Genomic DNA, 57,671 nt, shown 5'->3' with positions numbered 1-57,671 from the left:
AGGGAAAAATTAATCGTCTGAATGTTGCCAATAAAACACTCACAGACATTCTTTTTAGTGTAAAAACTGAGTTAGCCGTACAGCCCTCGGTGCGCTTTAAGCAAGATATAGATAAAGACGTTTTCGATGTAAAAATGCTACGTATGGCGCAGGTCTCACCGGATGGTAGCAAAGTCGCCTTCGAAGCACTGGGGAAAATTTGGTTAAAATCCTTACCCGATGGCAGAATGTCACGCTTGACTGAGCTAGACAAAAATATTGCAGAACTTTATCCACAATGGTCCCGCGATGGTAAAAATATTGTTTTCACCACGTGGAATGACCAAGACCAAGGCACAGTGCAAGTGATCAGCGCCAAAGGTGGCAAACCTAAGCAGCTAACATCTGAGCCAGGAAAGTATGTCGAACCCACCTTTTCACCCAATGGTGAACTCGTAGTGTATCGTAAAACTCAAGGCGGTAACCTCACACCAAGAACTTGGTCGCAGGAGCCCGGGCTATATAAAGTCGATATTAAAGGTAAACAAAATAGCAAGATCAGTGCCGATGGCTATCAAGCTCAATTCGGTGCTAATGCCGATCGCGTCTTTTTTATGAATAGCAGCGAAGATGAAACGCCGCAGTTATCATCCATCAACTTAGACGGCTTCGATAAACGGGTTCATTACAGCAGCAAACATGCAACTGAATTTAGGGTTTCACCCGATGGTGAGCAACTCGCCTTTGCTGAACGATTCAAGGTTTGGGTAACACCTTTTGCTAAACACGGCGAGACAGTTGAGATTGGCCCCAATGCCAGCAATCTGCCCGTAAGCCAATTGAGTGCCCGTGCGGGCGAAAGTATCAGTTGGAACAGTAAAAGCGACCAACTATATTGGACTCTTGGCCCCGAGTTGTACCAAGCCAAGGTTGACACTCAATATCGCGACAAAGATGAAAAGGCACAACCAAGCATTATCGATTTAGGCTTTACCCAAAAGGCCGATGTTCCACGTGGAACAATCGCCTTCGTCGGTGGAAAAGTGATTACCATGGAAAATGACCAAGTGATTGAGAACGGCGTGGTCATAGTTAAAGACAATCATATTGTCGCCGTAGGTGATGCCAATGTTGCGATTCCTAAGGATGCGCAGATCATTGACATCAAGGGCAAATCCATTATGCCCGGTCTATTCGATGCCCACGCCCATGGACCGCAAGCAGATGATGAAATTGTGCCACAACAGAACTGGGCGCTGTATTCCGGTTTATCCTTGGGTGTCACCACGATTCACGATCCATCGAATGACACCACAGAAATCTTTGCCGCATCTGAGCAACAAAAAGCAGGCAATATTGTTGGCCCACGAATATTCTCCACTGGCACCATACTCTATGGCGCGAATGCGCCTGGCTACACATCGCACATAGACTCACTAGATGATGCCAAGTTCCACCTAGAACGCCTGAAAAAAGTCGGTGCCTTTAGCGTAAAAAGTTATAACCAACCGCGCCGCAATCAGAGGCAACAGGTCATAGCCGCAGCGCGTGAACTTGAAATGATGGTTGTCCCAGAAGGTGGCAGTTTGCTGCAACATAATTTAAGCATGGTCGCCGATGGCCATACTACGATTGAGCACTCGCTCCCCGTTGGTTCAATCTATAACGATATCAAACAGTTTTGGAGCCAGACTCAAGTTGGTTACACCCCAACCTTAGTAGTCGCCTATGGTGGTATTTCTGGTGAAAACTACTGGTATGATAAAACCGATGTGTGGACCCATCCACGCCTATCCATGTATGTGCCAGCCGATATTTTGCAAGCAAGATCAATGCGACGCCCCCATGCTCCAGAGAGCCACTACAATCATTTCAATGTTGCTAAGGTTGCTAACGAGCTCAATAAGTTAGGGGTTCACCCAAATATTGGCGCCCACGGTCAGCGTGAAGGTTTAGCGGCACATTGGGAAATGTGGATGTTTGCCCAAGGCGGCATGAGCAATATGGAAGTGTTGAAAACGGCCACCATTAATCCAGCGATGACCTTTGGCATGGAACAGCAACTTGGTTCTATCAAAGAAGGTAAGCTCGCAGACTTGATCGTTATTGATGGTGATCCATTAGCCGACATTCGAGTCACCGACAAAGTCACTCATACTATGGTCAATGGTAAGTTATTTGATGCAGAGACTATGAATGAACTGAATGGGGATAAACAACAGCGTAAGCCGTTTTTCTTTGAGAAAATATAAACGCTAATTCAGGGTTAGAATGGTTTTTCTTAAAGTATCTAAGCTTTAATTAGCATAGTACCTCCAAAATACAAAAAGCATGTTCCACGTGGAACATGCTTTTTTCTCTGGCTTCAAATATCACGCAAGTCCAACAAGCCCTACTTCAGCATCAGTAAGTTCAGCGATTAATGTTACTTGTGGTTATGCGCATGACCGGAATCAACACAGGCCTGATAGGCAATACACTCGACCAGATGATCATTCACCATGCCCACTGCCTGCATAAAGGCATAACAAATTGTTGGGCCGACGAAATTAAATCCGAGTTTCTTTAAGGCCTTTGACATAGCTTCTGATTCTGGCGTTTGTGCAGGTACTTGTGACATTGACATAATCTGATTGACCATAGGTTTGCCCCCCACAAAACTCCATAAAAATGCAGAGAAATCCTTCCCATCGGCAGTATAGGCTAAATAACCTTTAGCATTTTTGATGATAGAGTTCACCTTCAAGCGATTGCGCACTATACCGGGATTCAGCATGAGCTCCTCCACTTTCGCCTCATCGAAAGTCGCAATAATCTCAGGTTCAAAATTAGCAAAGGCCTGTTCATAGTTTTGTTGCTTCTTCAGGATAGTTATCCAAGATAATCCGGCCTGTTGACCATCTAAACACAACTTAGCAAACAGCTCTTTTGGATCATAAACAGGTCGCCCCCACACTTTGTCGTGATACTCACGATACAAGGGATCATCACTTACCCAGCCACAGCGGATCTCTTCCATGGTATATAACCTTATTGTTTTAATTAAGAAGGTAAAAAATAACCTACATAAGCAGATATCTACAAGGTATAATCGAACCCATTTTCTATTCAGGCTGACGGCAGTAGACAAGTAGACATGACGACAAAACACGACGTAAAAACATTTCAGGGTTTCATTCTCACCCTGCAGGAATATTGGGCACAGCAAGGCTGTGCAATTGTTCAACCTCTAGATATGGAAGTCGGCGCTGGTACATTCCACCCACAAACTTTCCTACGTTCTTTAGGACCTGAACCTATGAGCAGTGCCTATGTGCAGCCATCGCGCCGCCCTACGGATGGTCGTTACGGTGAAAACCCTAACCGCCTGCAGCACTACTACCAGTTCCAAGTCGTGTTAAAACCTTCGCCTGACAATATTCAGGAGCTGTATTTAGGCTCACTGCAAGCACTGGGTATTGATACTCAAATCCACGATATCCGCTTTGTGGAAGATAACTGGGAATCACCAACACTAGGTGCTTGGGGCTTAGGCTGGGAAGTCTGGCTTAATGGCATGGAAGTGACTCAGTTTACTTACTTCCAACAGGTCGGCGGCATCGAATGCAGCCCAGTCACAGGTGAAATCACCTATGGCCTAGAGCGTCTGGCCATGTATATCCAAGGCGTTAATAGCGTTTATGATCTCGTATGGACCGATGGTCCACTAGGCCTAATCACCTATGGCGATGTGTTCCATCAAAACGAAGTCGAGCAATCGACCTATAACTTCGAACACGCCGATGTGGATTTTATGTTCACCCTGTTCGATCAATGCGAAAAAATGTGTCAGCATTTATTGTCGCTAGAAAAACCTTTACCTCTGCCCGCCTACGAGCAAGTGATGAAAGCCTCACACGCCTTCAACCTGCTCGATGCCCGCCATGCCATTTCAGTTACCGAGCGCCAACGCTACATCTTACGCGTTCGTACTATGGCGAAAGCGGTCGCTGAATCTTATTATCAGGCACGCGAAGCGCTTGGCTTCCCAATGTGTAAGTAGAGGTAAAAACATGAATTTTGAAAACTTACTCATAGAGTTAGGCACGGAAGAATTACCACCTAAGTCACTGCGTAAACTGGCTGAATCCTTTTTAGCTAACTTTACTGAAGAACTCACCAAAGCCGATTTAGCGTTCAGCTCAGCCGTTTGGTACGCAGCGCCACGTCGTCTGGCAATTAACGTCACTGAACTTGCCCTTGCACAAGCTGACAAAGTGGTTGAAAAACGCGGCCCAGCAGTGAGTTCAGCATTCGATGCTGAAGGCAAACCGACTAAAGCCGCCGAAGGTTGGGCACGTGGTAATGGTATTACTGTTGAACAAGCCGTACGTTTAGTTACAGATAAAGGCGAATGGTTAGTCCATAACGCCAAAGTTGAAGGCGTCGAAACCAAAAGTTTGATCGCTGCTATGGCTCAACGTGCACTCGATAAATTGCCCATTCCTAAGCCAATGCGTTGGGGCAATAATAAAACCCAATTTATTCGCCCTGTGCACACAGCCACTATGTTGTTAGGCAGTGAGTTGATTGAAGGTGAATTGCTGGGTATCAAATCGGCACGCACTGTTCGCGGTCACCGCTTTATGGGACTCAAGCAGTTTGAATTAGCCCATGCTGATCACTACCTTGCCGACCTGAAAGAAAAAGGCAAAGTCATCGCTGATTACGAAAGCCGTAAAGCATTGATCAAAGCCGATGCCGAAAAAGCCGCCGCTAAGATTGGTGGTACAGCCGATATCGAAGATAGCCTACTTGAAGAAGTCGCCTCTTTGGTCGAATGGCCAGTGGTATTGACCGCCAGCTTCGAAGAAAAATTCCTAGCCGTACCGTCTGAAGCTTTGGTCTACACCATGAAGGGCGATCAAAAATACTTCCCAGTCTTTGATGACGCGGGCAAGTTACTGCCAAACTTTATCTTTGTGACCAACATAGAATCTAAAGATCCTGCGCAAATTATCTCTGGTAACGAGAAAGTTGTGCGTCCACGTCTTGCCGACGCCGAATTCTTCTTTAATACTGATAAAAAACATACGCTGGAATCACGTTTACCTAGCTTAGAAACAGTATTGTTCCAACAGCAGCTGGGTACATTAAAAGACAAAGTAAATCGTATCTCTGCCCTAGCCGCCTTTATTGCCGAGCAAACTGGCGCGAATGCGGTTGATGCAGCCCGTGCAGGTTTGTTATCTAAAACCGATTTGATGACCAATATGGTGATGGAATTTACCGATACTCAAGGCACTATGGGCATGCATTACGCCCGCCTCGATGGTGAAACCGAAGCCGTTGCAGTTGCGATGGAAGAGCAATACAAGCCTAAGTTTTCTGGTGACACTGTGCCAAGTGCAGGTGTATCTTGCGCAGTTGCATTAGCAGATAAACTCGATACTTTAGTCGGCATCTTTGGTATTGGCCAAGCTCCTAAAGGTGCAGCCGATCCCTTTGCCCTACGCCGCGCAGCAATTGGCGTGCTACGTATCATAGTAGAAAACAAGCTACCACTTGATTTAGTTGATCTTATCGCTAAAGCACAAGCACTGCATGGCACTAACTTAAGCAACGTCAATGCAAGCGATGAAGTGTTAGAGTTCTTAATGGCACGCTTCCGCGCTTGGTATCAAGATAAAGGCATTGGTGTTGATGTGATCTTAGCAGTGCTAGCACGTCGCCCAACACGCCCAGCTGATTTTGATAGCCGTATCAATGCGGTATCACACTTTAGAAGCCTAGAAGCTTCTAGTGCACTTGCGGCAGCGAACAAACGTGTATCCAACATTCTGGCTAAGGTTGAAGGTGCTTTACCGACAACGATCAATGCGAGTCTGTTAACTGAAGCCGCAGAGCAAGCATTAGCGGCCAAGTTGAACGAGCTGCAACCACTGCTGGCACCTTTGTTTGCCAATGCCGATTACCAACAAGCCTTAACCTTGTTAGCTGGCCTACGTGAAAGCGTGGATCAGTTCTTCGAAGATGTGATGGTAATGGCCGATGATGAAGCTTTGAAAAACAATCGTTTAGCATTGTTGAATAATCTACGTGAGCAGTTCCTGCACGTCGCGGATATATCACTACTGCAATAATGATACTAAAATTATCGATTTATAAAAAACGCGCTAAATAGCGCGTTTTTTATTGCCCTGATTTCATAAGCTGCCCAATCAGAACTGCGTCAGTTTTTGATGTAAGCCATCAAATTGAGTTTGATCTAAGTTAACTTGCTGCAGTAAATTCGCCAGTATTTCAGGAGATAATTGCCCTGCTTGATGCAGCATAGAAATCTCGCTGATCACATTCGCCCGCCATACCACAGCGGCGAGCCCAGCTTGCGGGCGCGAGTTCACACTGGCGAGCTTGTCTAATTCTGTTTCAAAGGTATTGGGTAGCTGCCAATGCTTAGCGAGCAATGAACTTAAGGTTAACGATTTCGTCGTCATCACTTGTCTAAATAACCCAGAATTAGGCTGCTCTCCCGGCTCCGCCTGCACAAACGCATCGAGTAGCATTTTGAAAATGGCTAGCTTGCCGACATCATGCAGTAAACCCAATAAAAAAGCCGTATCTTGATCTTCGTCGCTTAACTCACTGGCGAGAAAGGCGACCTGCATCGAGTGGCGCCAAATTTCAGCCCCAAAACGACGAAAATAAATTGGCTTGATATCCAACATTTCACGCACTAGGCAAGTGGTGACAAACTTTCTCAACTGTTCACGACCAAGCTGTACCAAAGCCTGCTGCAAACTGGTGATATCCCTATCGCTACGTTTAAACGCAGGGGAATTACATAGCTTAAGTACCTCAATACTCAGTAAAGGATCTCGCTCAATAAGCGCTAATAGATCCTTAATATCAAACTGAGGATCGGCCAGCTTACGATCTAGCTCCAATACCTTTGACGGCAGCTTTAGCACTTTTTCGGCGATCACTTGTGGCGATGCTAAGGCCTGCTCTATCTCCGCCATGACTCGACGTTCAAGATTATTAGCTACACCGCCAGTGTCCTTAACCCGTGTCGGAAACAACAAACTATAAAAGAGTGCGGCTAAATCCACTGATACCACACTAATGTCTTCGAGAGATTTAGCTGGCTTTCGCGCAGGTTCCAGCGACTTACCTAAGTCAGTGGTTGAAAAACTTTTGGGTCTCTCAACCGTCGCTGTATCGCGAATATTAAAGAGCTTATTAAAAAGTGATTTAATCAAGAAGCATCAACCTGTCATTATAAATAATTGTTAAAAAGTCAGTTAAATATTGCCCATAATAAATCCATTTTGATCCGCTAAAGCTATATATAAACACGTTGCAGACATGCTAATGGCTTGCTTAAGTGTAACATATTCAATTCATTTCTGACGTCTACAATCCCGCTATTGCTGCCTTTATAAAGACAATCTTGGTTACAACTTGAAACCTCAAAAAACTTACATTCTGGCATCATTTAGCTGACAATATGTCCACCCTTCATAAAGTGATACGTATTTCGTCTCCCTTTAAGTCATTCACGACATACTCGCCAGCTAACGACGGAATATTTGATGATCGAGGTAATAAAAGCGGGTGCACTAACCACAGTTCAAGATCTCGGACGCATGGGATACCGACATTTAGGTGTAACCCAAGCTGGCGCCTTAGATAGACCTGCCCTGTGTTTAGCAAACCGCCTATTATCAAACCCAGATAACACACCCGTATTAGAATTGACCTTCGGCCAATCGATTTTTTTGTTTAAACGCGACGCTTGGATTGCCTTAACCGGTGCCGATTTCGATGCTCGTATAGACAATAAGCCTATAGTTTGCGGCTGGCGTTACTCCATTAAGGCAGGGCAAAAACTCAGTCTTAGAGGGGGAAATAAAGGCATGCGTGCTTATATTGCCGTTGATGGCGGCGTTAAAGTTCCGCTAGTGATGAATTCAGCCGCTACCGATTTAACCTCAGGTATCGGTGGATTTCATGGCCGCGCATTAGAAGCGGGCGATCGCCTGACCTTAGGTTCAGCTCATCCACTAAGAAGGCAAGTCGGTGCAATTCAAAAAAGTTGGGATGGGCATATTCGCGCACTCCCGACCAAGCACACTCAAGCCTTCTCGTTGAAATCTCAGCAAACATTCTGGCAAACACAGTGGCAACTTTCAGCTGAAAGTGATCGTGCGAGTGCAATACTCAAAGGTGATACGTTAACATTGGCGAAGCCATTCCCTGTGCAATCACACACAGTCACGCCCGGAGTGGTTCAAGTCTCCGCTTCAGGGCAACCACTCGTGTTACTTGCCGATGCGCAGACCACCAGCAGTCATCCTCAAATAGCCGTGATTATTGAAGCCGATCTTTGGAAGCTTGCCCAAACTCGCCCAGGGCAAACAGTTAAATTCGAATTAGTCGACGATGAACAAGCCGCAACGGCGCAAGCAGAATGGCATGACTACTTCTATCGCTTACAACGCAGTCTCAACTAGGTATATAGAAATCAAGAAGCTAGATTTAATTCATTAGTCATAGGTGAAATGAGCCCATATAGTAGCTTTGCAGAAACACTCGGCATTTCACTCAAGGACAAAAAATGGATCTATATATTGGCAATAAAAACTACTCTAGCTGGTCACTGCGGGCTTGGTTAATGGCCGCGAAATCTGGCGTGCAGTTCAACGAAGTATTGCTGCAACTCGATACCGACAGCTTTTATCAGCAACTCAAAGCCATTTCGCCGACGTTAAAAGTACCGACATTAGTCGATGGCGATATAACGGTATGGGATTCACTCTCGATTTGCGAATACCTCAACGACACCTATCTTGCCGGTAGTGCATGGCCGCAAGATCCTAAACAAAAAGCCAAGGCTAGATCGATTGCCAGTGAAATGCATTCTGGCTTTAATGCCGTGCGTAACGCTCTACCAATGAACATATGCGCGAGCCGTTATGTTGAGCTCACTGATGCGGTCCGCAAAGACATTGAGCGCATCGATGCGATTTGGTCAGCACAAATGGCCGAGTTCGCCCCATCTCATGCGGAAGGTACTTGGTTATTTGGCCAATGGTCGATTGCCGACATGATGTTTGCCCCTGTGGTTATGCGTTTTCTTACCTACGATATTGAAGTCTCGCAGGCAAGCCGTGCCTATATGCAGCATGTGATCAGCTGTCCGGAAATGCAGGCGTGGATTAATGCGGCTAAAGCAGAGACTGAAATTGTTGCAGCGGATGAAGCGGGTATTGATCGATAAAGAGATAAATCATAGAGATAAAAAAGGGAAAGCCTTGGCTTTCCCTTAATCATTCACGTACTAACGCGAGTCACTTAACACGCATTACACGTCTAATATTATACATCGAGCATTAAACGTCTAAGTTAGCCACGTTCAATGCGTTCGCTTCGATGAACTCACGACGAGGTTCAACTTGATCACCCATCAAACAAGTGAACAACTGATCGGCACCCACGGCATCATCAATCGTGACTTGCAACATACGGCGTGATTCAGGATCCATTGTAGTTTCCCACAATTGCTCAGGGTTCATCTCACCCAATCCTTTATAACGTTGAATGTATAAGCCGCGTTTGGCTTCAGAAATCGTCCAATCTAGCGCTTCAAGGAAGCTGCCGACTTCTTTAACACGATCGCCGCGTTGTACATAGCCGCCTTCTTCAATCATGCCATCTAACGCCGCACCTAACTTGCCGATACGTTGATAATCGCTTGATTGGAAGAAGTCATAAGTAAACAGATAGTTAGTATCGATACCGTGTTTACGAATGGTGATCTTAGGCAGATACACTTTACGCTCAGGATCGAGAATCGGCTCAGCAGAATACAGTACGCCGCTGTTTTCCATTTCCACCAGCTCATTGATAAAGGCATCGATCCACTCTTTCATCTTGCCTTCATCGGCCAACATCTCATTGGTGATCATTGGATGGTAAAGCATACGGTTAGTAATGTGCGTTGGATAGCGCTGCTCTAAACGAGCAACAATGGCTTCCACTTCACGATACTGAGTCACTAAACGCTCTAACGGCTCACCTGACATACCAATCGCACCTTGCGTTGGATACACAACAGTGCCATCCAATGCTTGAGTCGTGAGGTATTGAGTCAATGCTGGCTCATCTTTCAAATACTGTTCTTGCTTGCCCTTTTTCACTTTAAATAAAGGCGGTTGAGCAATATACACATAACCACGTTCAATCAATTCAGGCATTTGACGGAAGAAGAAGGTCAACAGCAAAGTACGAATGTGCGAGCCGTCGACGTCAGCATCCGTCATGATGATGATGTTGTGATAACGGGTTTTATCTGGGTTATATTCGTCGCGACCAATACCACAGCCAAGTGCCGTGATCAGTGTGGCCACTTCTTGAGAAGACAACATCTTATCGAAGCGGGCCTTCTCAACGTTTAGAATTTTACCTTTCAGTGGCAAAATCGCTTGGTTCTTACGGTTACGTCCCTGCTTAGCACTACCGCCAGCAGAGTCACCTTCCACTATGTAAATTTCTGAAAGACCAGGATCTTTTTCTTGGCAATCGGCCAGCTTACCTGGCAAACCACCTAAATCGAGTGCGCCTTTACGACGGGTCATTTCACGAGCTTTACGCGCCGCTTCACGGGCACGGGCAGCATCGACAATCTTACCGACGATCAACTTCGCATCAGCTGGGTTTTCCAGCAGATAATCGTTCAGCTTCTCACCCATGGTTTGTTCAACCGCGGTTTTCACTTCACTAGAAACCAGTTTGTCTTTGGTTTGCGAGCTGAACTTTGGATCTGGCACTTTAACAGAGATAACGGCAGTCAAGCCTTCGCGGGCATCGTCGCCAGTCGCGCTGGTTTTGCCTTTCTTGTTATAGCCTTCGTTTTCCATGTAGCTGTTGAGGTTACGTGTCAACGCACTACGGAAACCGACTAAGTGAGTACCACCATCACGCTGTGGGATGTTGTTGGTAAAACAGAAAATATTTTCCTGATAACCGTCATTCCACTGCATAGCCACTTCAACGGTAATGCCATCTTCACGCTCTTGCATAAAGTGGAATACATCTTTGTTGACTGGGGTTTTGTTACGGTTCAGGTAATCGACGAATGCGCTAATACCGCCTTCGTATTTGAAGAATTCATTCTTGTTGTCACGTTCATCAACCAGACGAATACCCACGCCTGAGTTAAGGAAAGACAGTTCACGCACGCGCTTTGCCAGAATTTCAAAGTGAAACTCAACATCGCTGAAGGTATCTTCACTTGGCCAAAAACGGATTTCAGTACCGGTTTTGGTTGCATCACCAATCTCTTTGATCGGCGCATCAGGCACACCGTGAGTATAAAACTGCTCGTATACTTTGCCAGCACGACGAATGGTCATTTGCAGCTTTTTAGATAAAGCGTTTACAACCGATACACCCACGCCGTGGAGACCGCCAGACACTTTATAGGAGTTATCGTCGAACTTACCGCCGGCATGCAATACCGTCATAATAACTTCTGCCGCCGATACGCCTTCTTCCTCATGGATAGATACCGGAATACCACGGCCGTCATCCTTAACAGAAACCGAACCATCTACATGGATAGTAATCGTAATATCGCTACAGTGGCCGGCTAAGGCTTCATCGATAGAGTTATCGACTACTTCGAACACCATATGATGTAGACCCGTACCGTCGTCGGTGTCACCAATATACATCCCAGGTCTCTTACGTACTGCATCAAGGCCCTTAAGGACCTTAATACTCGAAGAATCGTAACTATTCTCTGACATATTATTCTCTCAATGGTTATTCAATTACCGTTACACGTCCCTGTTCCACATGAAACATCCTACTGGGAGGCGTGTGTAACGAATCGACTATTGCAGCAGGATCAATGGCGGTCACAAAAACTTGTGCTCCGGTATCCGTTAACTGCTTAAGCAATAGCTGCCTATGCTGTGCATCCAACTCGGACGGAAGATCGTCCACAAGATAAATACTGTTTTTATCTATTTGTTGTTTGAGCAACTTTCCCTGTGCAATACGCAGTGCACAGACTAATAATTTCAATTGACCACGGGACAGGGCATCCTGCGCCGGCAAAGTGCCTACACGAAGTCTAAGGTCAGCTTTATGGGGACCGCTGACGGTATGACCTGTGGCCAAATCTCTGGAATATTGGTTTTCGAGTAGTTCTGCAAAATCCGTTTTACTATCCCAGCCGCGCGTAAATGAAACCTTCACATCTACACTCGGTAAAAACTCCCCGATTATACCCTTAAGTAGCTCATTTAACGAGTCTACATAATGGTTTCGTATTTCGGTGACCTGCTCGGCATAGCGCACAAACTCTTGGTCCCAAAATTGAATATGACTGTAAGCTGAACCGTTCCTAAGCAATTGATTTCTTTGTTTAAGAACGCGACGAACATTCGTCCAAGCGCCATAAAACTGTGGGTCAGCATGAAATGCGCCCCAATCGATAAATTGTCGACGGGATTTTGGGCCTTCAAACAGTAAAGAAAAGCTTTCAGGTGTGATCACTTGAATAGGTAAAGCTTCGGCTAAGGTCGACAGACGTTTGACTTTTTCGCCGTCGATTTTCACTTCCGTCTCACCATTGCGAAATCGGCGTAAACCAATTTTACTGTCACCGCGCGCTAAATTTAAAGTCGCAAATAGCGTTAATTTATCGTCATCGTGATTAATCACTCGTTGGGATAAATGACTGCGAAACGAGCGCCCCATACCGAGGAAATAAATGGCTTCTAAAATACTGGTTTTTCCGCTGCCATTTTGACCATAAATCAAGTTAATCCCAGGTGCTGGGATTAACTGTGCGGACTGAATGTTGCGAAACGCTTCGATATTGAGACGGGTCAGGCTCATGCATTACTCATTAAGCCGCGTAAACGGCGTAGGCAAGGATTCATAGCACTTAACGAGCAACTCAATCGCTGCCACAGGCTAAGACTATCGGTAAATGAGTGAAGGAATGGCCAATGCTGTGCATTAAACACTGTGCCGCCGTTAAGCGGCATAGACATCAAAGACAGAGGTACAGACACGGGTAACGTAAAAATCGATGGTTTATAAGCGCATCGGCATAACCACATACATGGAATCTTCTTCCAAATGGTTTTCGATTAGGGCGCTGGAGTTACCATCAATGAGTGTGATACGCACATCATCGGACTTAAGGTTGTTGAGCACGTCCAGTAAGTAACTGACGTTAAAACCAATTTCTAGGGCCTGATTATTGTATTCCACATCAATGATTTCTTCCGCTTCTTCCTGTTCAGGATTATTAGCGGTGATCTTGAGCAGACCATTTTCGAGTTGAATACGCACACCACGGAATTTTTCATTGGATAAAATAGAAGCCCGCGTCAGCGCTTGCTTCAAGTGATTACGACTCGCAATCACAATTTTATCACCGCCCTTTGGCAATACACGGCGATAATCAGGGAAGCGACCATCGACTAATTTACTGGTAAATACTGTGTTAGCCGTGGTGGCACGAATAGCATTATCACCAATAGCAATAGTGATATCGAGATCGTCAGACTCCAATAAGCGCGCCATTTCAATTACGCCTTTACGGGGCACAATGACTTGTTTTTCCGGTAATTGTGCTTCAATCGTACGATGACTTAAGGCTAAACGATGACCGTCGGTCGCTATCGCACGCAACACATTACCTTCAGTTTCAAACAATAATCCGTTGAGGTAATAGCGTACATCTTGGTTAGCCATCGAAAACTGCGTCGAGTCGATAATCGACTTCAACACGCCCTGCTTCAAGCTAAATTCAATCTCAGCTTGGAAGGCTTCAACGTTAGGGTATTCTTCTGCGGGCAAAGTCGCTAAGGAAAAACGGCTACGGCCTGAACGCAGCAACCATTTATTATCTTGTTGTTCGACTTTCAGTTCGCTTTGTTCTGGCAAAGACTTAACAATATCGAGCAGTTTCTTCGCCGGAACCGTAGTACGACCTTCTTCGATATCACCGTGAACCACAGCTTGGCCCACGAGTTCGACTTCTAAATCTGTACCAGTCAGCTTAAGTGAGTGACCACTTACTTCTACAAGGAGGTTAGACAAAATGGGCAAGTTATGGCGTCTTTCTACCGCACCACACACCAATTGCAACGGCTTTAATAGGGCATCCCTATCAATTGAGAATTTCATCGTGTCCAAATTCCTTGTTTTAAGAAGATAAGGTTCTAATCAAATTAGCATAATCTTCTTTAATGTCGTGGCTCTCTTCCCGTAGCTGAGCAATCTTACGACAGGCATGCAACACTGTGGTGTGATCTCGACCACCAAAAGCATCACCAATTTCCGGCAAGCTTTGGTTAGTTAATTCTTTGGATAACGCCATTGCCACTTGCCTTGGGCGCGCAACACTGCGTGAACGACGCTTAGACAACATATCAGCCATCTTGATCTTGTAGTATTCAGCTACGGTTTTCTGAATATTGTCTATAGTGACTAATTTTTCTTGAAGTGCCAAGAGGTCACGTAAGGCTTCACGAACAAAATCAATAGTAATTGGCCGACCCGTGAAGTTAGCGTTGGCGATAACGCGGTTTAATGCCCCTTCTAGCTCGCGTACGTTTGAACGTAAACGCTTAGCAATAAAGAAAGCCACTTCATCGGGCAAGTTAATGCCGCTCTCTTGAGCTTTACGCATCAAGATCGCTACGCGGGTCTCTAACTCTGGTGGCTCAATGGCCACAGTTAAACCCCAACCGAAACGCGATTTCAATCTGTCTTCAACACCGTCGATCTCTTTTGGATAACGATCTGAAGTCAAAATAATTTGGTGATTTCCTTCAAGCAACGCATTGAAGGTATGGAAGAATTCTTCTTGGGATCTGTCTTTATTGGCAAAAAATTGAATATCATCGATAAATAAGGCATCGACGCTACGGTAATAACGTTTAAATTCTTCGATCGCGTTGTTTTGCAGCGCTTTAACCATGTCCTGAACAAAACGCTCGGAATGCATGTAAACCACTTTGGCATTCGGATTATTTTTAATGATCCCGTTACCGACAGCGTGCAACAAGTGAGTCTTACCTAGACCTGTTCCGCCATATAAAAATAGTGGGTTATAAGCACCACCCGGATTTTCAGCCACTTGTAACGCCGCAGCCTTACCTAATTGGTTCGACTTACCTTCTACGAAGTTATCAAACTGGTAGCTCGGATTGATGTTACTGCGGTGATTAGCGTTCGCCATAGGCTCAGCTTGGACATTAAACGTCGTGCCTACCGTCGCTTTCGTTTGGGTATTGGGTGCTCGAGTTGGCGCAATCGGTGCCGGTACACTTGGCTTTTTCGCCGAAGGACGACTACCGATATCGAAACGCAATTTAGGCGCGTCGCTACCCATTTGCTCAGTAAAGAACTGATTAATGATATTGATGTACTTATCTCTGACCCAATCAAGCACGAAGCGGTTGGGCGCATAAAGCACCAGAGTATCTCCATCCATTTCGGCTTGTAACGGTCTGATCCACATACTGAACTGCTGAGCAGAAAGCTCATCTTGCAGTCGTCCGATACATTGTTGCCAAAGTGAAACAGCCACTTAGTTATCCCCAAAAGATCATCAAAAAAGAGGTGTATTCTATAGCGAGATCTCAAGGATCGCTATCCTTAAAAAATATTTATCCCCAGCGAGATCATTCTATGTGGATATCCTCGATCATCAAAGATCCAAAACGATCCTTTTATTCAGCACTAACCGCAAATCCTGCTTTATTAAGCGATCCACATTGATCTATAATGGCGCCCCTTCGATCGGCTCGAAGATCCCCTTCACTACTACATGTAGTGTCCGTACACAGAGTTATCCACATCTTATGGTGTATTCTGGGGATTGATCTAAGGGTACGCTGGCAGAAATAAAGCACTTACTTACTTTCGTTGTTGACGTGACTAAGTATTGTGATTACAATTCGGCCTCTTTTTTGCCCTTACCTCTATCCTAGAGATAAGGATATGTTCACTAATAACAAAGACGGATTGCCATCATGAGTAAACGTACTTTTCAACCTAGCAACCTGAAGCGCAAGCGTTCTCACGGCTTCCGCGCTCGTATGGCTACTGTAGGCGGCCGTAAGGTGCTTGCACGTCGTCGTGCGAAAGGTCGCGCTCGTTTATCTGCTTAATAAGTGGGTAACTAGTTGACTAGCTATACCTTTTCGCGGGAGTTACGTTTGTTAACTCCCGCGCAATTTAAATCTGTATTTTCCAATCCCATCAAAGCATCTTCTGCTGAAATTACCTTGCTCGCTATTCCTAACACGGAACAACATCCGCGTATGGGCCTTACTGTTGCTAAACGCTATGTAAAACGCGCCAATCAACGTAACCGTATTAAGCGCGTGATCAGAGATAGTTTTCGCTTAAATCAACACGACATTCCTCATCTTGATATTGTTGTGCTTGTCAGAAATGGCGTGATGGAAATGGAAAACGCTGAAATCAACAAATTGATAGAAAAGCTATGGCGCAAACTCAGTCGCCGCTACAATGGCTAGCGACCACGTTAATTCGTGGCTATCAAGTATTCATAAGCCCTATACTGGGCCCTCGATGCCGTTTCAATCCCACCTGCTCTCACTACGCTATTGAAGCAATAAAAGTGCATGGAACCGCGAAAGGTTGTTGGTTTGCATTGAAACGCATATTAAAATGTCACCCTTTACATCCCGGCGGTAGTGATCCCGTCCCCCCTAAAAATGATAGGTGTAATAAATAGGCTATGGAATCTCAACGCAATATATTGCTCATAGGACTACTGTTTGTCAGCTTTTTGCTGTGGCAACAGTGGCAAGCAGACAAAGCTCCTAAACCCGTTGCAACCGAATCGTCCTTAGTGGCGAACGCGGCAAGCTCGCACAGTGCCGATGTTCCAGAAGCTGATACAGGTGTTCCTGCTGCAGTTACTGCAAACAGCAAACTGATTACGGTAAAAACAGATCAGTTAGACATTCAGATCAATCCAGTGGGTGGTGACATCGTTTTTGCTGCGTTAGTTTCGCACAAAAAAGAACTAGAGAAAGATCAACCATTCGTATTGCTTGAGCAAACGAATGATTTCACTTATATCGCTCAAAGCGGCCTAATTGGTCGCGATGGTATCGATAGCAGCGCAAAAGGCCGTGCCGCATTTAGCACAACGGCAACTGAATATACCTTAGCCGAAGGCCAAGATACCTTAGAAGTACCGTTAACTTATATCGCTGACAATGGTGTGACTTACACTAAAGTGTTCGTATTCCATCGTGGTAAGTTCAACATAGATGTTGACTATAAAATCAACAACACTTCAGCAGCACCGCTGCAAGTTCAGATGTACGGTCAGATTAAACAAACGATCAAGCCATCTGAAAGCAGCATGATGATGCCTACCTATCGTGGTGGTGCGTTCTCAACGAATGATGTGCGCTATGAAAAATACAACTTTGACGACATGGCCAAAAGTAACCTGAACCAAGCCACTTTAGGCGGTTGGGCAGCCATGTTACAACACTATTTCGTTTCAGCTTGGGTACCACCCGCAACTGACAGCAACACCATTTTTTCTAGTGTCAGTGCTGGCGGTCTAGCTAATATTGGTTTCCGCGGCGCGGTATACGATATTGCACCTGGTGCCAGCCAAGAAATTAGCTCACAGTTCTATGTTGGTCCTAAGGATCAAGCGGCACTGTCAGCGATTTCTGAAACCTTAAATCTCGTGGTCGATTACGGTTTCTTATGGTGGTTAGCGGTTCCTATTCACTGGCTATTGATGTTCTATCAATCATTCGTCGGTAACTGGGGTGTGGCAATTATTCTGATCACGTTAACCGTTCGTGGTTTACTGTTCCCGCTGACAAAAGCACAGTACACCTCAATGGCGAAGATGCGTAATCTGCAACCTAAGCTGACAGATTTGAAAGAACGCTTTGGTGATGACCGTCAAAAGATGGGTCAAGCCATGATGGAACTGTATAAGAAAGAAAAAGTTAACCCTATGGGTGGCTGTTTACCTATTATTTTACAGATGCCAATCTTCATTGCCTTATACTGGGTATTGCTAGAAAGCTTCGAATTACGTCATGCACCATTTATGCTGTGGATCCACGATTTATCGGTACAAGATCCTTACTACATACTGCCGCTGCTGATGGGCGTCTCTATGTTTGTAATGCAGAAGATGCAACCAATTGCGCCGACAATGGATCCAATGCAAGTGAAAATGATGCAATGGATGCCAGTAATCTTTACCGTATTCTTCCTGTGGTTCCCATCAGGCCTAGTACTGTACTGGTTAGTAGGTAACATAGTTGCCATCACGCAGCAGAAGATTATTTATGCAGGTCTTGAGAAAAAAGGCTTAAAATAAGCCCTACCTTTAGCAAAGCATAAAGTGAAAATAATACTAAAGGCGGCTTAATTAGCCGCCTTTTCCTTTACATTATTTGGTAGATATTAGTTTGGTGGGTATTTCCGTGACAACTGACACTATCGTGGCTCAAGCCACCGCGCCCGGACGTGGCGGCGTTGGCATCATCCGAATTTCAGGCAACAAGGCCTGTGATGTGGCTATGGCCGTATTGGGTCATCTTCCTAAAACGAGATATGCCGATTATTGCGACTTTAAAAGTGCAACAGGCCAAGTAATCGACCAAGGCATAGCGCTGTTTTTTAAAGGCCCCAATTCCTTTACTGGCGAAGATATATTGGAACTTCAAGGCCACGGCGGCCAAATCGTTCTAGACATGCTGATCAAACGTGTAATTGAAGTCGGTGGTATTCGAATAGCCAAACCCGGTGAGTTCAGCGAACAAGCCTTTATGAACGACAAGCTAGACTTAACCCAAGCCGAAGCGATTGCCGATCTTATCGATGCCACCAGTGAGCAAGCGGCTAAAAGTGCGCTGCAATCACTCCAGGGTGAATTTTCTAAGGAAGTCCATGAGCTGGTGGATCAAGTCACTAACCTACGTTTATATGTAGAAGCTGCGATTGATTTCCCCGATGAAGAAGTCGACTTTTTAAGTGATGGCAAAATTGCCAATGCACTCTATAAAATCATCGACAAACTCGACCTAGTGCAAGCCAGTGCTAAACAAGGTTCTATCATCCGCGAAGGCATGAAAGTCGTGATTGCGGGTCGTCCTAACGCCGGAAAATCCAGCTTATTAAACGCCTTAGCCGGTAAAGAATCGGCTATTGTTACCGAAATTGCTGGTACAACACGAGATGTATTACGCGAGCACATCCACTTAGATGGCATGCCACTGCACATTATCGATACCGCAGGCCTACGTGATACGACAGATACCGTTGAACAAATTGGTATAGAACGCGCTTGGAATGAAATAAACAGTGCCGATCGGGTGTTATTTATGGTTGATGGCACCACCACAGCCGCCGTTAATCCCCATGATATTTGGCCTGACTTTGTCGATCGCCTGCCCTCAAATTTAGGTGTGACAGTGATCCGCAATAAAGCCGATCTCACTGGCGAAGACTTAATGATGACAGAGGAACAAGGTTATAGTGTTTACCGGATCTCGGCGAAAACAGGCTTAGGTGTTGAACAGTTAAAGCTGCATTTAAAATCACTCATGGGCTACCAGAGTAACCTCGAAGGTGGCTTTATCGCTCGGCGTCGTCACTTAGAAGCCCTTGAACTCGCCGCAAGCCATCTGCAATTAGGTAAAGAACAATTAGAAGTGTATCTAGCAGGAGAACTGCTGGCAGAAGAGTTACGCATGTGCCAATTAGCATTATCAGAAATCACTGGCCGCTTCACTTCTGACGATTTACTAGGCAAAATTTTTAGCTCTTTCTGTATTGGGAAGTAAAATAGTAAAACGTATCAAACCAAATCAAAACAACATTATGATTTTAAAATAATTTTGTTTTACTTGGTGGGAAGTGATTTGAAGGGTTTTGTCGATTCTTGCTCCGTATGTGCTCCGAAGATAAATTCTGGAGCACATGCGGAGCACAAGATGAGAAAAACCTATGAAAATCAATATACAAAAGCGAGAACCAGATAAGAATGGCCTGCGCCCCATCAGGCTTGTGTACTATTACGGCTCAAAGACCTCGGAAGACGGTTCAAGGGCTCAAAAGCGCTCTTACGAGCCGCTGAATCTATTCCTCTACAACAAGCCAAAAAACGCAGTTGAGCGCGAGCACAATAAAACTACATTGCAAAAAGCTGAGGCCATTCGAGCCAAGCGTCTACTGGAAATGGAATCTGCCAAACATGGATTGGATGACCGCACCAAACTCAATGCCAGCTTCTTTGATTACTTCGATCAAGTAACAGCAAGTAAAGCATCCGGTAGTAAATCCAATTACTCAATTTGGATTTCAGCGGGCATCCATCTCCACCGTTATCACCGCCACGCAGAACTCACTTTTGAACAAGTAGATAAATACTTCTTGGAAGGGTTCCGCCATTACCTACAGCATGAGGCAATGACAAAATCAGATACCGGCCTCTCCAGAAATACCGCCTGTAGCTACTTCAATAAAATCCGGGCTGCGCTCAACCAAGCGCAACGAGACAGAATAATCAGAGATAACCCTGTTGAACAAGTCAAATCCATCAAAGCAGAAAGGACTCAGCGCACTTATCTCACTCTGGATGAGGTAAAGGCCCTTACCAAGGCAGAATGCCGTTACGATGTACTACGAAGAGCATTTCTGTTCTCCTGCACGACAGGACTACGCTGGTCAGACATTCATAAACTGGTGTGGGGTGAAATTGAACTATTTGCTCAAGGGCACTACCGAATCATATTTTCCCAGATAAAGCTCAAAAACTCGGGCAATGGCCTGCAATATCTCGATTTACCGGATTCTGCGGTGCGTCTACTCAACTTGGAGAACAAGGGGAAACCAACTGAACGGGTTTTTAAGGGTTTACGTTACGACAGCTATAGCAACGTCGCGCTAGTGCAGTGGGCTATACGCGCCGGGATAACCAAACACGTAACCTTTCATGCAGGCCGCCATACCTTTGCAGTAAACCAACTTGCCCGTGGCCTGGACATCTATTCCCTGTCCAGATTGCTTGGCCACAGCGAACTCAGAACAACAGAAATCTACGCAGATATTCTGGAAACCCGCCGCACAGAGGCCATGCGGACCTTTCCTGATATCTTCGATGAGTCATCAGACTAAGAGCATTATTGCGACCAAACGACTAAATCTTTACAAAGAAAAGGGCACCTCGACAGTGCCCTCCTTCAACCACATAAGATCGTTAGTTTTTACATCCGTTCTTATCACATGTGATTTTCTCGTGGGAATTAACCCAAGCCTGAGCTGTCAATTCGACGAGTAACCGTTACATGTCACAGTTAAAGAACGTGACATGTAACAAATCCAACCATTCCTATTTATTTTCAAATGGTTAAGCATCAACCTAATATCTCCGGCCATACAATTTTCGGTTAGCCACTAGATGATCAGCAGCGGCTTTATCAATCTCATCAGAAGAAGCCACTCGATTACTCTGCAACCAAGCCAATATATCGGCTCGCCTGAAGAACACACGGTTACCATTAGGTTTGAAAAATGGGATCTTGCGTTCATGGGTCAACCTGTACAAAGTGCTTTTCTTTAGCCCCGTCAGCTCAGCACATTCCTCAACTGTGAGGATTTCCTTTGTTGTGTCAGGACGTTGCTCGTTTTTGATATGATCGGTAATCAGTTTTTTAAGCAATGACATATCCATCAGCATGCGCTGAAGCATCTCTTTTTCAGTCATGTTGATACTCTCCTACACTGCCAAGTTAAAGTGGGATAAACGGGAAACTGGGAACACTAAGCTAGTCGTCATGTTCAACCCTCTCTAAGTCTTCAAGGTGGCGCCTAACTTGGTCAGGTTTGAGCGCAAAAAAACGTTGAAACTCACCATTAATCCGCGTCTTATAGGTTCCCCTAGAGCGCTCGTTCGTTACCAAGCAACCGCGTTGCAGCAAGATTTCCACTTCTCGCATATAGTGGGTGGGAAGCTCAAGTTTTTGTAGGAAATGAGTTTTGTTGATAAGCCACAATTCGCATCCATCCAGTGAACGGCGGTAACCATGCATTCCCTTGCCTGAATCCTGATCAATTTCACCAATATTGTGTTCCCAGTTGCGCATCGCTTTTTCCAGAGATCTGAGCAGCCTAAACTCTTCCGAATTCCTAGAATGCCCACGATTAGCGAGCCACGCACGAAGGACTTTATGTACCGCTTCAAGTGACTCTTCTTCGGACCATGGCAGGATGAAGTTTCTATTAGCAAGACATAGTGCGGTGCCAATAAGTGCAAATCGTCTAACGACTCGCTGTACTTGAGAGGCCATTGAGTCGCTTGTCCAAGCGTTGCTAAGACGAGCAATTTCATAGCTGAGGTAGCGGCTAAGCTCATCATGTAGCCCTGTAAGTAGCGATAACCACTCTCGGATTACTGTGCCATGAAAGCACTGGCAGGACGTTTTAAGCTCATCAACGAACTGTTGAGCACTCTTACGGCCATGTAATTCATCGAATGCACCATGTATACCAAAAATTGGGATCTCCACCAGTCGTATCTGCTGACCAGCCCTAAGTGGCTTTCCTATCTGCTGAAGTAATTCGGCAATCCAAACTTCCCCGCTACTGAGCACCAGCGTTCGCCATTGTGACGTCGCGGCCAACTCTCCTGACACGTTAGCGCGCAGTTTTCCTGAACCATTCATGATCTGATAAATGGCGGTATCAACATCTTCTGGGCGAGCCATTCCTATCTCATCCAACGTCAGCAGCATGTCGTTATGCTCCGACGAGACAGCAGCTAATCCATTGCTTGTCGAGATCCAGCTACGTCTATAGCTATCGCTGCCATATAAGCTTGCCGCAATCTGCAATAAAGTTGTTTTACCGGCAGAAGAAGCACCAACAAAATGAAAGGCTCCATTTTCCATACCAGAAGGAGCTAGTAATGGTGCTGCCAACCCAGTTCCTATGCAGAAAATAGCTAGCGGATTCCCACGGCATAGCTTCCCAACATGGTTTTGCCAATCACTCAAACTCCCAGCTTCCTCTAACAGCTTGGAACTGGACAACTGACCCACAAAATAATGGGGTTCGTCAGCAGAACCCACAATCCAACTGCTTGTGGCAAATATGGGCCCATGCCAGCCAGTGCGATTCACCACAGTTGCCGGAGCAGCAAGAGCCATCTGTTCTACTAGATAATGTTGAAGCCGACTCCAACTTGATTGGCCAGGGGTTAATGGATACCCAGTATCGACCAGCATATCCCTGATCTGGCGGGCATTATCGCTGTTAAGATCACGGGCATAGACAACTTCTCGTAACCTAACCCCATCAAAATTTTGCCATTCCAGCAGCGCTCCATGCCCATGTCGTTTGTCAGTTAAACGAGTGCGAGCCAATACCTGCATCCAACCACCTATTCGCTGCCAGCGGTCAGCTGACAAGCAATAGATTCCATCATCCTGCAACTTCTTTTGCATCCCTTCCCCCTTTTATAAATCACTCAACCATGCAGCAATATCGCTGTACCTAAACCGCACAGAGCGGCCATTGGGATTGGGTTTTATTGGAGGAGGAAAGCGTCCATCTCGCACGTAGCGACGAAGTGTCGCTTGTGACGTTTGCAAAACGTCACACACTTCTGCATATGTCAGTAACCGTTCGTTTTGTTTAGGTTTGGTATTACCCGTCATGATAACTCCTGTTTAGTATCTAACTTGCAGGAGCAATCATCTCGAAAAAGGCTAACTAAACAGACCGCTGGAGCTGCCCTTTTGGGGAACTTCAATAATAAATTTCAAGACACTGATATTTAATGACATTTATTCAACATATAGATTAAAAACAGCCTCTGAAGAGCAAAAAGCTAAGCCATTGATGAGTTGACAGACATTACCGTATCAATTTGTGCGCCTGTGAACGCCCCAAGAATAAACTTTCACATGTGAAAGCTTGGAGACCTGACGATTTACACCACTTAAAGCCATGTCCCCCATTAAAAGTGGAATCATTTGGATTAGGTCTTTTGAGGATGATGACGCTTGTATGGAATAAAACTGTCTAGGTCCCCCATCAGATAATTATCTGGAAAGGAATTGGCTGGGTCTTTTGGCTAAGGCGCGACAACAAAAGACCTAGGTGCCCAAAAAAGGCATGACGACGGCGGATGAAAGTGGGTATGTAGCAATAGACTAACTCTGAATTCACAACACAGAGGATTATGTAATGACCACAAATCATTCATTTTTAGAACAACAGATAGCTACATTTGGTGCCGCACTAAATGGGGGAAATCAACCACAATCTGAGTACATAAAAGCCTTCTCAAAATCATTTAAAGGACTAGAAACACAAATTAATATTTGGGAAACCTTTATTGCCAATAGCACAAACGTTAATCAAGATGACGCTATGCTTTTTTCCCTAACCATATCAGAGCAATATCTACACTACACCCATAAATCAACCGAAATAGAACAGCTCCGCTACTTCTACATAGCACAAAAAATTGCAGACTTGTTCTGGCAGCACAACCGAGACCATAGAGGTAAAAACTCTGAAGGCTACCCAGGTCATTTTGGTTGTCGTGTAAGGCTAAGAAACAAGAAACTCGAAATTTTTTGGGTTTATAACCAGTTTAAGCCTAAAAAGAATTCTGACGGATTCCAAGTAATCAGCCATTATCTTCCGCGAGATGGGCATTTCCGATACCCCAAAACTACGTTTACCCGAGCACAAGACTGGGAAAAACCTGTGATTGAGGTAGTTGAGGACGCTTTTGCCATCATCCGTAGAACTAACGCTAATCTGATGAGGATTAGACAACTGTGCCGTTGGAATGATACCAATCTATTCAAAATGGCAGGCGATATCGACGATTTTAAGATGGATAATCCCTTATAGTTATCCTCTTACAACACAGCCCTCAACTCATTAGAGATCAGGGCTGCACTATATCGGCTATTTATCTTTTTTGAGTATGGCCTTGAGTGCTGCAATATTGGCCCGTGCGCCTTCGGCTTCTTTTAAACGACGGCGCTGCTGGGCAAAGCGGTCAAACTCCAATTTCGCTTTGTCATCAGCGTCTTTCTTGGATATTTTTCCTGCTCCGCTTAGTACGTCACGTTCATTAAAACTTAAAAACTGGTCAAGCTTATCGGCCCAGTCCTGCAAGAACACCTGCTTACGGCGTAACGCTTGGTCTTCGGCAAAATCGAGCCACATATTGACGATACGATTGAGCTCTTTGATTTCGTCTTCACGCATATAGTTCTTGGCAATGGTGACGTCTGTCTTGCGTACTTCATCACCTTTATAGCTGGTTAGGCCCATATCCGGTTTACTGGCGTCGACTCGGTTGGCGATAAGCTCAGCGGCAGTCATTTGCGTACAGGCATAATGCAACTTGTTCTGGATGGTTTGAAAGAAGCGGTTGGTCTCTTGGTTGGATGGCTCGTAATCAGCAGCCATGGTAAAGATTTCTTTCACCCGCAGATAAACGCGACGCTCACTGGCGCGGATATCACGAATGCGTTCCAGCATTTCATCAAAGTAATCTGGCACAGCAGAATAGCCAACGGGCGGATTTTTCAGGCGCTCGTCATCCATGACGAAGCCTTTGATCAGGTACTCTTGCAACATTCTGGTTGCCCATTGCCGGAACTGGGTGCCACGTGTTGAGCGAACTCGGTATCCTACCGCAAGAATAACCGGAAGACTGTAGTGACGAATACTTCGCTTTACTTCTCTGCCGCCTTCCAGTTGAACTTGTAAGTAATCCTTACAAGTTGAAATTTGCTCAAGCTCTTCTTCAGAATAGACAGCTTTTACGTGTTGGGTGATCGCTTGAGAGCTAACTTGATACAGCTCAGCCATTGCAGCCTGAGAAAGCCACAAGGTGTCTGATTCAAAACGACACTCGACGCGAGTTTGACCGTCAACACTGGTGAATAAAACAAACTCGCCTTGAGGGGCTTGGGGAATGTTATCAGTCATACAATTAGCCTTCTTACATCATAGTGTTGCGATAATCACTAAAATACCGCATCAATAATGCTCTTCTATGTACCCGTAAGCCTTTTGGAACAACTCTTTGTCTTTACCCAAGCCAAACTGAGCCAACGTTAACAACAGCGCTTTTTGAATCTCTCTAGGACCACTGTTAGAGTTTTGCCAGCCTTCAAAACGGGTGGCGTTGACGATTTTGTCGATTTGCTCAACCACATCACCGATTAACTTGGGCGTGGTTTCGGGGCGAGTTTCTAAGAAGAGCTTGGTTAAAGCCTGCTTATTGTCCTCTTCGGTAACCACATGCTCGCCAGTTTCGCGCTCAGCTTGCACCGTGTCTTTGGCGGCATCTAATAGGCCTTTTAACCAGTCGATGGCTTTAATTACACCCGCTTCGTAGTCCTGACGGAGCTTTTCAAGCCGTTCTCCAAGCTTAACGAAGGTTGGATCACCACTACCGCGCAAGCGTCCCATCAAATCGATTTCAAGACGCTTAGCGCGCTTCTCTTGCTCTTTTTCTGTGAGAGTAAAGATTGAGTGCTCATCCATAATCAGCTCGTCGATATCATCACGGATGCGGTTGATGTCGGTATGCTCATGGATCATCTTGATAGTTTCAGGACCAAGCGCAGCCCACACTAACGCTCCTGTTTGGCCGACAGGACGCACTGACTCGTAAATCTGTGCCAACCACTTATAGTCTTTGCGGTACGGAGTTAAGAAGATGTCAGGGTTAATGGCCGACCAAAGTTTGGCTAATACGCCAAAGCTCGCGGCAAACTCATCACGTGTTGCATTGGTTGGTAAGCATTCTTGCGCTGCCATGATGCCTTCGAAGCCTTCTAGGGTGCGGTCAACGCCAGGGAAGAAGGATAAACACTTCTCTAGCTGGGCCGGTAACAACTCTTTAAAGGCCTCAATGCCTTCGACCACGCCGTCAATTTCTTCAGGGTTGTAGGCTAACGCAGTGCGTAGATTTTCAAACACGCCGAGGTAATCGATGATCAAGCCCATATCTTTACGAACTTCGTCCGTTTCGTACAGACGGTTAGTGCGGCACATAGCCTGTAACAGGGTGTGATCGCGCAGCGGTTTATCTAAGTACATACAGTAGCAAATTGGCGCATCAAAACCTGTAAGCAACTTCGCCGTGACAATAATCAGTTGTAACGGGTGTTTTGGATCTTTAAAACTTTCTATCAAATCTTTCTGGGTTTGCTCTTCGTCGTCAATCTGTTGCCAACGTTCAAAGTCCAACTGCTGAATTGGCAATTCCAACTCGTCATGCCATTTGCGCCAATCTTTGTTGAGCTTGTCTTTTTTACCACCTTCTTCGACTTTTACCGGTGCTTGGTCAACGTTCATCACCACTTCAACGGCATCAAAGCCGAGCTTTTCACCCAGCAAGTAGTACATTTGCACGCAGGCATCGCGGTCGTACACCACCACCATACCTTTCATCTTTTTAGGCTTCACGTGGTCGGTAAAGTGCTTGGCTATATCGGAGCTTACTGCGGCCATGCGTTTAGGTGCTTTCAGCATCACCGCTAATTTGCCAGCGCGTTTTGATAGTGCGGCCTTTTCTTCTTCGTCCAGGTTATTTTCCTGGGCGAGCTGCTCAAACTCCTGGTTGATGGCATCACGGTCTACCCGCAGTTCTGCCAGGCGTGGCTCGAACTTCACCGGGTTTGTTGCCCCATCGCGAATTGACTGCTTGTAGCTGTAACGATTCATGTAGCGACCTGGATCTTCTTCGGCGCCGAATAGCTTAAAGGTATTACGGTCAATGCCCGAAATCGGTGTACCGGTTAAACCATAGAAGTGCGCCTGCGGCAGGGCCCAGCGCATTTTTTCACCCAAGCCGCCTTCTTGGGTGCGGTGGGCTTCGTCCACTAACACGATGATGTTATCGCGGTTATTGAGGCCGTTGGGGTTGCTATCGTCTATCTCGACATCTTTAAACTTAAAGATGGTGGTAATTAAAATGCCACGGCTGTCTTGTTCGATATGTTCGCCGAGCTTTTTGCAACTTTGTACCTTAATAAGATTCTTAACATCCGCACCACCAAAGGTCTCATTGATCTGGCTGTCCAGGTCACGCCTGTCTACCACAACCAATACGGTGGGGTTTTTCAAGGTATTGTCACTGCGCAGCATTTTGGCGGCGTAGAGCATGAGTAACGATTTGCCCGAACCTTGGAAATGCCAGATCAGGCCTTTTTTCGGGTAGCCTTTGCGCACACGCTCTACTATCTGCTTGGCTGCTTCAAACTGGGGGTAACGCGGTAGAATTTTAATGCGCTTGGGTGGCGTGTTTTTACCGGTTTTAACGGTTGAAAACAGCGCAAACGATTCCAGTAACTGCAATAAGGTTTGCGGGTTTAACAAGCCCTCACAGCTATTAAGCACCGATGCCAAGCCGGGCAAAATGTCTTCACGCAGGTCGGTATTGTGCCAAGGGCCCCAGTCTTTTACCCGGGCGTTGATAGCGCCGTAAGCAAAGGTTTTTCCTTCACTGGCAAAACACAGCAGGTTGGGCACAAAGTAGGGTTCAACGTTCTTCCAGTAGTGTTTTTTACCACCCATAAAATCGGCGGCGCCGTCTTGCCAGGTCACACTCGGGCGGGTCGCGGTTTTCACTTCGCCCACCACCAGTGGAATACCGTTCACATAGAGCACAATATCAAAATATACTTCGGTAGCCGCGATATAGTGCACCTGTTGCGACACCACAAAGTGGTTGTTGTCGATATTGTCGAAATCGATCAGGTTGATGGTGATGTGGTCGCCATTCTCACCAAAGGGTAAGGTCTTTTCGGCCATTAACCATTCATGAAAGTTCTCATTGGCTTTTACCAGGCCGGTGTGGCGTGCTTCCAGCACCACGCCACGCAGTTTGTAAATCACCTCATCTGCATAATCTGGCTGCTTGGCGATATCAGAGTTTAACGAACACAACGCATCTTTTAACCACTCATCGACGAAGATATCCTGCGCTTGTTTTGGCAGGTTTTCACCGTGGCAGTATGTCCACTTTACTCCGCTTAAACCTTTTAAACGGTCGATAATTCCATTTTCTGTGACGGTTTGTTCATTAAACATAAAAACCCTATTAAGAAAAAATACTATTTACATACCCTGAAATCACTAATTCTTGCCGTTCAACAGAGCTACTTATTCTTTCAGTGACTTCCAATAATTTTTCTATAGCGTCAGCTATTGAAAATTGTTCGCTCAGTGGTGGCGTAGGAAATTTTATTTTCCTTAAATCCCTAGATGTAACCAACAACCTACCACCAGAATTAGTAAAGCGTTTTATTTGATGCAAAACTATCGGAGAATATTTAATTGAGTAAAAGTAAAATCTTGGATCGGCTTTTGTTTCGTCCAGCGAAATTTTCATTAAATTTGAAGATATGATGGCTGAACACACGTCATCACCAATTAATATTGACCGTCCTATGTCCGCGACTCTAGAAAATACAATATCTCCTTTTTTTACTGAGTATTGTTGAAGTCGAAGTGCATAATCTTCTTCTATATACAATTCTTCAGAGTGATCGTACCCATATTCCCCTAAACAGCCAATTGTAATCACTGGCCTACCTTCCTGACACCAATGATCAGCTTTTAAAGCTGAACCGAATGGCCCAGTCCTGATTGCTGGCTCATGTTTTTTTGATAAGCTGTCTAGCTGCTTCCATTCCCAATGAGATGGAATTGCACCTAATTTATCGAAACTTGCTAAGCTCGTATCTTCATACCCATATCTCAATAAGCACCTAATGCTTGAATTGGCCGCATACTTTCCGGAAGAAGATAAAAATCTGGATTTAGATATCACTTGTTTTGCTTGCTGAATAAAATCTCCACAAGAAACTAGTTGACTATTATCTGGAAGATTAAATTCTATCTGCTTCAATGAGTTGAACTTGGTTCTTGGTGAAAGAGAACCCGAAGAAGACCTTATTGCCTCGTTCCAAACAACATCAGAACTAACTAAATAATAAAAGACGTCTTTCGGAATGGAGTTTTTTTTAACATCCAAGACGAGGATATCGCCGGAGCAGATTCCGTCGAATTCAGCAATTGCAGCCTTTCTTAGGTAAGGGCGGCGCTTACCAAAAAGAATATGACCTTTCTTAAAGACACGGGTAAAGCTTGGGTTATCTTCGGCAATCATTCCCCAGCGTTTAATCTTGAGCGAACCAGAATCCAAGTGCTCTAAACCAATGTAACGCTCATAGCCATCGGCAATTGGGTCTTTGGTGGTGAGCTTTACTTCGCGGCAAATATCACCAAATTTAACGGTTTGTTTATCACTCATTGCTGCACTTCTCCACCGTTAACTTCAAAACCAAGCTCTTTTAGGCTTTTGAATAACTTATTGGTCTGTTTTTTCAATTGCACACGGCTAACTTTCCATGCCTCGATGGCATGTTCAATATTGTGCACTTCGCCATCATTTTGTGCCTGCACATAGAGAGGTATCGATAGGTTGTAGAGGTTCTCTTTAAGGGTATCAATATCGACCAAGGCGGTAATATCGCTTTGCTTATTGGGTTCAAAGTACGCCTCGCACAGTACGGCCAAATCCTCATCAGACAAGCGACTGTGGGCACGCTCGCGGGTAACGTGTTCCACGCCATTGATAAACAACACCTTGTTTTTGCGCTCGACGGGTTTATTGCAATTAAGCACCACCACGCAGGATTCCATCGGCGAGTTGTAAAACAGGTTTGGCCCAAGGCCAATCACCGCTTCGATAATGTCCGACTCAATCACTTGTTTACGAATGCTTTGCTCGGAATCACGGAACAACACGCCGTGCGGCCAGAGCATAGCAGCGCGGCCCGTGTCGGGTTTTAGGCTTTTGATGATGTGGGTGTAAAACGCATAGTCGGCGCAACCTTGAGGTGGTACACCGTAAAGGTTACGGCCGTAAGGGTCAGCGGCGAACTTGTCGCGGTTCCACTTTTTAATCGAATATGGCGGGTTAGCGAATATCACGTCAAACTGCTTGAGTTGATCGTTTTCAATAAACTTGGGCTCAGCCAGGGTATCGCCGCGCAGCACATCGAATTCTTCAATGTCGTGCAGGAACATGTTCATACGGGCTATAGCTGAGGTGAGCAGGTTCAATTCTTGCCCATACAAATGAACGGAACGCCATTCTTTGCCCTGAGAACGTAAATCCATTACCGCATTCAACAACATACCGCCGGTGCCGCAGGTTGGGTCGTAAGCCGATTCACCGGGTTTTAAACCCATAATCCGTGTCATTAAATGCACCACGGTACGGTTGGTATAAAACTCGGCGGCGGTGTGGCCAGAATCGTCGGCGAATTTTTTGATTAGGTATTCGTAGGCTTCACCTAGGTCATCCTGAGCGACCGATTTAATCCCAAGCGGAATTTTACTGAAGTGCTCAATTAGATCAGAAAGCAAGTGATCCGGTAGACGCTCTTTATTGGTCCACTGGGCATCGCCAAACACGCCGTGCAAACGGGGGTTGTTGGCTTCAATTAGACGCAGCGCGTTTTGAATGGCTTCACCGATGTTTTTGCTGGTGTGGCGCACCTTTTCCCAACTGGCTTCTTTAGGAATATCAAAACGGTGGAACATCGGCATGGCGGCGTATTCGGCATCGCCTTCATGGATCTCCAATGCTTCGGTGTATTCTTCCAAATACACATCCGACAGGCGCTTATAAAATAGCAGCGGGAAGATGTACTGCTTGTAGTCTGAGGCGTCGATTTGGCCGCGTAATAGCTCGGCCGCGCCCCAGAGTAAATCCTCTAATTTTTTCTTATTTAATGCGCTCATGATGTCTTCTTATCGCTTAGTTGCTGTTGTACTTGTTGCTTTACTTGCAACCCAAGCGCGGTTAAACGGTATTTTTGGTTACGGCTGGTTGGCTTGTCTGGAATGGTCATTTCTACCAAGACAGGGGTTATCTCCAGTGCCGGCTTTAAGTAGTTTTTACGGAAGTGTTCGGCATCTTTTAGGGTCAAGGAATCCTGTAATTCCATTCGTGACTGCTCACCTTTAATTGCCAGTAGGAGCTTCGCAACTTCCGGGGTAACTTCCGGGGTAACTTCCGGGGTAACTTCCGGGGTAACTTCCGGGGTAACTTCCGGGGCGAACAGCGTCAAGGTCACGCCGGATGTGCTGTCTGAGTGCCATTTCGGTTCGGGGAGGCCCGCCTCTTTACAGGCCTCTTGGATCACCACACTGCCGCGGCCAAGCTTTTCCATATAGCCCTGTAGGTATAAACCGTGGGCGATGTCGGGGTTACGCAGTACCGAGATATGGCCTTGCCGAATTTTGTTCTCGTCTATGCCTTGCGGAAAAGCACCCGCATTCCAAATTTTCAGGTGCACAGGGCTAACTTCGACCTTAATACCACCGGCAAAGTTGCTGTAATCGCGGTGGGCAAAGGCATTTACAATGGCTTCGCGTACCGCTTGTTCCGGGTACATGGGGATATCTTCGCGCTGATTATTGGCGCTGCTAAAACGTGCGCGCGATGGCGTATTGCGCATAACAAAGGTAATGAGCTGCTCGATCACGTCGGCCATTGGGCCATCGAGGTGCTGTAAATCCTGATATTCGTCGTCGGCCTTATGGCGATAACATACAGCGCGCACGCGAGCTTGCGGATGGCGTTTACCCGGCGCACTGGCCAGTAACACATCGGCGGCATTGGTTAAACGGCCGTATTTGGCCAACGATAATAGTTGCAACTGGTGCAGTAAGCCTTGTTCTGCTTGCGCTACTTCTTTGGGAATGCGTTTGGCGGATAACAGCTTGTTACAAGCGCTGGTTGATAAACCTTGTTCGTCGAGTTCAGACGAGAACAAACGCTCCCAGCGGGTAGGTTCTACTTGCTTGCGCATGACCATGTCGCGGATGGTATCGACATCGGCTTTTTTGGTTTGCTCGCCTGCACGTATGTAGATGTCACTGTTAAAGGCGTAAGGGATGTCTTTTCCGGCCGGCACTTCAACAATTAATAGCTGTTTGTTTTCGACTTCCTGTACTTCTACCGAAAACAGTACTGGCGGTTGAATCGCCGATTTAAGCTGGCTTTCTAGCTGTTCAGCCACTTGCGCAGCATGTTCTACGCCCTTGATTTGGCCTTTATCATCGACACCGCATAGCAGGTATCCACCTTGGGTATTTAAAAAAGCGCAAACTTGTGGGCCGCAGTGTTTTAACTCGTAGCTTGTGAGGTATTCAAGGGTTTGGTTTTCGCCCAGCGACAGTAGTTGTTGCAGTTGTGCGGCCGTTTTACTCATGGCGTACTCCTACTGAGGCGCTAACTTGACTGACATTTTGAAAATGTTCGGTCAGGCGCTGCTCTACATCTTGATAGCGAGAGAACTGCGCAACCACAAAAAGGTTGGCGTCGTCGTCGCGATCGAACTTTTGCACCCAGTTGCCTTGGCGATCATCCTGTGGCAGTTGTTCCATGGTGGCGTCTTCGTATAAGTCAATCACCTTGATATTGGAAATGGACGATGCGCCTTTGCGCAATGTCAATTCTGAGCGCTGTTCTTGGGTTTTGTAACCTAAATCTATTAATAAGCGGCGCGCAAACACAACTTGATCATGCGCTAGAAACCAGCGAGGTTTATTGAGCTCGATGGCTTTTTTCATCTCTTTATGGGTAATAGATAGGCCAGTTGCATCAACGCCACTGCCATATTGTGGGGTAATGATGCCTAAAAACAGATCACATTTTTCTACTGCTTTTAAGCAGCTTTCAAAGGCGGTTTCATTGGACGATACCGGCACTGTGCCTTTATGCGACATCCAAACTTCATAACCAAAGGCGGTTAGTAGTGAATATACGCGGTCGAGCAACTCTTCTACGCCATAAACTGTGGATGACACCATCACAGTGAGCTTTTTGCTCATAGTTCAAACCCTTCCTTGATCAGCAGTGCTTCCAGTTCATTTTCAGCTTGCTCTAAGGCGGCCAGCTTTTGTTGGAAGTCTTTTAGGGCCTCTTCCACTGTAATGGTTTCTTCTTCAAGCGGTTTTTGTACATAACGTGCAATATTTAAATTGAAGTCGTTTTCTTCAATTTCACTATGGGGAACCCAACGCGCAACGCCTTCGATGTCATCAGCTTCAGGGCCTTTGGTGCGCATCTGCCGATAAATCTCATAAATGTCGTCCGCTTGGGTTTCTGACAAGGTATTTTGTGCCCGGCCTTTGGTAAAAATCTCTTCAGCATTGATGATCAGCACGTGATCTTGGTGAGCTAAAGGCCTTTGTTTGCGCAGCACTAAAATACAAGCCGGAATACCGGTGCCATAAAACAGGTTAGAAGCAACGCCGATGACAGCGACAATTCGGTTTTCTTTGAGTAAATTCTCGCGAATTTTACCTTCAGCACCACCACGGAATAGCACCCCGTGTGGCAATACCACCGCCATGCGACCACTCTCGTTCAAAGATGCAAACATATGTTGCACCCAAGCAAAATCACCGTTGGTTTTAGGGGCTAAACCATATTTAGCCCTGCCATAAGGGTCAGCACTCCAGTTATCATATCCCCACTCTTTCAAACTAAATGGCGGGTTGGCGATAACACAATCAAAGGTTTCTAAACGATCATTCTTAAGGAATTTAGGATCACGCAGCGTATCACCCCGAACGATATGAAAATCCTCCTGTCCATGCAGGAAAAGGTTCATACGGGCAATGGCTTCAGTGGTCAGGTTCTTTTCTTGGCCTTTTATTTTTAGTAGGCGTGGATCACCGCCGTTCTCTTTAACGTGGTGGATGGTTTCCAGCAGCATGCCACCAGTACCACACGCAGGGTCATAAACGCCTTCACCTGCTTGTGGGTCAAGAATATTGACCATCAAGCGAACAATAGTACGAGGAGTGTAAAACTCCCCCGCCTTTTTGTTGGCCTTGTCAGCAAAGCGTTTAATCAGATATTCGTATGCCCGGCCCATGTCGTCGTTGCGAACGGACGCAACACCAAGATTTACCTTGTTGAAATGGTTGAGCAAGGTAGCAAGCAGTTCATCAGATAAACGTTCTTTATTGGTCCAACTGGCATCACCGAAGATTCCATGTAGTTTGGGATTAGCCATTTCGATACCACGAAAAGCATCTTTTAATGTCTGGCCGATGTCTTTGATCTCAGAAAATACATCTCTCCAATGACAATATTCAGGAATTTGGATGCGATGGAACATATCGCCTTTGGCGAGCTCAGCGTCACCCACTTGCTCCATTGCTTCGAGATATTCTTCGTCGTACACATCGCAGATACGTTTGAAAAAGAGGATCGGAAAAATATAGGTTTTGTAGTCTGAAGCATCGATAGGCCCGGTAATGATATGGGCTGCGTGCCAAAGGTGTGCTTCGAGGTCTTTGATGTTAATTAGGGTCATTGTTTACTCATTTCCTACGGATTCCGCAGGCGATTTTTCTAGCAGTTCTTGTATGTTGCAGTTAAATAAATCACACAGCTTATCTAGTGCGTCTAGGTCCACTTTTAGCGCGGTTTCCTTATAAAGTAGTGTGATGGTGGTGCGGCTTAGGCCGGTTTCGCGCATCACATCACTAATACGCATTTTATGTTCGCCCATTAAACGGGCAAGGTGGCAGCGGATCATGCTTTCTCCACGAGAGTATTCACACATTTGCGTTTTATTACATTGAAAAGTTCAATCACAACATATTGATTGAAGTATGATTTTTAACCATTAAAACTTAGGGTAGTCACTACAGCTTACCCTATCACGATTATGATTTTTCTCAACTTATTTGAGTTGAAATGTAATTTTTTAGGGTAATGAGAACAGATTATCAGTGTGAGGATTTTGAATTGCCGTAATCAAGAAAATGATACGGCAGAAAGTAGTGGAATTACTGCTCTGTACAACCGATATTCTTCGAGATAGTTGCAATCAGGTGCCGCGAACACCCCAACATATCCTGAATGTCACTATAGCTATGGCCGGTCTTCAATAGGCTAGCTATGTGCTGGTGTCGTTTGAGATCTGGTTGACGCCCGTTGTATTTTCCATCAACTTTAGCCTTTGCGATTCCCTGAGATTGACGACGTCGCCGGTCATCATAATCTTTGCGGGCAACTGCGGCGAGCATATCCAACATCATGGCATTAACCGCCTGTAAAATAGCGCCGGTAAAGTCAGTTTCGCTATGTTGTTGTAAAGCCAGCCAACTGGTGGGAAGTTCCGGTGAAACAATGGCTAGGCGTTTGCTGGCCAGCTTTTGTTTCAACGTATCCCAATCACTTTGCTTGAGCCGCGCCAGACGGTCGATCTGTTCAACTAGCACAATGTCACCCTCGCCTGACTCGGCAATCAAACGCATCAACTCTGGCCGGTGCAACGTGGCACCAGAAACATTCTCAATATAAAAGGCAGCGATTAGCTGGCCATGCTGAGCAGCAAACTGGATGAGGGATTCTCGTGCCCGTTCAGCATTTTGTTCTTTGGTTGATGCGCGAAGGTAAGCTCGAATTAACATCTTGATCTCCACAGTCTGTTATAAGTGGTACTTTATCTCTGGTCTGGTTTAGGTGGTTCTGTTGGTAGTAAAACCAGTCTGATGGCTAGTTCCGTTGATGTGTACTCAAAAGGAACCAGCTAAGTGCCAAAATCAATCATCAAACCCAATATGGTTTCTATAGTCGTAATCAAAACTATCCTTGAAAACGGAACTATCTGGTTTCATTCGTTTATGACGACTTGGTATTGGGTAGGTTTGATTTAACTTCATCATATTTCTGACAAACGCAACGAATAGATAGCCAGCCCAAAGTGCCAATGACATTTGCCAACACAAATAAGTGAGCGCACACCAAAAAGGAACGGCTAACCACCATCTGCGTTGGATAAATGCGAAAGCTTTAAAGCACCAAATGACCAATGGCAAACCTGCGAGCAAGAATCCCCATCCAGAGTCTTGAGCTAGCATCAATCCCAGTAGCAAAACACCAAGCAACACTATATTTACTAAATCATTTTTGAGATTTTGACTCATGTTTCCCCTCCAACTCTTCGGTTTGAGGTTTGTCTTGGCCTGACAATTTCTGATTGGCGCTATAGCTGTAAAGACACCAGAAGGTGACCAAACTAAAAAATAGGAATAGCGCAAGCATTCCCCAGTCAAATGCAGTCATAACGACCTCCGCTCACTCGAATATCCATTCCCTGTAAACTGAATAACTTGGAAAACATAGAATCAGTCATTTCATCGAGTTCAGATAATTCGAATTCAGGGACTATAAGAGGCATGCCAAAATACTGAAGGTTACGATAGGATGATGGCTCAAAAATGCCGTGCGGATAGCTGTCTAATGTGTTGAAAGTCTGATTCAGTCTGAGATCAACAATCCAACCGCCAGGAAGCTCAATCCAACTATGTGGATAGACTAATTCTCCCGTGCTCTTGCATTTGACACATCCCACTCTAGGTTGATGAAACACCTAATCTCTCGTCAGTAGATGACTGATCAGGTAGGTAATAATTATGGGGTCAGTTTGGAGTTCATCCATCGCCAGAACAATATTGTCTAGATCCTGATATTCACTATTCATAAAGCAGGCTCCTTAAACAACAGTTGTTTTCCTTGTTCATACAGCACTGGATATGGGAGAGATTGGCCATCCTGAACCACAAGGTTAGGTGGGTAATAGATCACCATCCACGATGGCAATGCAGCACTGACGGCTCTATAAAACTCATCAACTGGAAAGTCTTGTTGGCCTGACTGGCGGAAAACAAAGCGAGAATAGTTCTTCGAGTGATTGGCGACGATGTTATAGCTTTCGGACTCACCACCTTTAATATAGAGCGGGCTCTTCCAGAGATAAGGAGTCGTAATGTTGTAAGCAACCACACATTGACCAATACCGCATCCATGCTCAGCGCTTTCAACAGACCAAAGAATCATGGGATGGCCATCAATTTCCGGTGTTTCTACATTACTCAGTTTAGTGACATTCAACGCCATATCATCGGCCACATGCTGGATAGCCTGGTCGACAAGATGCACGTATTTCTCATAAGCCTGAGATTCTGAAGTAGCAGCAGATGCGGGCATCCATCCCATTAGACTTGGTCTAGCCGAGGGATTGTCTGGTGTCATCATTATATCGGTAGCGTTAAACGCGAACGTCTGCGTACCAGAAAGACGCCTAAGCGGATCATCAAATGAAGTCGTTAGCCTGGCGAGATCAAGCAATGGAACCAACATACCCTTGCTATAAGAGTGGACACCATCGTGGGAATCTCTCAAATCCAAATCGTAGATGCCCCCGGCTCGCGCTAGATTTAAAGCCCGAGATTCATCTTGAGCATAATGACGGGGTCCAGTTACGCAACCAGACAAGGACACACATAAAGCGATTAATGATAAAGATGGGTATTTTTTCATGATTACCTCCTGCTTTATAAAGATTCGCATGGAGGTAGTAAAATGCAAGCTATTTTGATAAATAATTATTAAAAATCAATAGTTTGTACTGACATTACAAACTTCAAAATGGGTAACAATAGCAGTTTATATTCTTTTCCCACTTTCCCAGATATCCCACTTTAAAAATGTTGAGAATCCCCTAGAATAGATACTTCCATGACAAAACCCGACAAATGAGTTGCACTCCACATGTGCGCCAATATTCTTCTAACAATTTGAATAGTTTTACATTTTTAGTTTCTGTATCGGAAAATAACTAACCTTAATATTATTTCCATATAAATCAGCCCATACAATATGGGCTGATTTTTTATCTACAACTGAATATTTCCACTCATCGACTAACTCATGATTCGACGTGGCGGTAATGATCTTGCATTTGATAGGATCTTGCATAAAGCGCAAACATCAATGCCGCCAAGATGGCAAAACCAGCAAAGAAAAACATCTGAAATGCGGTAATGCTAATCCCCGTCTGGGCAATTTGTTCCGTCACTGCCGGACTTTTCACACTGACGTTCGCTAGTAGCACCCATAAGTTACCGACGGTCACCGATAAGGTCCAAAAACTCATAATAGTGCCTTTCATGGCTTTAGGCGCTTGGCTGTAGGCAAACTCTAGCCCAGTGGCAGAGACTAATACTTCACCAAAGGTGAGCAAAGCATAGGGCACAATCTGCCAAAATATTGATAATACCGAGCCGCCATCCATCACCAATTGAATGCTACCAACGACTATCCAACTCACGCCCGTGATGGCAATCCCAGCCCCCATTTTACGCAAAGCAGTTAACTTTATCCCCATGCGCTCAATCGCCGGATATAACACAAAGTTATTAAATGGGATCAATAACATAACTAATAATGGGTTTAAAGCTTGCATCATGGCGGGTTCAAACCAATCCGGTTTAGACATATCATTTGCTTGCAGTATCCATGTGGACGCTTTCTGATCGAACAAAGACCAAAAAGGAGTCACTAACGCAAATAAGATTAAGATCCGTAGTACTGAGCGTACCCCATCAACGGCGATATCCGGATGGATCCCCCTAGCGCGTTCGAGTTGCAATGAAGCCCCTGCGCCAACAAATCCCATCACTAGCACTAACGCACAACACAAACCAGCAACGATACCTAAGGTTGGAATATTCACTAAGGCATACGCTGCAGAAATTATCCCAACTAAAGCTAACACTAAACCTATGTTGGCTTGACCAGCGATTTTAGTGAGCAATGCGGTACGAATAACGGGTAAAAAACCATGGGGATTTTTCGGTTCGGGTGGCATATGCACATAACGTTTGCGGCCTAACCAGAAGAACACAGTTGCAATAAACATTAAGACACCAGGGATCCCAAATGCGACCGCAGCACCATAATATTTCAATAGTAATGGCATAGATAACGAGGCGAAGAAGGAGCCAAAGTTAATCGTAAAATAAAACAGATCAAACGCTTTCTGCGCCAATGTTTTATTGGTTTGATCAAATTGATCCCCCATAAAGGAAGAAACCAAGGGCTTAATCCCACCCGATCCGAGCGCAATTAAAAATAATCCCGTATAAAACCCTTGAATACTGTGTTCAAAAATAGCGAGAAACGCATGGCCAACACAGTAAATTAAACTTAACCATAAGATAGTATTGTATTTACCGAAAAAACGATCTGCAATCCAACCACCGAGTAACGGGAAAAAGTACACTCCAATGACAAAGGAATGGAACACATCCTTAGCCATAGTTCCGCGCAGTTCTTCTGGAATAGACAACAAAAGTGCTGTCATCAAGAATGGGGTAAGAATATTCCGCATACCGTAAAAGCTAAAACGTTCACAAGCTTCACTGGCTATGATGTAAGGAATTTGCCGTGGCCACTGGGGCGCATTTACGGGTGTTGTCATGGATCATCCTATTATAATTATTTGATTTTAAATGAAATTAACTTTTTAAATATATTAATTATGTATCAAGAAGCTAAAGGTAACATGTAAGCGAAACCAACCTTATATAAAGGATGCAAAAACTGCAAAATCACGTATTGCTTCTGTGGTCCTATCCACATTTCCTTTATGATGAACATAATAATAGCCATTCAGCTATCTATTTAATTGAAATTAGTTTTAAAAACAACAACACACTGAGAAATCATAATGGCAAAGATTGAAGTAATCGTTGGTACAACATTGGGCAGTGCAGAGTATGTTGCCGACGAAATGATGGCCCAGTTAACGGAGCAAGGACACCAAGTTCAAGTTCATTTAACCCCAACATTGTGCGAAATAGACACCCATGCACTGTGGATTATCGTGTCATCAACTCATGGAGCTGGTGATCTTCCAGATAATATTCAGCCTTTTTTCAACGAAATTACCGAGCAAAAACCGGATCTCAGCCAAGTAAACTTTGCCTTATGTGCAATTGGTGACTCAAGTTACGATACCTTTTGCCAAGGCCCAGAAAAATTAATTTCGGCCATTCAAGACTGCGATGCAAAAGCCTTTGTGGATAAGATCCAGATCGATGTACAGCTTGATCCTGTGCCGGAAGACCCAGCCCTTGCATGGTTAGTACAATGGCAACAGGACATTTAAGATCGCTTATTGGATAAGGTCCCGATCTATGTACAGTTTAGATCCTATTTATCCACAATTTACTTATTTAAAGTATAAACATGTGGATAAGCTATTATTTAGATCTGATCAACCTCTGTACTATTCACAGTCCGATCTGCTTAATGATCCGCCTTGTGGGTAAGTAGGCGATCTATCCCCATGTTTAATGACGTTAGATCGCGATCAGATCACAGGATCAAGATCGCGCTAATTAATGATTTATATCATGAATTTGGGTTATGCACAGAAAAACGCGATCCTAATAGTAAACATAATAAGAAGATCTATATAAAGATCTTAAGATCTATTAGTCCGGATCATCTCGATCGAACAGCGTAAAATGATCATTCACCTAAGACGAAGCAAATGCTAAAATGCTCGGCTCGTACTGAGTCTCTTAGCAATTGAAGGTAGTGGCATGCATTTTCATGAACGGTTTGATGTTATTGTTGTTGGTGGTGGTCATGCCGGAACTGAAGCCGCGTTGGCAGCAGCAAGAATGGGATCAAAAACATTATTACTAACGCACAATATCGATACGTTAGGACAAATGTCATGTAATCCAGCGATCGGTGGCATAGGCAAAGGCCATTTAGTGAAAGAAATTGACGCCTTAGGTGGTGCAATGGCAATCGCAACCGATTATGCAGGGATCCAATTTAGAACCTTAAATTCAAGTAAAGGCCCAGCAGTACGAGCAACACGTGCACAAGCTGACCGTGCACTGTATCGTCAAAAAATCCAAAATATATTACAAAACCAACCTAACTTACGTATTTTCCAACAAGCCGTAGATGACTTAATTGTTGAAAATCATCAAGTAGTTGGTGTAGTTACCCAAATGGGTTTAGCCTTTGAATCTCCAGCTGTTGTATTAACAACAGGTACATTCTTAAGCGGCAAAATTCATATAGGCTTAGAAAACTACAGCGGTGGCCGTGCAGGCGATCCACCAGCGATTGCTTTAGCAAATCGATTACGTGAATTACCGATCCGAGTCGGCCGTTTAAAAACAGGTACCCCACCACGTATCGATGCAAACACGATTGATTTTTCTCAAATGGCTGAACAGAAAGGCGATTCTCCATTGCCTGTGATGTCGTTTATGGGCGATGTCAGTCATCATCCAAAGCAAATTTCTTGCTGGATCACTCACACCAATGAAAAAACCCATGAAATTATTCGTGGTGGTTTAGACAGAAGCCCTATGTATTCAGGCGTCATCGAAGGTATTGGTCCACGTTATTGCCCATCGATTGAAGACAAGATCCACCGTTTTGCGGATAAATCTTCGCATCAGATCTTCATCGAACCAGAAGGTTTAAATACCAATGAGATCTATCCTAACGGGATCTCTACTAGCTTACCTTTCGATGTACAGTTGAATTTAGTACGTTCGATCAAAGGCATGGAAAACGCAGAAATCATGCGTCCAGGTTATGCGATCGAATACGATTATTTCGATCCAAGAGATCTGAAAAACTCATTAGAAACCAAAGCAATCAACGGTTTATTCTTTGCTGGCCAAATAAACGGCACTACAGGTTATGAAGAAGCCGGTGCTCAAGGTTTATTAGCAGGCATGAATGCCTCACTGCAAATACAAGGCAAAGAAGCCTGGTGTCCACGCCGTGACGAAGCGTATCTTGGAGTACTAGTTGATGATTTATCGACTCTGGGTACCAAAGAACCGTACCGCATGTTTACTAGCCGTGCCGAATACCGTTTGTTACTCCGTGAAGATAACGCTGATATTCGCTTAACGGCAAAAGGCCGCGAATTAGGTTTAGTTGACGACACTCGCTGGGCGGCATTTAGTGAGAAGTTAGAATCGATCGAACTTGAGTTACAACGTTTGCGCGCTCAATGGGTGCATCCAAATTCACCTTTGATCCATGCGTTAAACCCACACTTGAATACGCCGATCTCTCGCGAAGCATCATTTGAAGAATTACTGCGTCGTCCAGAAATGGATTACAGCAAGTTGATGCAGATCGAAGGTTTTGGTCCAGGGCTTGAAGACCCACAGGCGGCTGAGCAAGTTCAGATCCAAGTTAAGTATTCTGGTTATATTCAACGTCAGCAGGAAGAGATCAACAAAGCTGTGCGTAATGAGAACACAGGTTTACCTTTGACGCTCGATTACAAAGAAGTACCGGGCTTGTCGAATGAGGTGATTGCTAAGTTAAATAACCATAAACCAGAAACCATAGGCCAAGCCTCACGGATCTCTGGTATTACGCCTGCGGCTATTTCAATTTTGTTGGTTCACCTTAAAAAGCGTGGCTTATTACGTAAGAGTGCGTAAAAGCTAGCTTAATCGCTGTTTAGGTCATAGAAGGGAAGCATTCAGGCTTCCCTTCATCGTTTTCGGGCTTCATAATAGCCTTCGCGTTCATAATCGTATATTTGTTGAGGTTGCTCAGTGTTATCTGCCCAGTTAGAGGCTTATTTAGCCGAAATTAATTTGCCCGCCACCGCCGAGCAGAAAAAACAACTAATTGATTTTGTTGGCATGCTCAACAAATGGAATAAAGCCTATAACCTGACATCGGTGAGAGATCCCGAAGCTATGCTGATCCGTCATATCATGGACAGTTTAGTAGTTTCAAAACACCTGCAAGGTGAATGTTTTATCGATGTAGGCACTGGACCGGGTTTACCTGGGATCCCGTTAGCCATTATGAACCCCGATAAACAATTTGTGTTATTGGACAGCTTAGGTAAACGTATTCGTTTTCAAAAACAAGTGTCCTTTGAATTAGGCATACATAACATCAGCTCAGTTGAAAGCCGCGTAGAAGCTTATCAACCGGAGGATAAATTCGACGGCGTATTAAGTCGTGCATTTGCCTCAATCCAAGATATGCTGACTTGGTGCCATCATCTCCCCGCTGAACACGGACAGTTTTATGCACTTAAAGGCCAGTTGAATGATGAAGAGATGCAACATATTCCAAATGGATTTGTGGTGAAAGAAGTTATCGAGCTTAAGGTGCCTAAACTCGATGAAAAAAGACATTTATTGAAGATAATCAAAGAATAACAGGCTTAAAAGTGATAAATAAATCATTTATAAGCAAGGGCAATAAACCAGCATTTACATACAGGGTGATATTGTGGGTAAAGTGATTGCCGTGGCTAACCAGAAAGGTGGCGTAGGAAAAACAACTACTTGCGTTAACCTCGCCGCTTCGTTAGCAGCAACAAAACGTAAAGTATTATTGATCGATCTCGATCCTCAAGGTAATGCCACCATGGGGAGCGGTGTCGATAAGTATGACGTAGCTAATACAGCCTATGAATTATTGGTTGAAGAAAAATCTTTCGACGAGATCGTCATTAAAAACACTGCAGGTAAGTATGATCTGATCGCCAGTAATGGCGATGTCACTGCGGCAGAAATCAAATTGATGGAGTTTTTTGCCCGTGAGGTTCGTTTGCGTAACGCGCTCGCACCGATCAAAGATCAATATGATTATATCTTCATCGACTGTCCTCCTTCATTGAACATGTTGACCGTAAATGCTATGTCTGCGGCCGACTCTGTACTCGTGCCTATGCAGTGTGAATATTATGCCCTCGAAGGCTTAACGGCACTGATTGATACCATCACTAAGCTCGCTGCTATGGTTAATCCTGGACTTGGCATCGAAGGCATTTTACGTACTATGTATGATCCGCGTAATCGTTTATCTAATGATGTGTCCGATCAGCTAAAACAACATTTTGGTGACAAAGTCTATCGTACTGTTATCCCACGTAATGTGAGGCTAGCAGAAGCACCAAGTTTTGGAGCGCCTGCTATGTATTACGATAAATCGAGTGCTGGCGCTAAGGCGTATCTAGCGCTTGCGGGTGAAATGATCCGTCGTTCAGAACAACAAACTCAGGCTAAGCAAGCGTAAAGGATCACCATGACGTTGAAAAAAAGAGGATTAGGCAAAGGGTTAGATGCCCTACTGAGTAACAGTCATGCCGCCAGTAAAAAGCACACTGACGAAGCTGATGTTGTCGATAAAAAAGAAGAGCTTATCCATCTCGATTTAGACTTATTACAGCCAGGTAAGTATCAACCTCGTAAAGACATGTCCCCCGAAGCGTTGGAAGAACTGGCACACTCTATCCGCAACCAAGGCATTATTCAGCCTATCGTTGTGAGACAAGTAACGAATAACATGTATGAGATCATTGCGGGTGAACGTCGTTGGCGTGCTGCGCAACTTGCTGGCTTGAATAAAATCCCCTGCATAGTAAAGCAAGTAGCTGATGAAGCCGCTGTTGCTATTGCTTTGATTGAAAACATCCAGCGTGAAGACTTAAATGCCATGGAAGAAGCCATTGCATTGCAACGTTTAATGCAAGAGTTTGAACTGACTCACCAACAGGTTGCCGATGTTGTGGGAAAATCCAGAGCGAGTGTATCTAACTTGTTACGTTTAAACGGCTTAAATGAGCCGGTTAAGCGTCTACTCGAGTATGGCGACATTGATATGGGTCATGCTCGCGCTTTGTTGGCAATTGAGGGAGAAGAACAAACAAATCTTGCGAGATTAGTGGCCGCTAAGGAATTAACCGTTCGCGAAACTGAACGATTAATTAATCAAACCTTAAATCCGCCTAAACAAGCCGAAACTACGACTAAAGATCAAGATGTTTGTCGTTTAGAGCAGCAGTTAATTGAAAGATTAGGTGCCAAAGTTTCGATCGCTCATAGCAGTAAGGGCACGGGTAAAATTGTAATTAACTATCAGAATCTGGCTGAATTAGACGGAATTCTTAGTAAAATTCATTAATGTCTGTAGATTAACAGTTTTTAATGTAAATTTGTGACAGATGCTAATCTTACATTTTAACTCGTTTGGCGCGAGATCACGTTAAAAGTGTTGTTTTTCCTTATCTCAAAGTTGCAATGAAGGCGTGAAAAGGTATACTTTCGCAAGCTTTTTGTGCATCGACATAAATACGGGTATTTGTCATCCGGTCATCGAAACAAAAAGTATGAATGCGGAGAGGATGAATTGAGTAAGGTTTTAGCGCGTCGTGGCCGGTGGTCAGCCTATAAATTGGTGATGATGCAGGCGGCGGTCGCTGGGGGTGCTTCAATTCTCTTTTTCGCCGTGTGGGGAGTTCAGTTTGGCTATTCTGCATTAGCAGGTGGTTCAATCGCTGTGCTCCCTAATTTTGTATTCGCAACCCTCGCTTTCTCCCACACGGGAGCAAGTTCAGCTGCAAAAGTCATAAAGACTTTTTACTGGGGGGAAGCGGTAAAGTTGCTGTTAACCATCGCAATGTTTTCGTTTGTGTTTATCAATCTTAAGGTCGCTTTTATGCCGCTTTTTGTTTGTTATGTGCTGACGCTAATCGTGCATTGGACAGCTCCTTTATACTTCAAGCAAAGTTAAGTGGGATGAATCATGGCTGCAACTGGTGAAGCGTTAACACCGCAGGGCTATATCCAACATCACCTTACCAACTTAAGTGTTGGTGAAGGCTTTTGGACATGGCACATTGATTCGTTGTTCTTTTCGGTTGGTCTTGGTGTTCTGTTCCTGTGGATTTTCCGCAGCGTTGGTAAAAAAGCGACTTCCGGTGTTCCTGGCAAACTGCAATGTTTTGTTGAGATTATCGTCGAGTTCGTAAATAACAGCGTGAAAGAAAGTTTTCATGGTCGCAATGCTCTGATCGCGCCTTTAGCTCTGACCATTTTTGTATGGGTATTCATGATGAACTTCATGGATATGATCCCTGTAGATTGGCTGCCTCACGCAGCAAGTTTAATGGGTATTCCCTATCTAAAAGCGGTTCCGACGACTGACGTTAACATTACCTTTAGCTTAGCTATTGGTGTGTTCGTGCTGATTATTTTTTACAGCATTAAGGTCAAAGGTGTGTCTGGGTTTGTTAAAGAATTAACACTACAGCCCTTTAACCATAAGGCAATGATACCCGTCAACCTCCTATTAGAGACTGTTACTTTGATTGCTAAGCCAATTTCATTGGCATTGCGACTCTTTGGTAACTTGTACGCAGGTGAGTTGATCTTCATCCTTATTGCGCTGATGTATGGTACCAACTTGTTATTATCTACCCTAGGTGTGACTCTGCAACTGGGCTGGTTAATATTCCACATTTTGGTTATCACGCTGCAGGCGTTTATCTTCATGATGTTGACCATTGTTTATTTAAGCATGGCGCATGAAGATCATTAAGGATTGCTGAAGAAATTTTAAACTAAATCATCAACTAATATAGATTTAGATACTGGAGATACAGATGGAAACGATTTTAGGCATGACAGCTATCGCTGTTGCTCTGCTGATTGGTATGGGTGCTCTTGGTACTGCAATCGGTTTCGGCTTATTAGGCGGTAAGTTCTTGGAAGGCGCTGCGCGTCAACCAGAAATGGCTCCTATGCTACAAGTTAAAATGTTCATCGTAGCGGGTCTTCTTGACGCCGTAACTATGATCGGTGTTGGTATCGCATTATTTATGCTATTTACCAACCCACTGGGTGCAATGCTGTAAAAAACGCTTCTGTCTTAACTCTAAATAGGAGGCTGTTGTGAATTTCAACGCTACCCTAATCGGTCAGACGGTCGCCTTTATCATCTTCGTGTGGTTTTGCATGAAGTTTGTATGGCCCCCTTTGATGAATGCCATCGAAGAGCGCCAAAAAAGGATTGCTGACGGTCTAGCTGATGCTGATCGTGCGGTAAAAGACCTGGAGTTGGCACAAGCGAAAGCGACTGACCAACTAAAAGAAGCCAAGGTAACGGCTAATGAAATTATTGAGCAAGCTAACAAGCGTAAAGCTCAAATAGTTGAAGAAGCCAAAACCGAAGCAGACGCTGAGCGTGCTAAAATCATCGCTCAGGGTAAAGCAGAAATTGAAGCTGAACGTAATCGCGTCAAAGAGGATCTGCGTAAGCAGGTTGCTACTCTTGCCATCATGGGTGCTGAGAAGATCCTTGAGCGTTCTATTGATCCAGCCGCCCACAGTGACATAGTTAATAAACTAGTCGCTGAAATTTGATAAGGGAGTTGAGTTATGGCTGAATTAACCACCATCGCTCGCCCTTACGCAAAGGCAGCTTTTGACTTTGCTATTGAACAAGATGCAGTGGATTCTTGGGCTGAAATGCTCACGTTTGCCGCATTGGTGAGTGAAAACGAAACCATGCAACCACTGTTAGCTGGCTCTTTAGCCAGCACTAAGCTCGCAGCACTCTTTATTAGTGTGTGTGGTGAGCAAGTCAATGTGCAAGGTCAGAACCTGATAAAGGTAATGGCTGAAAACGGTCGCTTAAAGGTGCTACCTGCTGTATCTCAGTTATTTACTGAATACCGTAATGAGTGGGCAAAAGAAGTAGAAGCCGATGTGGTTTCTGCAACTGAGCTGAGCTCTGAACAACAACAGCAGATTAGTATTTCTTTAGAGAAACGTCTCGCACGCAAAGTTAAGCTGAATTGTAGCACTGACGCCGCGCTCATCGCCGGTGTAATCATTAAGACAGGAGACCTAGTCATCGATGGCTCGGTCCGCGGTAAGTTATCGCGTCTGTCTGATAAGCTGCAGTCGTAATTGGGAGTTTGAGCATGCAACTGAATTCCACTGAAATCAGCGATCTGATTAAGCAGCGGATCGAGCAGTTCGAAGTCGTTAGCGAATCTCGTAACGAAGGTACTATCGTTGCGGTAAGTGACGGCATCATCCGCATCCACGGCCTAGCCGACGTGATGCAAGGTGAGATGATCGAACTGCCTGGTAACCGTTTTGCAATCGCGTTGAACCTTGAACGTGATTCTGTCGGTGCCGTAGTAATGGGTCCTTATGCTGATTTAGCAGAAGGCGTAAAAGTGAAAACGACTGGCCGTATTCTGGAAGTTCCAGTTGGCCGCGGTCTTCTTGGCCGCGTTGTTAACACTCTAGGTGAGCCAATTGACGGTAAAGGACCTATCGATAACGATGGTTTCTCGCCAATTGAAGTTATCGCACCAGGTGTTATTGAACGTCAGTCTGTTGATCAACCAGTTCAAACTGGTTACAAAGCCGTTGATGCCATGATCCCTATCGGTCGTGGTCAACGTGAATTGATCATTGGCGACCGTCAAACTGGTAAAACAGCAATGGCGATCGACGCAATTATCAACCAGAAAAATTCTGGCATTAAATGTGTGTACGTCGCGATTGGCCAAAAGGCTTCTACTATCGCTAACGTAGTACGCAAGCTAGAAGAACACGGTGCTTTAGCTAACACTATCGTTGTTGTTGCAACTGCTTCTGAAGCCGCTGCTCTACAATACTTAGCGCCATATTCTGGTTGTTCTATGGGTGAATACTTCCGTGACCGCGGTGAAGATTCTTTGATCGTATACGATGATTTGTCTAAGCAAGCAGTTGCTTATCGTCAAATTTCGTTACTGCTCAAGCGTCCACCAGGCCGTGAAGCTTACCCTGGTGACGTATTCTATCTACACTCACGTTTATTAGAGCGTGCATCACGCGTTAACGCGATTTATGTAGAGAAGTTCACTAAAGGTGCAGTAACTGGCAAAACTGGTTCTTTAACCGCGCTGCCTATTATTGAAACGCAAGCGGGTGACGTTTCTGCATTCGTACCGACCAACGTAATTTCTATTACCGATGGTCAGATCTTCCTTGAGACCGATCTGTTTAACTCTGGCCTACGTCCAGCGGTTAACCCAGGTATTTCTGTTTCTCGTGTTGGTGGTGCGGCTCAGACTAAGATCATCAAGAAACTGTCTGGTGGTATTCGTACCGCACTAGCACAGTATCGTGAGCTTGCTGCGTTCTCGCAATTTGCATCTGATCTTGACGATGCAACACGTGCTCAGCTTGAGCATGGTGTGCGTGTTACCGAACTGATGAAGCAAAAGCAATATGCTCCTATGAGCGTAGCCGCTCAAGCTGTGTCTATTTTCTCAGCTGAAAAAGGTTACCTGAAGAGTGTTGAGCTGAATAAGGTCGGTAATTTCGAAGCCGCTCTGCTCTCGTTCATGAACAGCGAGCATGCTCCTTTAATGAAGCTTATCAATGATACTGGCGATTATAGCGCTGATATCGAAGCTGAATTAAAAGCTGGCCTCGACAAGTTCGTAGCAACCCAAACCTGGTAACAATGATAGAGGTGTCTTAAGACACCTCAGGTCCAGATTGGAGAGTAGAGATGGCCGGCGCTAAAGAGATTAAAACCAAGATCGCGAGTGTGAAAAACACTCAGAAGATCACGTCCGCCATGGAAATGGTGGCAGCCAGCAAAATGCGCAGAGCGCAGGAACGCATGGCTGCGAGCCGTCCATATGCGGAAAGCATGCGTAAGGTGATCGGTCACGTCGCGCAAGGTTCTCTCGAGTATAAACACCCCTATTTGGAGGTGAGAGAGGCTAAGCGGGTTGGTTACATTGTTGTAGCAACCGACCGTGGCCTTTGTGGTGGTCTGAACGTTAACCTTTTCAAAAAGGTTATTGCAGACGTGAAAAGCTGGAAAGCCCAAGGTGCAGAATTTGAATTTTGCCCTATCGGCGCACGTAGTGTGCAGTTTTTCAAAAACTTCGGTGGACAAGTGTCTGCTCACGCTTCAGGTTTAGGCGATGCTCCAAAGCTCGCTGACTTGATCGGGACAGTCGGTGTCATGCTAGAAGCTTACAACGAAGGCAAGCTGGATCGTCTGTACGTGGTATTTAACAAATTTGTGAATACTATGACGCAGACTCCTGTGATCGAGCAGCTGCTACCTTTGCCTAAATCAGAAGATGATGAAACTGCTCATCGTTGGGATTATATCTACGAGCCAGATCCAAAAGCACTTTTGGATACTTTATTGGTCCGTTATGTAGAATCTCAGGTTTACCAAGGTGTTGTTGAAAACATTGCCTCTGAACAAGCTGCCCGTATGGTAGCAATGAAGTCGGCAACAGACAACGCGGGTGAGCTTATCAACGACTTGCAACTGGTCTATAACAAGGCCCGTCAGGCTGCTATTACGCAGGAACTGTCGGAAATTGTTTCTGGTGCCTCTGCGGTTTAGGTTAGGTAACGAATACAAGTTTTAGAGGATTAATCATGAGCACAGGTACTGTTGTCCAAGTGATTGGCGCGGTTGTGGACGTAGAGTTCCCACAAGATGCCGTACCTCAAGTATATGACGCTCTGAAAATCGTAGGTGAAGGCCCGTGTAATGGTTTGGTGCTGGAAGTTCAGCAACAGCTAGGTGGTGGTGTAGTTCGTACCATCGCTATGGGTTCTTCTGACGGTCTGCGTCGTGGTCTTGAAGTAGTAAACTCAGGTTCACCTATTACTGTTCCAGTTGGTACCGCCACTCTTGGCCGTATCATGAACGTATTAGGCGAGCCTATTGATGAAGCGGGTCCAATCGGTGAAGAAGAGCGTTATGTTATTCACCGTACAGCTCCTTCATACGAAGATCAATCAAGCTCTACTGAACTGTTAGAGACTGGCATCAAGGTTATCGACCTTGTTTGTCCATTCGCTAAGGGCGGTAAAGTCGGTTTGTTCGGTGGTGCGGGTGTTGGTAAAACAGTTAACATGATGGAACTGATTAACAACATCGCTAAAGCCCACTCGGGTCTTTCTGTATTCGCCGGTGTAGGTGAACGTACTCGTGAAGGTAACGACTTCTACTACGAGATGAAAGATTCTGGCGTTCTCGACAAAGTGGCCATGGTTTATGGTCAGATGAACGAGCCTCCAGGTAACCGTTTGCGTGTTGCACTGTCTGGTCTGACTATGGCAGAGAAGTTCCGTGACGAAGGTCGTGACGTACTGTTGTTCGTTGACAACATCTACCGTTATACCTTAGCCGGTACTGAAGTATCTGCACTGTTAGGTCGTATGCCTTCTGCGGTAGGTTATCAACCAACATTGGCTGAAGAGATGGGCGTTCTGCAAGAGCGTATCACTTCAACTAAGACGGGTTCTATTACTTCTGTACAAGCGGTATACGTACCTGCGGATGACTTGACCGATCCGTCACCAGCAACAACCTTCGCTCACTTAGATGCGACTGTTGTACTGTCACGTCAAATTGCTTCTCTGGGTATTTACCCAGCGGTTGACCCATTGGATTCGACTTCACGTCAATTAGATCCATTGGTTGTTGGCCAAGAGCATTATGACGTTGCTAACGGCGTGCAAACTGTACTGCAACGTTACAAAGAGCTGAAAGACATTATTGCGATTCTGGGTATGGATGAATTGTCTGATGAAGACAAGACTGTCGTATTCCGTGCTCGTAAGATTGAGCGTTTCTTATCTCAGCCTTTCTTCGTAGCAGAAGTCTTTACTGGATCTCCTGGTAAGTACGTTTCTCTGAAAGACACTATCCGTGGCTTTAAGGGTATTTTGAACGGTGAGTTTGATCACCTGCCAGAACAAGCGTTCTACATGGTTGGCTCAATCGATGAAGTCATCGAGAAAGCGAACAAAAAGAAATAACTAGGTAGTAATACTTAGTTTTTTAAGGAGAACGGGATGGCAGCCATGACAGTACATCTTGATATTGTAAGCGCAGAGAGCAAAATCTTCTCTGGTCGTGTAGCTTCGCTGCAAGTGACTGGTTCTGAAGGTGAGTTGGGCATAATGCATGGCCACGCTCCTTTGCTTAGTTATATCAAACCTGGCATGGCGCGCATCGTCAAGCAAGACGGCAGTGAAGAAGTGTTTTACCTTTCAGGTGGTATTCTGGAAGTGCAGCCTTCTTCTGTCTCCGTATTGGCTGATGTGGTTATGCGTGCCAAAGATATTGATGAGCAAGCGGCATTAGAAGCTAAGCGTCGTGCAGAAGCCCATATGGCAACTGCTGGCGCTGACTTCAATTATGACGCGGCTATGGTTGAGTTAGCTAAGGCTATGGCTCAATTACGTGTTGTTGAAACCATCAAGAAAAACATTGCCAGATAAGGTTATTGTTTGTGAAAAAAGGCGACCCTATGGTCGCCTTTTTTGTGTCTAAAAATGGGATAGATTGGCATTCTTGCATGTCTTTGATTGATTAGCATCGCTATCTACTTCGCTTTTCGATGTGCTTTCCGTTAAAATTGCGCCACTAATACCAATCGTATTAAATATCTGTTCATTCAGCGGGAGTTCAACGCGCTTTAGACAAGGCGAAGGCTTGAAGGCATAGTGGTGCTCTGTCGAAAGCCTTAAACGCAGTATAAAGCGCGCTGCCATGTATTTAACATCGGCCGCCCTTCGGGAGCCTCACAGGCATCCCACTCCCGTGTTGCATTGATTTAAAAGGGAATAACCATTTCTGCGTCAATGCGCCTTGGATTGAGATGCCTGTGAGGCTCTGAACTGATTAGATATTTAATGTGATTGGTATACGACCGTAATTTTTCACCCTCTTGGGTATTTGTTCAAGGATATGGTAATGGCATTAAATGTAGTGATCTTAGCGGCTGGCAAGGGAACACGGATGCGCTCTGATCTTCCTAAGGTATTACATCCCATCGCCCATAAGAGCATGGTGCAACATGTCATCGATACCGCTAATAAAGTTGGCAGTGACTCTATTCAGTTAGTCTATGGTTATGGTGCCGACAAGCTACAAGCCTGTTTGGGTGAGCAACAACTTAACTGGGTATTGCAAGCCGAGCAATTAGGCACAGGTCATGCGGTTGCACAGGCTAGCCCACATATCGCCGACAGCGATACAGTACTTATTCTTTATGGCGATGTGCCGTTGATCCAGACATCAACTCTCGAAGCCTTACTCGCCGCCCGTCCTGAAAATGGCGTTGCTATTTTAACAGTGAATTTAGCGAATCCTATGGGTTATGGCCGTATTGTCCGTGAGCAAGGAAAAGTCATTGGAATTATTGAGCAAAAAGATGCGACTGCAGAACAGTTGCTGATCAACGAAATTAACACCGGCATCATGGCGGTTCCGGGTAAACAACTTAAAACTTGGTTGAGCCGTTTATCGAACAATAATGCCCAAGGCGAATATTATCTAACGGATATTATTGCTATGGCGCACGCTGATGGCGTTGCTATTGATACTGCTCAGCCACAATCGGCCATTGAAGTGGAAGGCGCTAATAATCGCGTACAATTAGCGCAACTTGAACGTGCTTACCAAGCTCGTGAAGCCGAAAAACTCATGTTGGCGGGAGCGAACCTTCGCGACCCAAGCCGTATCGATATCCGTGGTGAAGTCACTGTTGGTATGGATGTGATGATCGATATTAATGTGATATTCGAAGGCAAAGTGACCTTGGGTAATAATGTCACTATTGGCGCAGGCGCGATTTTAATTGATTGCGAGATTGCCGATGATGCTGAGATCAAGCCTTACTCTATTATCGAAGGTGCTACGCTTGGCGTTGCTGCCAGTGCTGGCCCATTTGCCCGTTTACGTCCCGGCGCAGAGCTTAAGCAAGATGCACATATAGGCAACTTTGTTGAAGTGAAAAAAGCGGTGATTGGCGTGGGATCAAAAGCAGGGCACTTAGCCTATTTAGGCGATGCCATCATTGGTGATGGCGTCAACATTGGTGCTGGTACTATTACCTGCAACTATGATGGCGCGAATAAGCATCTTACTGTTATCGAAGATAACGTCTTTGTCGGCTCTGACACTCAGTTGGTGGCTCCAGTGACCATAGGTAAAGGGGCAACTTTAGGGGCCGGTTCAACGATTACCCGTGATGTAGGTGAGAATGAGTTAGTGATCACTCGTGTTAAACAAAAACACCTCACTGGTTGGCAACGTCCAGTGAAAATTAAAAAGTAAGTTTTAAAACTCAACTTAATGTCAAAAAAGCGGCCATGTGCCGCTTTTATCTTTATTGTGTTCAATGTTTTGCACTAAAAAGCCTTTTTATTAAGTAATGCTTAATAATTAAGATTTTCTTCATGTTTTTGTGGTATGGGCAAATTGTTGGTTTTTAAGTTAATTTGATCACTATCACACGCAATTGTAAATTTTCGTAAAGAAGGGAAAATAAAAACACTTCTCATTTATATTGCCTGCAATTCTAAGACGAAAGGTCTATTTGAGGTGTTGGCAATGGTATTTAAATATTCAGTTATAGGTTTAGCTGTAGGCTCGGCATTAATGGCTATGCCGGTTATTGCAGAAGTGGCGAGCGATAAAAATATTGAGCGCATCAATGTGACTGGCCGTACTTTTAACGACTATAAAGTCGGTAGTGCATCGGGTGCCATGCGTGGCGATATCGACTTAATGGATACCCCACAGTCAGTTAATGTGATCCCCGATTTTGTGACCGATGAACAGTTGGCCACTAACCTTGCCGAGGTTTTAGTTAACGACTCCAGTGTGACGGCGGGAACCACGCGCTGGAACCGTCAAGTCTTCAGTATCCGCGGCTTCGAGCTCGATTCGGGTAACGGTTATCTTATTAATGGCCATCAACAATGGTCTCACTACGTACAACCAATTGAAACTTTACAGCAAGTCGAAGTATTGAAAGGTCCTTCGAGCATGTTGTACGGCCAATCTGGCCCTGGTGGTTTAGTGAATATGGTCACTAAGAAACCGACCTATGATTCAATGTTAGATCTTGGTTTTGATACGGATGGCTACGGTTCAACCCGTGCTCAGCTAGATGCGGGCGGCAGTTTAAACGACGCACAAAGCATTCGTTATCGCGGCGTGTTAGTGAAGCAAGATACTAAATACTGGCGTGAATATTCGACCACAGATGAAAACCAAGAGCGTGATCGCTGGTTGGGTTACTTAAACTTGGAATTTGATATCAGTGATGATGTTCTGTTATCGGTTAAGTACGATCACACCCAAGATAAAGCGGGCATAGATGCGGGTGGTTGGTTAGATAAACAAGGTAATGTTATCGGTGAACGTAAAACCGTATGGGATGCACCTTGGGCCTTTACCGATAACACAGTCTCTAACTTAGGTGCCGATCTAACTTGGCAGATGAGTGATGATTGGAAAGTTAAAGTCGGCTATAACGATCAACAATTTAATCGTCAACGTTTTGATTCAGCTCCCCAATATACTGAAGACCCATTCACTAAGGGGTATAGTATCAAACCATTCGATCGTTACGACGACTGGCAGCATAAAACCGCTTTCGTGGACTTTACGGGTGAATTTGCCTTAGCGGGCATGGAGCACCAATTCCTTATTGGGGCTAACTACTTAGACTATTTCTACCAGCAGCAAATTCAGCGTGGGGCAACTCAAACCGTTATTTCTGGGCAAGCGGTAATTGAGCCAGATCTTGATTACCACAATGGCAAAAAAGGTACCCCAAGCGAATACAAGTATTACGGTTTCTATTTACAGGACTTAATGACGCTTAATGAGCAATGGAAATTGCTTGCTGGCGTGCGTTACGACGAACAGAAAAAAGATGGTTATGGCGAAAATAGCTATGCCGTATCGCCTAAGTTTGGTGTGATCTACTCGCCAATGAGTAATGGCAATATTTACGTTAACTATTCAAAAAGCTTTACACCACAAGGTGCGGTAAATAACAAATTCGATGTCAACGATGGCCTGAATTTAAAGCCAGAATACGGTATTCAATATGAACTGGGTACTAAGTGGGAATTGTTTGACGATAGCCTGTTATTAACCGCAGCGGTATTCGATATTACGCTCGAAAACATCACAATTTCAGAGAAATTATCTGCACCAATTGGTGATTATACCGATATCACTACTCAGGGTGGTGAACAGAAACATCGTGGCTTTGAAATGGGAGCACAGGGTCAAATCGGTGATAGCTGGTTTGTGACTTCTTCCATGATGTATTTAGATGCAGAGTATCAAACGGGAGATGCCCGTGAAGGTAAAACTCCGATTGATGCCCCTGAGTGGTCGGCCAATATCTGGACCCGTTACGAAGTGACTGACAATTTTGCGATGAACTTCGGTGCTATCTATGTGGGTGAGCGTTTTGCCGATCTCGATAACACTATTACTAAAGATGGTTATGTGCGTTTCGATATAGGTGCAGCCTACACTATGGATATCATGGGCAAAGATGTGAGCCTTCGCGCCAACGTGAGAAACCTCTTCGATACCGATTATATCGATGGTGGTCAGTACAATATGGTCACTATTGGCCAAGACCGTAACTTCAGTGTTGCAGTTGAAGCTAAGTTCTAATACTTATTAGGATTTTTAATCCATTTAAAGCAGTTTATCCCTAAAGGATAAACTGCTTTTTTATGGGCTAATTTCCAAGTTGACTGGCTAGACAGATAAAAAAATTGCTTGGATCATGCAAAAGTGTGTTTCGTATGACTAGGGTCTGTTGATCTTTGCTGTACAAATGTTGTTCAGCAATACATCGGCAGCCACATTAACATAAACGCCAGTGACACCATACTGGCGTAATTTCTTGCTAGCTTGTCATATCTTGTTGATATTGCTCGATAGTGCTTAATTCTTCCAAAAGCATTCTCCACTAAATGTCGATACCGATATAAGCACCAATCGACTCTTTCTTGAGGTGTATTCTTATAGCGGCGCCTTGGAATAACAGATTTCCCGC

52 protein-coding genes (1 of these 52 running past the window's edge) are annotated in these 57,671 nt (G+C 45.0%); 28 read left to right on the top strand and 24 right to left on the bottom strand.

Annotated features, from left to right (window positions below; translation table 11 throughout):
• Window positions 1–2,231, top strand: partial view of an amidohydrolase family protein gene (locus L5M49_RS16255; RefSeq protein WP_263209768.1) — the 3' portion only. Its footprint begins 958 nt before the window's first position; 2,231 of the gene's 3,189 nt are visible here — the last part of the coding sequence; its start codon lies off the left edge, out of view; its stop codon occupies window positions 2,229–2,231.
• A gap of 173 nt (window positions 2,232–2,404) precedes the next feature.
• On the opposite strand, the gene L5M49_RS16250 is transcribed toward L5M49_RS16255, so the two are convergent.
• On the bottom strand, window positions 2,405–2,998 hold the full coding sequence (locus L5M49_RS16250; RefSeq protein WP_263209769.1) for a DNA-3-methyladenine glycosylase I: 594 nt from the start codon (window positions 2,996–2,998) through the stop codon (window positions 2,405–2,407).
• Window positions 2,999–3,115: 117 nt separating this feature from the next.
• Here L5M49_RS16250 and glyQ point away from each other — a divergent pair, with 117 nt between their 5' ends.
• Together glyQ and glyS are read left to right on the top strand one after the other, a co-directional pair.
• Window positions 3,116–4,021, top strand: coding sequence for a glycine--tRNA ligase subunit alpha (glyQ, locus tag L5M49_RS16245; protein WP_263209771.1), 906 nt, complete (start codon window positions 3,116–3,118; stop codon window positions 4,019–4,021).
• 10 nt (window positions 4,022–4,031) lie between these two features.
• A complete protein-coding gene (gene glyS, locus L5M49_RS16240) occupies window positions 4,032–6,101 on the top strand; it encodes a glycine--tRNA ligase subunit beta (protein WP_263209773.1) in 2,070 nt (689 codons plus the stop codon).
• 78 nt (window positions 6,102–6,179) lie between these two features.
• Here glyS and L5M49_RS16235 read toward each other — a convergent pair whose 3' ends face one another.
• Window positions 6,180–7,220: an HDOD domain-containing protein gene (locus L5M49_RS16235; RefSeq protein WP_263209776.1), complete on the bottom strand. Its 1,041-nt coding sequence runs from the start codon at window positions 7,218–7,220 to the stop codon at window positions 6,180–6,182.
• Window positions 7,221–7,553: 333 nt separating this feature from the next.
• Here L5M49_RS16235 and L5M49_RS16230 point away from each other — a divergent pair, with 333 nt between their 5' ends.
• On the top strand, window positions 7,554–8,474 hold the full coding sequence (locus L5M49_RS16230) for a biotin-dependent carboxyltransferase family protein (RefSeq protein WP_263209778.1): 921 nt from the start codon (window positions 7,554–7,556) through the stop codon (window positions 8,472–8,474).
• Window positions 8,475–8,578: 104 nt separating this feature from the next.
• Window positions 8,579–9,241: a glutathione S-transferase family protein gene (locus L5M49_RS16225; protein WP_263209780.1), complete on the top strand. Its 663-nt coding sequence runs from the start codon at window positions 8,579–8,581 to the stop codon at window positions 9,239–9,241.
• Between the two features lie 112 nt (window positions 9,242–9,353).
• Here the strand turns inward: L5M49_RS16225 and gyrB are convergent, their stop codons facing one another.
• Genes gyrB through dnaA form a run of 5 tightly spaced genes read right to left on the bottom strand, consistent with a single transcriptional unit; the run spans window position 9,354 to window position 15,580 of the window.
• Window positions 9,354–11,771 carry a DNA topoisomerase (ATP-hydrolyzing) subunit B gene (gyrB, locus tag L5M49_RS16220; protein ID WP_263192918.1) on the bottom strand — a complete coding sequence of 806 codons (2,418 nt, stop codon included), beginning with the start codon at window positions 11,769–11,771 and terminating at the stop codon, window positions 9,354–9,356.
• A 16-nt stretch (window positions 11,772–11,787) separates the two neighbouring features.
• On the bottom strand, window positions 11,788–12,870 hold the full coding sequence (gene recF / locus L5M49_RS16215; RefSeq protein WP_263186046.1) for a DNA replication/repair protein RecF: 1,083 nt from the start codon (window positions 12,868–12,870) through the stop codon (window positions 11,788–11,790).
• Window positions 12,867–13,097 carry a hypothetical protein gene (locus tag L5M49_RS16210; protein WP_147250508.1) on the bottom strand — a complete coding sequence of 77 codons (231 nt, stop codon included), beginning with the start codon at window positions 13,095–13,097 and terminating at the stop codon, window positions 12,867–12,869. Before L5M49_RS16210 ends, recF begins: the two co-directional genes overlap by 4 nt.
• Complete coding sequence (gene dnaN, locus L5M49_RS16205; RefSeq protein ID WP_105250803.1) at window positions 13,072–14,172, bottom strand: DNA polymerase III subunit beta; 1,101 nt, start codon at window positions 14,170–14,172, stop codon at window positions 13,072–13,074. The genes L5M49_RS16210 and dnaN overlap by 26 nt, the downstream gene beginning before the upstream one ends.
• Before the next feature lie 19 nt (window positions 14,173–14,191).
• Window positions 14,192–15,580 (bottom strand): chromosomal replication initiator protein DnaA, encoded by a 1,389-nt coding sequence (gene dnaA, locus L5M49_RS16200; protein ID WP_113941415.1) that lies wholly within the window; start codon window positions 15,578–15,580, stop codon window positions 14,192–14,194.
• Window positions 15,581–16,025: 445 nt separating this feature from the next.
• Here dnaA and rpmH point away from each other — a divergent pair, with 445 nt between their 5' ends.
• The 6 genes from rpmH to L5M49_RS16170 all read left to right on the top strand — a co-directional run bounded on the left by rpmH (window position 16,026) and on the right by L5M49_RS16170 (window position 21,186).
• Window positions 16,026–16,163, top strand: coding sequence for a 50S ribosomal protein L34 (gene rpmH, locus L5M49_RS16195; RefSeq protein WP_006083827.1), 138 nt, complete (start codon window positions 16,026–16,028; stop codon window positions 16,161–16,163).
• Between the two features lie 15 nt (window positions 16,164–16,178).
• On the top strand, window positions 16,179–16,535 hold the full coding sequence (gene rnpA / locus L5M49_RS16190; RefSeq protein ID WP_105250802.1) for a ribonuclease P protein component: 357 nt from the start codon (window positions 16,179–16,181) through the stop codon (window positions 16,533–16,535).
• On the top strand, window positions 16,502–16,756 hold the full coding sequence (gene yidD / locus L5M49_RS16185) for a membrane protein insertion efficiency factor YidD (protein WP_006083829.1): 255 nt from the start codon (window positions 16,502–16,504) through the stop codon (window positions 16,754–16,756). The genes rnpA and yidD overlap by 34 nt, the downstream gene beginning before the upstream one ends.
• Before the next feature lie 3 nt (window positions 16,757–16,759).
• Window positions 16,760–18,385, top strand: a complete 1,626-nt coding sequence (yidC, locus tag L5M49_RS16180) for a membrane protein insertase YidC (protein WP_263266426.1) — start codon at window positions 16,760–16,762, stop codon at window positions 18,383–18,385.
• Window positions 18,386–18,491: 106 nt separating this feature from the next.
• A complete protein-coding gene (mnmE, locus tag L5M49_RS16175) occupies window positions 18,492–19,853 on the top strand; it encodes a tRNA uridine-5-carboxymethylaminomethyl(34) synthesis GTPase MnmE (protein WP_263266425.1) in 1,362 nt (453 codons plus the stop codon).
• Between the two features lie 163 nt (window positions 19,854–20,016).
• Entirely contained in the window at window positions 20,017–21,186 is a 1,170-nt protein-coding gene (locus L5M49_RS16170; RefSeq protein ID WP_263179538.1) for a site-specific integrase, read from the top strand.
• A gap of 244 nt (window positions 21,187–21,430) precedes the next feature.
• On the opposite strand, the gene L5M49_RS16165 is transcribed toward L5M49_RS16170, so the two are convergent.
• The 3 genes from L5M49_RS16165 to L5M49_RS16155 all read right to left on the bottom strand — a co-directional run bounded on the left by L5M49_RS16165 (window position 21,431) and on the right by L5M49_RS16155 (window position 23,726).
• Window positions 21,431–21,775 (bottom strand): helix-turn-helix transcriptional regulator, encoded by a 345-nt coding sequence (locus L5M49_RS16165; RefSeq protein ID WP_000136520.1) that lies wholly within the window; start codon window positions 21,773–21,775, stop codon window positions 21,431–21,433.
• Window positions 21,776–21,836: 61 nt separating this feature from the next.
• Window positions 21,837–23,477 (bottom strand): DUF927 domain-containing protein, encoded by a 1,641-nt coding sequence (locus tag L5M49_RS16160; RefSeq protein ID WP_263201713.1) that lies wholly within the window; start codon window positions 23,475–23,477, stop codon window positions 21,837–21,839.
• Between the two features lie 48 nt (window positions 23,478–23,525).
• Window positions 23,526–23,726, bottom strand: coding sequence for a helix-turn-helix transcriptional regulator (locus tag L5M49_RS16155; RefSeq protein WP_115164833.1), 201 nt, complete (start codon window positions 23,724–23,726; stop codon window positions 23,526–23,528).
• A 532-nt stretch (window positions 23,727–24,258) separates the two neighbouring features.
• On the opposite strand from L5M49_RS16155, the gene mobI reads away from it, so the two are divergent.
• Window positions 24,259–24,936 (top strand): conjugative transfer protein MobI(A/C), encoded by a 678-nt coding sequence (gene mobI / locus L5M49_RS16150; RefSeq protein ID WP_263179534.1) that lies wholly within the window; start codon window positions 24,259–24,261, stop codon window positions 24,934–24,936.
• Between the two features lie 57 nt (window positions 24,937–24,993).
• Here the strand turns inward: mobI and L5M49_RS16145 are convergent, their stop codons facing one another.
• The 13 genes from L5M49_RS16145 to L5M49_RS16085 form a co-directional block, all read right to left on the bottom strand.
• Entirely contained in the window at window positions 24,994–26,028 is a 1,035-nt protein-coding gene (locus tag L5M49_RS16145) for a virulence RhuM family protein (protein ID WP_263179533.1), read from the bottom strand.
• Window positions 26,029–26,079: 51 nt separating this feature from the next.
• The gene (locus tag L5M49_RS16140; protein WP_263179531.1) at window positions 26,080–29,142 is read right to left on the bottom strand and encodes a type I restriction endonuclease subunit R; all 3,063 of its coding nucleotides are present in this window, start codon (window positions 29,140–29,142) and stop codon (window positions 26,080–26,082) included.
• 10 nt (window positions 29,143–29,152) lie between these two features.
• Window positions 29,153–30,367, bottom strand: a complete 1,215-nt coding sequence (locus L5M49_RS16135; RefSeq protein ID WP_263179530.1) for a restriction endonuclease subunit S — start codon at window positions 30,365–30,367, stop codon at window positions 29,153–29,155.
• Window positions 30,364–31,866 (bottom strand): class I SAM-dependent DNA methyltransferase, encoded by a 1,503-nt coding sequence (locus L5M49_RS16130; protein ID WP_263179529.1) that lies wholly within the window; start codon window positions 31,864–31,866, stop codon window positions 30,364–30,366. The genes L5M49_RS16135 and L5M49_RS16130 overlap by 4 nt, the downstream gene beginning before the upstream one ends.
• A complete protein-coding gene (locus tag L5M49_RS16125; RefSeq protein WP_263201714.1) occupies window positions 31,863–33,341 on the bottom strand; it encodes an RNA-binding domain-containing protein in 1,479 nt (492 codons plus the stop codon). The genes L5M49_RS16130 and L5M49_RS16125 overlap by 4 nt, the downstream gene beginning before the upstream one ends.
• Window positions 33,334–33,963, bottom strand: a complete 630-nt coding sequence (locus L5M49_RS16120; protein WP_263179527.1) for a DUF4062 domain-containing protein — start codon at window positions 33,961–33,963, stop codon at window positions 33,334–33,336. The genes L5M49_RS16125 and L5M49_RS16120 overlap by 8 nt, the downstream gene beginning before the upstream one ends.
• Entirely contained in the window at window positions 33,960–35,459 is a 1,500-nt protein-coding gene (locus L5M49_RS16115; protein WP_263179526.1) for a class I SAM-dependent DNA methyltransferase, read from the bottom strand. Before L5M49_RS16115 ends, L5M49_RS16120 begins: the two co-directional genes overlap by 4 nt.
• A 3-nt stretch (window positions 35,460–35,462) precedes the next feature.
• Window positions 35,463–35,684 carry a helix-turn-helix domain-containing protein gene (locus tag L5M49_RS16110; protein ID WP_115164826.1) on the bottom strand — a complete coding sequence of 74 codons (222 nt, stop codon included), beginning with the start codon at window positions 35,682–35,684 and terminating at the stop codon, window positions 35,463–35,465.
• A gap of 253 nt (window positions 35,685–35,937) precedes the next feature.
• Complete coding sequence (locus tag L5M49_RS16105) at window positions 35,938–36,564, bottom strand: recombinase family protein (RefSeq protein ID WP_263179525.1); 627 nt, start codon at window positions 36,562–36,564, stop codon at window positions 35,938–35,940.
• Between the two features lie 132 nt (window positions 36,565–36,696).
• Complete coding sequence (locus tag L5M49_RS16100; RefSeq protein WP_263266424.1) at window positions 36,697–37,080, bottom strand: hypothetical protein; 384 nt, start codon at window positions 37,078–37,080, stop codon at window positions 36,697–36,699.
• 125 nt (window positions 37,081–37,205) lie between these two features.
• Window positions 37,206–37,526: a hypothetical protein gene (locus tag L5M49_RS16095; protein ID WP_263266423.1), complete on the bottom strand. Its 321-nt coding sequence runs from the start codon at window positions 37,524–37,526 to the stop codon at window positions 37,206–37,208.
• Window positions 37,527–37,633: 107 nt separating this feature from the next.
• Window positions 37,634–38,476 carry a hypothetical protein gene (locus tag L5M49_RS16090; protein ID WP_011920338.1) on the bottom strand — a complete coding sequence of 281 codons (843 nt, stop codon included), beginning with the start codon at window positions 38,474–38,476 and terminating at the stop codon, window positions 37,634–37,636.
• A 388-nt stretch (window positions 38,477–38,864) separates the two neighbouring features.
• On the bottom strand, window positions 38,865–40,418 hold the full coding sequence (locus L5M49_RS16085) for an oligopeptide:H+ symporter (protein ID WP_173248474.1): 1,554 nt from the start codon (window positions 40,416–40,418) through the stop codon (window positions 38,865–38,867).
• Between the two features lie 249 nt (window positions 40,419–40,667).
• Between L5M49_RS16085 and mioC the strand changes: the two genes are divergently transcribed.
• The 16 genes from mioC to L5M49_RS16005 all read left to right on the top strand — a co-directional run bounded on the left by mioC (window position 40,668) and on the right by L5M49_RS16005 (window position 57,283).
• A complete protein-coding gene (mioC, locus tag L5M49_RS16080) occupies window positions 40,668–41,108 on the top strand; it encodes an FMN-binding protein MioC (RefSeq protein WP_219235712.1) in 441 nt (146 codons plus the stop codon).
• Between the two features lie 439 nt (window positions 41,109–41,547).
• Window positions 41,548–43,437, top strand: coding sequence for a tRNA uridine-5-carboxymethylaminomethyl(34) synthesis enzyme MnmG (gene mnmG, locus L5M49_RS16075; protein ID WP_263209784.1), 1,890 nt, complete (start codon window positions 41,548–41,550; stop codon window positions 43,435–43,437).
• A 117-nt stretch (window positions 43,438–43,554) separates the two neighbouring features.
• Window positions 43,555–44,175: a 16S rRNA (guanine(527)-N(7))-methyltransferase RsmG gene (rsmG, locus tag L5M49_RS16070; RefSeq protein ID WP_263212659.1), complete on the top strand. Its 621-nt coding sequence runs from the start codon at window positions 43,555–43,557 to the stop codon at window positions 44,173–44,175.
• Window positions 44,176–44,248: 73 nt separating this feature from the next.
• Window positions 44,249–45,037, top strand: a complete 789-nt coding sequence (locus L5M49_RS16065) for a ParA family protein (RefSeq protein ID WP_131524522.1) — start codon at window positions 44,249–44,251, stop codon at window positions 45,035–45,037.
• Window positions 45,038–45,046: 9 nt separating this feature from the next.
• Entirely contained in the window at window positions 45,047–45,925 is an 879-nt protein-coding gene (locus tag L5M49_RS16060) for a ParB/RepB/Spo0J family partition protein (protein WP_105250795.1), read from the top strand.
• A 225-nt stretch (window positions 45,926–46,150) separates the two neighbouring features.
• A complete protein-coding gene (locus L5M49_RS16055; RefSeq protein ID WP_105250794.1) occupies window positions 46,151–46,534 on the top strand; it encodes an ATP synthase subunit I in 384 nt (127 codons plus the stop codon).
• Window positions 46,535–46,546: 12 nt separating this feature from the next.
• The gene (gene atpB, locus L5M49_RS16050) at window positions 46,547–47,341 is read left to right on the top strand and encodes a F0F1 ATP synthase subunit A (protein WP_105250793.1); all 795 of its coding nucleotides are present in this window, start codon (window positions 46,547–46,549) and stop codon (window positions 47,339–47,341) included.
• A gap of 64 nt (window positions 47,342–47,405) precedes the next feature.
• On the top strand, window positions 47,406–47,657 hold the full coding sequence (atpE, locus tag L5M49_RS16045; protein ID WP_006083840.1) for a F0F1 ATP synthase subunit C: 252 nt from the start codon (window positions 47,406–47,408) through the stop codon (window positions 47,655–47,657).
• Between the two features lie 37 nt (window positions 47,658–47,694).
• Window positions 47,695–48,165, top strand: coding sequence for a F0F1 ATP synthase subunit B (gene atpF, locus L5M49_RS16040; RefSeq protein ID WP_006083841.1), 471 nt, complete (start codon window positions 47,695–47,697; stop codon window positions 48,163–48,165).
• 15 nt (window positions 48,166–48,180) lie between these two features.
• Window positions 48,181–48,714, top strand: coding sequence for a F0F1 ATP synthase subunit delta (gene atpH / locus L5M49_RS16035; protein ID WP_006083842.1), 534 nt, complete (start codon window positions 48,181–48,183; stop codon window positions 48,712–48,714).
• 14 nt (window positions 48,715–48,728) lie between these two features.
• The gene (gene atpA / locus L5M49_RS16030) at window positions 48,729–50,270 is read left to right on the top strand and encodes a F0F1 ATP synthase subunit alpha (RefSeq protein WP_168827626.1); all 1,542 of its coding nucleotides are present in this window, start codon (window positions 48,729–48,731) and stop codon (window positions 50,268–50,270) included.
• Window positions 50,271–50,320: 50 nt separating this feature from the next.
• Window positions 50,321–51,181, top strand: a complete 861-nt coding sequence (atpG, locus tag L5M49_RS16025; RefSeq protein ID WP_006084762.1) for a F0F1 ATP synthase subunit gamma — start codon at window positions 50,321–50,323, stop codon at window positions 51,179–51,181.
• Window positions 51,182–51,216: 35 nt separating this feature from the next.
• Entirely contained in the window at window positions 51,217–52,608 is a 1,392-nt protein-coding gene (gene atpD, locus L5M49_RS16020; protein WP_105250791.1) for a F0F1 ATP synthase subunit beta, read from the top strand.
• Window positions 52,609–52,644: 36 nt separating this feature from the next.
• Complete coding sequence (locus tag L5M49_RS16015; protein WP_105250790.1) at window positions 52,645–53,073, top strand: F0F1 ATP synthase subunit epsilon; 429 nt, start codon at window positions 52,645–52,647, stop codon at window positions 53,071–53,073.
• Between the two features lie 475 nt (window positions 53,074–53,548).
• On the top strand, window positions 53,549–54,913 hold the full coding sequence (gene glmU, locus L5M49_RS16010; RefSeq protein WP_113941420.1) for a bifunctional UDP-N-acetylglucosamine diphosphorylase/glucosamine-1-phosphate N-acetyltransferase GlmU: 1,365 nt from the start codon (window positions 53,549–53,551) through the stop codon (window positions 54,911–54,913).
• 276 nt (window positions 54,914–55,189) lie between these two features.
• Entirely contained in the window at window positions 55,190–57,283 is a 2,094-nt protein-coding gene (locus L5M49_RS16005; RefSeq protein ID WP_263209792.1) for a TonB-dependent receptor, read from the top strand.
• Between the two features lie 173 nt (window positions 57,284–57,456).
• On the opposite strand, the gene L5M49_RS16000 is transcribed toward L5M49_RS16005, so the two are convergent.
• On the bottom strand, window positions 57,457–57,671 hold a 215-nt coding region (locus L5M49_RS16000; RefSeq protein WP_248943622.1), incomplete at its 5' end, for a transposase.

Origin of the sequence: Shewanella sp. SM74 (assembly GCF_025653725.1) — a bacterium.
Classification (GTDB): domain Bacteria; phylum Pseudomonadota; class Gammaproteobacteria; order Enterobacterales; family Shewanellaceae; genus Shewanella; species Shewanella oncorhynchi.
The sequence above is the reverse complement of the archived record's forward strand: the minus strand, read 5'-3'. Positions and strand labels throughout refer to the sequence as shown.

Bases quoted from the DNA above. Each gene is read 5' to 3' on its own strand.
- L5M49_RS16250 (WP_263209769.1), bottom strand. From the start codon at position 2,998: ATGGAAGAGATCCGCTGTGGCTGGGTAAGTGATGATCCCTTGTATCGT.
- glyQ (WP_263209771.1), top strand. From the start codon at position 3,116: ATGACGACAAAACACGACGTAAAAACATTTCAGGGTTTCATTCTCACC.
- glyS (WP_263209773.1), top strand. From the start codon at position 4,032: ATGAATTTTGAAAACTTACTCATAGAGTTAGGCACGGAAGAATTACCA.
- L5M49_RS16230 (WP_263209778.1), top strand. From the start codon at position 7,554: ATGATCGAGGTAATAAAAGCGGGTGCACTAACCACAGTTCAAGATCTC.
- L5M49_RS16225 (WP_263209780.1), top strand. From the start codon at position 8,579: ATGGATCTATATATTGGCAATAAAAACTACTCTAGCTGGTCACTGCGG.
- gyrB (WP_263192918.1), bottom strand. From the start codon at position 11,771: ATGTCAGAGAATAGTTACGATTCTTCGAGTATTAAGGTCCTTAAGGGC.
- recF (WP_263186046.1), bottom strand. From the start codon at position 12,870: ATGAGCCTGACCCGTCTCAATATCGAAGCGTTTCGCAACATTCAGTCC.
- L5M49_RS16210 (WP_147250508.1), bottom strand. From the start codon at position 13,097: ATGTGGTTATGCCGATGCGCTTATAAACCATCGATTTTTACGTTACCC.
- dnaN (WP_105250803.1), bottom strand. From the start codon at position 14,172: ATGAAATTCTCAATTGATAGGGATGCCCTATTAAAGCCGTTGCAATTG.
- rpmH (WP_006083827.1), top strand. From the start codon at position 16,026: ATGAGTAAACGTACTTTTCAACCTAGCAACCTGAAGCGCAAGCGTTCT.
- yidD (WP_006083829.1), top strand. From the start codon at position 16,502: ATGGCGCAAACTCAGTCGCCGCTACAATGGCTAGCGACCACGTTAATT.
- yidC (WP_263266426.1), top strand. From the start codon at position 16,760: ATGGAATCTCAACGCAATATATTGCTCATAGGACTACTGTTTGTCAGC.
- L5M49_RS16170 (WP_263179538.1), top strand. From the start codon at position 20,017: ATGAAAATCAATATACAAAAGCGAGAACCAGATAAGAATGGCCTGCGC.
- L5M49_RS16165 (WP_000136520.1), bottom strand. From the start codon at position 21,775: ATGACTGAAAAAGAGATGCTTCAGCGCATGCTGATGGATATGTCATTG.
- L5M49_RS16155 (WP_115164833.1), bottom strand. From the start codon at position 23,726: ATGACGGGTAATACCAAACCTAAACAAAACGAACGGTTACTGACATAT.
- mobI (WP_263179534.1), top strand. From the start codon at position 24,259: ATGACCACAAATCATTCATTTTTAGAACAACAGATAGCTACATTTGGT.
- L5M49_RS16145 (WP_263179533.1), bottom strand. From the start codon at position 26,028: ATGACTGATAACATTCCCCAAGCCCCTCAAGGCGAGTTTGTTTTATTC.
- L5M49_RS16140 (WP_263179531.1), bottom strand. From the start codon at position 29,142: ATGTTTAATGAACAAACCGTCACAGAAAATGGAATTATCGACCGTTTA.
- L5M49_RS16135 (WP_263179530.1), bottom strand. From the start codon at position 30,367: ATGAGTGATAAACAAACCGTTAAATTTGGTGATATTTGCCGCGAAGTA.
- L5M49_RS16130 (WP_263179529.1), bottom strand. From the start codon at position 31,866: ATGAGCGCATTAAATAAGAAAAAATTAGAGGATTTACTCTGGGGCGCG.
- L5M49_RS16125 (WP_263201714.1), bottom strand. From the start codon at position 33,341: ATGAGTAAAACGGCCGCACAACTGCAACAACTACTGTCGCTGGGCGAA.
- L5M49_RS16120 (WP_263179527.1), bottom strand. From the start codon at position 33,963: ATGAGCAAAAAGCTCACTGTGATGGTGTCATCCACAGTTTATGGCGTA.
- L5M49_RS16115 (WP_263179526.1), bottom strand. From the start codon at position 35,459: ATGACCCTAATTAACATCAAAGACCTCGAAGCACACCTTTGGCACGCA.
- L5M49_RS16110 (WP_115164826.1), bottom strand. From the start codon at position 35,684: ATGATCCGCTGCCACCTTGCCCGTTTAATGGGCGAACATAAAATGCGT.
- L5M49_RS16105 (WP_263179525.1), bottom strand. From the start codon at position 36,564: ATGTTAATTCGAGCTTACCTTCGCGCATCAACCAAAGAACAAAATGCT.
- L5M49_RS16100 (WP_263266424.1), bottom strand. From the start codon at position 37,080: ATGAGTCAAAATCTCAAAAATGATTTAGTAAATATAGTGTTGCTTGGT.
- L5M49_RS16090 (WP_011920338.1), bottom strand. From the start codon at position 38,476: ATGAAAAAATACCCATCTTTATCATTAATCGCTTTATGTGTGTCCTTG.
- L5M49_RS16085 (WP_173248474.1), bottom strand. From the start codon at position 40,418: ATGACAACACCCGTAAATGCGCCCCAGTGGCCACGGCAAATTCCTTAC.
- mioC (WP_219235712.1), top strand. From the start codon at position 40,668: ATGGCAAAGATTGAAGTAATCGTTGGTACAACATTGGGCAGTGCAGAG.
- mnmG (WP_263209784.1), top strand. From the start codon at position 41,548: ATGCATTTTCATGAACGGTTTGATGTTATTGTTGTTGGTGGTGGTCAT.
- L5M49_RS16060 (WP_105250795.1), top strand. From the start codon at position 45,047: ATGACGTTGAAAAAAAGAGGATTAGGCAAAGGGTTAGATGCCCTACTG.
- atpB (WP_105250793.1), top strand. From the start codon at position 46,547: ATGGCTGCAACTGGTGAAGCGTTAACACCGCAGGGCTATATCCAACAT.
- atpE (WP_006083840.1), top strand. From the start codon at position 47,406: ATGGAAACGATTTTAGGCATGACAGCTATCGCTGTTGCTCTGCTGATT.
- atpH (WP_006083842.1), top strand. From the start codon at position 48,181: ATGGCTGAATTAACCACCATCGCTCGCCCTTACGCAAAGGCAGCTTTT.
- atpA (WP_168827626.1), top strand. From the start codon at position 48,729: ATGCAACTGAATTCCACTGAAATCAGCGATCTGATTAAGCAGCGGATC.
- atpG (WP_006084762.1), top strand. From the start codon at position 50,321: ATGGCCGGCGCTAAAGAGATTAAAACCAAGATCGCGAGTGTGAAAAAC.
- atpD (WP_105250791.1), top strand. From the start codon at position 51,217: ATGAGCACAGGTACTGTTGTCCAAGTGATTGGCGCGGTTGTGGACGTA.
- L5M49_RS16015 (WP_105250790.1), top strand. From the start codon at position 52,645: ATGGCAGCCATGACAGTACATCTTGATATTGTAAGCGCAGAGAGCAAA.
- glmU (WP_113941420.1), top strand. From the start codon at position 53,549: ATGGCATTAAATGTAGTGATCTTAGCGGCTGGCAAGGGAACACGGATG.
- L5M49_RS16005 (WP_263209792.1), top strand. From the start codon at position 55,190: ATGGTATTTAAATATTCAGTTATAGGTTTAGCTGTAGGCTCGGCATTA.